The organism is Pseudoduganella sp. OTU4001 (assembly GCF_038440195.1).
Taxonomy (GTDB): Bacteria; Pseudomonadota; Gammaproteobacteria; order Burkholderiales; family Burkholderiaceae_D; genus Rugamonas.
Window position 1 is genome coordinate 55,794 of sequence record NZ_JASATG010000016.1, and the last position, 55,500, is coordinate 111,293.

Genomic DNA, 55,500 nt, shown 5'->3' on the forward strand with positions numbered 1-55,500 from the left:
CCCAGTTGCTGTCCAAGCCGGATGGCAAGATGGCGCTGGTGACGCCGCATGAATGCCAGGAAGTGGCGTCGGTTGCGGCTTTCCTGGAGAAGCTGGTGGCGTCCGGCGGTCCGGTGAATGAGCTGATCCACTTCGACCTGCGCCAGTCGATGCGCAACGGCGGCGGGCCGGCTTGCCTGCGCCTGCGCGTGGCGCTGACCGATGAGGAAGCGGCGGCCATGCACCAGGGTGTCGTCATGACCGAAACGCTGTACCATACCCTGGTTGCGTGGGTCGAGAAACACTACCGCGACCATCTGGAACCAAAAGACTTGGCAGATCCGCAATTGGCTGTCGAAGTGCACACCGCACTCAAAGAGCTGGAACAGATCCTGGGCTTACCCGGCCTCTACGATCTGGCATAACAACGAACCTGGAGAAGCAGATGAAACAAATGCCACAAGAGCTGCGTAAGCAGACGCTGGAACTGGTCAAGGCCAGCGGCCCGATCGCCCAACTGATCGAAGCCTGGCTCGGCTCACTGGACGATGAAGACCTGGCCGACCTGTCGCCCGGCAGCCTCGCCCCAGTCCTTGTGGAAGGTTTCACCCAGCTGTCCAAGCGCACCACGTCCGGCTGCCAGATCGCCAAGCTGCAGTACCAGGAAGCCCGCGGCGGCCACGCCACCGCGCTGCTGATCGTCAATGACGACATGCCTTACCTGGTCGACTCCATCGTGATCGCCATGCGCAAGCTGCGCGTCGGCTCCAACGGCGTGCTGAACGCCGTGCTGCCGGTGCGCCGCGCCGCCGACGGCAGCGTGGAAGCCGTCGGCCAGCAAGGCGACAAGCTCGAATCCATGGTCCTGTGCCTGCTGTCCGAACAGCTGGAAGACGCCGCACTGGCCGAACTGACAGAACGCATTGAAATGGTGGCGCGCGACGCCGCCATCGTAAAGCGGGACCAGGCCGCCATGAAGGACCGCTTCTCCACCGTCGCCGCCGAATCCTCGGCCCACGGCGAAGAAGGCCAGGAAGTCGCTGCCTTCCTGCAGTGGGCGCGCGACGAAGGCTTTGAAGTGCACGGCTACGCCTACTACCAGGTGAAGCCGGGCGCACGCGAACTGGAACGCGACATCCCGAGCCGCATCGGCGTGCTGCAGGACACCGCGCACCCGGTCTACGGCACCTGCCTGGCCAACATCCCGGGCGACTTCGACACCCTGTCCAAGCGGGCCCACACCCTGTCCATCGTCAAGGCCGACGTCGCAGGCACCCTGCACCGCGACCAGTCGCTGGACTTCATCGGCGTGCGCCACACCGACGGCAAAGGCGCCATCCTGGGCGAACACTGCTTCGTCGGCCTGTTCACCCGCGCCGCGACCCTGACCCCGCTGGCCCGCCTGCCATTCGCACGCGGCCGCATCGCACAAGTGCTGAAGATTGCCGGCGTGCGCGAAACCGGCTTCCGCGCCGAGAAATTCATCGAGATCCTGGAATCGCTGCCGCGCACCGAAGCGCTGGAAGCGGAACCTGAATGGCTGGCCGAAGTGTGCGGCGCCGTGGTGTCGCTGTACAAGCAGCCGCGCGCCAAGGTGTTCGCCCGCCGCGACGTGTATGCCCGCCACCTGAACGTGCTGGTCTACCTGCCGCGCGAACGCTACTCCGCCACCGTGGCGCACCAGCTGGCGCGCGCCCTGCAGGAAAGCTCCGGCGCCACCCACGTCAGCTCGCAGACCCTGGTGTCGGACGGCCCGCTGGCCCGCCTGTACCTGATCGCCCACGCCGCACGCTACCCGCTGGATCTGGAAAGCGATATCCAGCGTCCGCTGCTGACTATCCTGGACGGCTGGCACGACGCCTTCTCCGAACTGGCCGACAAGGTTGGCGAAGAGCCGCTGCGCAACAGCCTGCGCAAGCTGTGCTCCACGCTGCCGGTCGACTACGTGGCAGCTACGCCTCCAAGCGTGGCCTTCCATGACCTGGACAAGATCCTGCGCAATGGCGACGGCGAGCGCGTTGCAGTGCGCGTCGAACTGCCATCCGAAGGCAATGCCGCGACCACCATCCGCCTGTATTCGGTGGACCGCGTGCCTGCGCTGTCGTCCATCCTGCCGGCGCTGCATAACGCCGGCGTCGCGATCGAACGCGAATCGGCCCACACCATCCGCACCGCGGACGGCAAGAAGCACTACATCACCAGCCTGGCCGTTGACGCGCAAAGCGCTTCCGAGCTGGCGCGTCCTGGCGTAGTGGAAGTGGCGCAGGAACTGTTCAACGCCCTGTTCAACAACGAAGCCGAAGACGGCCGCCTGAACGGCCTGGTGGTCGAGGGTGGCCTGAGCCTGCGCGAAGTGCAGCTGGTGCGTGCTTACATGAGCTACTGGCGCCAGGGCGGCAGTCAGTTCACCGTGCGCTATATGGCGGAAACCCTGCGCCGCCACCCGGCGCTGGTGAAGGAGCTGGTCGATGCCTGGAAAGAGCGCTTTGACCCGCAGCAGCCGGAAGCCACCCGCAACGCGGCCAAGGACAAGCTGCTGGCCATCAAGGGCCGCCTGACGTCGATCAACCACGCCGACACCGAAGTGATCTTCGCTTCGATGATCGACCTGATGCTGGTTACGCTGCGCACCAACTACTTCCAGAACGCGCAGCAGGGCGACAAGATCATCTTCAAGTTCGACACCAGCAACCTGCACCTGATTCCTGAACCGCGTCCGTTCCGCGAGATCTACGTGTTCTCGCGCCGCTTCGAGGGCGTGCACCTGCGCGGCGGCCCGGTGGCGCGCGGCGGCCTGCGCTGGTCCGACCGTATGGAAGACTACCGCACCGAGGTGCTGGGCCTGGTGAAGGCGCAGATGGTGAAGAACGCCGTGATCGTGCCGGCCGGCGCGAAGGGCGGCTTTATCTGCAAGCAGATGCCGAAAGGCGCCGCACGTGAAGTGGTGGCGGCGGAAGGTGAAGCATGCTACCGCCTGTTCATTTCCAGCCTGCTGGAAGTGACCGACAACCGCGTGCTGGGCAAGATCGTGGCGCCGGAAGACACCGTCCGCTACGACAATGACGACCCGTACCTGGTGGTGGCGGCCGACAAGGGCACCGCAACCTTCTCCGACATCGCCAACAGCATCGCGGTGAAGCGCGGCTTCTGGCTGGGCGACGCCTTCGCATCGGGCGGCTCCAACGGCTACGACCACAAGAAGATGGGCATTACCGCCAAGGGCGCGTTCGAAGCGGTCAAGCGCCACTTCTACGAGATGGGCCACGACATGAACACCACCCCGTTCACCGTGGTGGGCGTGGGCGATATGTCGGGCGACGTGTTCGGCAACGGCGTGCTGCTGTCGAACCAGATCAAGCTGCTGGCGGCGTTCGACCACCGCCACATCTTCCTGGACCCGAATCCGGATACCGCGAAATCCTTCGCCGAACGCCAGCGCATGTTCGCACTGCCGCGCTCCTCGTGGGAAGACTACAACAAGGACCTGATCTCGAAGGGCGGCGGCGTGTTCCCGCGTACCGCGCGCACCATCGAGCTGTCGCCTGAGATCCGCGCGGCGCTGGACATCGAGGAAACCTCGCTGGCGCCGGAAGAGCTGATGCACCGCATCCTGCTGGCCCCTGTGGACCTGTTCTACAACGGCGGTATCGGTACCTACATCAAGTCCTCGGCCGAAACCCACGCGCAGGTGAAAGACCGCGCCAACGACAATATCCGCGTCAGCGGCAATGAGCTGCGCTGCAAGGTGGTGGCGGAAGGCGGCAACCTGGGTGCGACCCAGGCCGGCCGTATCGAATTCGCCCTGGCCGGCGGCCGCATCTTCACCGATGCGATCGACAACTCGGCCGGCGTGGATTGCTCCGACCATGAAGTGAACTGCAAGATGTGGCTGGACGTGGAAGTCAACGCCGGCCAGACCTCCGAGGCAGACCGCAACCAGCTGCTGAACGAGATGACCATGGAAGTGGAACGCCTGGTCCTGCGCGACAACATCCAGCAAACCCGTTTGCTGGTGCGCGAGCAGCAAGCCCAGTCCGAGGCGCATGTGCAGGACGGCTACGCCGACCTGATCGCCGACCTGGAAGAGGAAGGCGCCCTGTCGCGCGAACTGGAGCACCTGCCTAGCGTGGCCGAACTGGCACGCCGCAAGGCCGATGGCCGCGGCCTGACCACGCCGGAACTGGCAGTGGTGATCGCCAACGTGAAGAACCGCTACAAGCGCCTGCTGTCGGCCATGCCGCTGACGGACGAAAGCTGGGCGGAGAAGGTGCTGCGTCCTTACTTCCCTGAGCAGCTGGTGGCGACCCGTCCGCCGCTGAACCACCCGCTGGCCAACGCCATCCTGGCGACCGTGCTGGCGAACGAGGTGGTGAACCGTTGCGGTCCATTGATGATCCGCGAACTGGCGGCGGCGCACAACTGCAGCGAGCAGGATGTGATCCTGGCCTGGGGCCAGGCATGGTCCGCGCTGGACCTGGCGCCGATCTTCGACACCCTGGATGCGGACGCCCTGGTGGTGCCGCGCCATGTGGCGATGCGTGTGGATGCACGCACCCGCTCGATGCTGAAGGCGGTGATCGAGGGCGTGCTGGGCGTGCCGAAAGAGCAGCTGCGCGGCGCCGGCATTGCCGAACTGACCAAACTGTTCGCCGATCCGGCCACCGTGCGCAAGATGGCGGCCGATGTGCAGTCCGAAGCAGCGACCCACAGCGGCCTGCGTGCCGAGTTTGTGCAGGCGTGGAATGCGGTCGATGCGCTGGAAGGCGTGGCGGCATTCGTGTTCGCGGCGCTGTCGGTCAAGCGTCCAGCGGGCATGGACCTGCCGGGCTTCCTGGCTGTCGGCATGGCGCTGCGTGCGCAAGCCGGCATCGATACGCTGGAGCGCGGCCTGAAGCTGGCGGCGACCTCCAAGTCGCAGGAACAGTTGCGCAGCTACGCGCAATCGGCCTTGCGCCGTACGCAGCAGAAGCTGCTGTCGCAGGTGCTGGCACGCGCCACCGATGGCCACGACGCGGTCGAAGCGGTGGAGGTTGTGACCTGCACCCTGGGCCTGTCCGGCTACGCAACTTCGGCTGACCTGGAACAGGCCATGCTGGATGTGTGGGCACTGTCCGAGGCAGTCAACGCAGCAGGGATGACGCAAGCAGCATGAGTAATTCCGTAGCACCCCTGCCAGCCGCCGTGCGCGCGCTGGCAGAAGCCGACTTCAGCGCCGTTGCGCGCAGCTTCACCGAGGCCGGCTTTGCCGTCGGCCAGCCAGCCGACGGCATCATCACCATCCGCCGCCCGGACGCTGCGCGTCCAGCGGTGCTGGTCTCCGTCGGCGTCCACGGCGACGAAACCGGCCCGATCGAACTGGTTGCCTACTTGCTTGACGCCCTGGCTCAAGAGCCACAAGCGCTGGCGGTCGACCTGATGCTCTGCGTCGGCAACATCGGCGCCATCCGCCAGGCCAAACGCTTCATCGACGCAGACCTGAACCGCATGTTCCGCGCCGAGCGCGGCACCCTGGCCGGCACCGCCGAATCCGCCCGCGCGGACGTCATGATCGCCGCCACCAGCGAATTCTTCGCCAATGCAGGCAAGGAGCGTTGGCACCTCGACCTGCATACCGCCATCCGCCCCAGCGTCTACCCAACTTTCGCCATCGTCCCCGACCTGATCGCCGACGACGCGAAAGAGCAGTTGATCGCCTGGCTCGGCGAAGCAGCCATCGGCGCCATCATCATGAACCCGGCGTCGGCCGGCACCTACAGCTACTACAGCGCCGAGCACCACGCCGCCGCCGGCACCACGGTGGAACTGGGCCGCATCGGCACCCTGGGCCAGAACGACCTGTCCCAGTTCGAAGAAGCCCGCATCGCCCTGAACCGCCTGTTGCGCGGCCAGGCGCCTGCCAAAGCCGCAAAGCAGGCCCACGTCTACAAGGTCGCCCAGAACATCATCAAACTGAGCGACAACTTCACGATGGCCTTCGGCAAAGAGACGCAGAATTTCACCGCCCTGAAAAAAGGCGACGAAATCGCCCGCGACGGCGACACCGTCTACACCGTACAGCACGACGAAGAACTGGTAGTATTCCCCAACCCCGATGTACGAATCGGCCTGCGTGCCGGAATGATGGTCACGCGCGTGAAATAAGCACCCCGAAAGGAGTAGCGCATGTCCCTGTCAATGTACAAAGTCTCCGCGCCCGTCTTCGTGCGCGGCCTGAAGGTGATGGCTGAACTGCTGCGCAAGGCGGAAGCCAGCGGCAAGGCGCCGGAAGCGCTGCTGGCGGCGCGCCTGGCCGACGACATGCTGCCGCTGACCGCCCAGGTGCAGCGCGCCAGCGATACCAGCAAACTCTCGATCGAACGCCTGACCGGCGTCGCAGCGCCGAAATTCCCCGACAACGAGGCCAGTTTCGAGCAGCTGCAGCAGCGCATCGCGAACACGATCGCTTATATCGAAGGGGTAGGGGAGGAGCATTTCGCGGACAGCGAAACGCGGGAGGTGGCGCTAAGTTTCGGCAGCTTCAAGCCGACCTTCACAGGCGAAAGCTATCTGCTGACCTTCGCGCTGCCGAACTTCTACTTCCACGTCGTGACCCTGCACGACATCTTGCGGAACCAGGGAGTCAAGATCGGCAAGATCGACTACCTGGGTCCTTACGAAGGCTAATCAGCTGGCCAGGCCGCTGCGCAGCGCGTAGGTGGCCGCCACGACCAGCAGGGCCAGCCCCAGCGAGATCACTGCAGTCGCCGCCATGGGATGGAAACGGGACGAAACGGTAGGGATCTTTTTGTACATGGTTGGCTCCTTCTCAGTGGCGGTTTTGCATGAGTTGCAGATTATCAATGCGCGCGGCGCCAAGCTAGATCAATGCTGTATCAATGGTAAGGACTTGTAACAAGCCGCTAACGTGGGCTGAGCACCACGATTGCCTTTCCTGCATCAAATTCCTTTAGGTTCAATATCTGCGAGGTCTTATAATCGTGGGGTTTTTTTGTCCTGAAGGATATGCCTGTGAATCAATCGTTGGTCCAGAAGCTGACCCGTACCAAGCCGGCCCCTGTGGAAACTGATAGTGGCGCCAGCCTGCACGGGGAGGGCTTGAGCCGCTCCATCGGCCTGTTTTCGCTGACCATGATCGGCGTCGGCGCCACGATCGGCACCGGTATCTTCTTCACCATGGTCGAAGCGGTGCCGAAAGCCGGCCCCTCCGTGGTGCTGTCCTTCCTGCTGGCGGCGCTGACCGCCGGCCTGACTGCCCTGTGCTACGCCGAACTGTCGTTCCGCGTGCCGGCCGCCGGTTCCGCCTATTCCTTCGCTTACCGCACCCTGGGTGAGTTCATGGCCTTCATCGTGGCCTTCTGCCTGCTGCTTGAATACGGGCTTGCGGCCAGTGCCACGGCGATCGGCTGGTCGGACTACCTGAATAACTTCCTGGTCAATGCCTTCGGCTGGCAGATTCCAGAGCATCTGCGCTCGCCGATGATCGTCTCGACCGCCAACGGTACGGTATGGAATGTGGGCCACTTCAACTTGCCGCCGGTGATCCTGGTGGTGCTGTGCTGCTTCCTGCTGGTGCGCGGCGCCAAGGAATCGGCCACCGCCAACGCCATCATGGTGATGATCAAGCTGGCAATCCTGATCTTCTTCGCCGCCATTGCCTTCACCGGTTTTGACACCAACAACTTCACGCCATTCCTGAAGCCTACCGCCGGCGAGCTGCTGCCCGGTGCGGCCGGCATCGCCGCTGCGGCGGGCACGGTGTTCTTCTCCTTTATCGGCCTGGACACGATTGCCACCGCCGGCGAAGAGGTGCGCAATCCAAAGCGCAACGTCCCGATCGGTATCATCGCCGCGCTGATTATCGTGACCGTGTTCTACATGCTGGTGGCCATGGCGGCCATGGGCGCCCAGCCTGCGCACATGTTCGAACACCAGGCAGCCGGCCTGTCGGTGATCCTGCAGAACGTGACCGGCAAGGCGTGGCCTGCGCTGGTGCTGTCGGCCGGTGCGGTGATTTCCGTGTTCTCGGTGACCCTGGTGACCATCTACGGCCAGACCCGCATCCTGTACGCGATTGCCAAGGACGGCCTGGTGCCGAAAGCCTTCCAGAGCGTGAACCCGAAATCGCACGCCCCGGTGGCCAATACCCTGATCGTGAGCGTGGTGGTGGGCGTGGTGGCAGGCCTGGTGGACTCCACCTTCCTGTGGGATATGGTGTCGATGGGCACCCTGACCGCCTTCATCGTGGTGTCGATCGCGGTGCCGGTGCTGCGTTCCAAGGAGCGCGCAGCGGGTACCTACACCAAGGGCGGCTTCCGCGTGCCTTTCGGTCCTTACTTCGTGCCGGGCCTGAGCATCCTGGCCTGCGCCTACCTGATGATCAACCTGTCGCACGCCACCAAGATGATTTTCACTATCTGGATGGCCGTTGCAGTGATAACCTACTTCATCTACGGAATCCGCAACTCCCGGCTTAATAAGGTGTAAAGAATGCAGGTCAAAGCAATCGCCCAAACAGTTTTCCTGGCTTCGGCCATCATCTCTGGGGCGGTTGCCCAGGCCGGGCCGGCCAGCCAGGCCATCCGTGACTACCGCGCGGTAGCCATCTCCCCCGCCGGCGACCGCGTCGTGTCGCTGGAAGCCATCGACGCCGGCAACGGCAAGCGCCCGCATGCGACCGTCGTGGTGCGCGACGCTGCCAGCGGCGCCATCGTCTCCGAATTCGATCCCTGCAGTACCTGCGGCTACGACAAGCCTTCCTGGTCGCCGGACGGCAAGGCGCTGGCCTTTGTCGGCAGCGACAGCCGTGCGGGATCGGCCTGGCTGTACGTGACCCCGGCGGCGCCCGGCGGCAAGACCCGCTCCGTGGCCACCGTGAAAGGCGTCGCCAGCACCGCGCGCTGGTCGCCGGATGGGCGCACCCTGGCGCTGCTGGCCACCCCCGATGCCAAAAAGGAAACCGGCGCCACTGCCGCTGGCGCACGCCAGGTGGGTGAGATCGGTGTGGACGAAGACGCGCAGCGTATCGCCACCATCCCGGCCGAAGGCGGCGCGCTCAAGCTGGTTTCTCCGGACGACACCTTCATCTACGAGTACGACTGGACGCCGGACGGCAAAGGCTTCATCGCAACTAGCGCCAAGGGCAATGGCGATAACAACTGGTGGGTGGCCAAGCTGTCGTATATCGACGCCGGCAGCGGCGCGCTGCGCATCGTGGCGCATCCTGGCACGCAGCTGAATATGCCGCGCGTGTCGCCGGATGGCCGCACTGTGGCTTATATCGGCGGCTTAATGAGCGACTTCGGTTCCGTCGGGGGCGACATCTACACCGTGCCGCTGGCCGGCGGCGAACCGGTCAACCTGACGCCTGGCTTCAAAGGTACCTTTAACGCACTGGCCTGGCGCGGCAAGGGCCTGTTGGCTAATGCCCTGATGGGCGACAAATCGAATATCGTGGCGCTCGACCCGCAGGGCCGCAGCACTGTGCTGCGTTCCGTTGCGGCTTCCACCAGTGCGGGCGATGGCCGTATGACCTTCAGCGCCGACGGCGCCAAGGCTGCCGCGGTGCAGGAGGACTTCGAACACGCTGGGGCCATCATGGCCGGCCCGGTCGCGTCCATGCGCGCCATCACGGACGATAACGCCCACCTGCAGCCGCAGGTCGCGGTGCAAAACGTCAGCTGGAAGAATGAAGGCTTCAGCGTGCAGGGCTGGCTGATCGGTCCGCGCAATGTGGAGGCGGGCAGGAAGTATCCGATGATCGTGCAGGTGCACGGCGGCCCGGCCGCTGCTGCCTCGCCGCGCTATATCGCGCCGGGTGAGCAGGGCAGTCCGCTGCTGCGCGAGCTGGTGGAGAAGGGCTACTACGTGTTCCTGCCGAACCCGCGCGGCAGCTTCGGCCAGGGGCAGGCGTTTGCGCGCGCCAACCGCCGCGATTTCGGCGGCGGCGACTTGCGCGATATCCTGGCCGGCGTTGATGCCGTGGCGGCGGTGGCGCCGGTCGATACCAACCGCATGGGGTTGATGGGGCATTCCTATGGCGGCTTCATGACCATGTGGGGTGTGACGCATTCGCAGCGCTTCAAGGCTGCGGTGGCTGGCGCTGGTATTGCGAACTGGATTTCGTATTACGGCCAAAACGGCATTGACCAGTGGATGATTCCATTCTTTGGCGTGTCGGCTTACGATGATCCGGCCATCTATCGCCAGCTGTCGCCAATCGAGTCGATCAAGGTCGCGCGCACGCCGACGCTGGTTTATGTCGGTGAACGCGACGTCGAATGCCCGCCGGCGCAGTCGATGGAGTTCTGGCATGGATTGAAGGCGATGGGCGTGCCGACGTCTCTGGTCATTTACGATGGTGAGGGGCATAGCATCCGCAAGCCCGAGCACCAGCGCGACCTGCGCAAGCGCACCATTGAGTGGTTTGGACGTTACCTGGGCGAGTAAGCGGCATGCGTTTGAGGCTCAAGTTGATGACGGCCCTGCTGGCGACGGGGCTGGGGTCGGTGGTGCTGGTGGGTGGGGTTGCCTACGTCAGCGTCAACTACAAGGTCGACAACCTGCGCAAGCAGCAGGCGGCGGAGCATTTCCATACCTATATGACGGCCTATCTGACCGAGTATGGGGACTGGCATACCGCGATCAAGACGGAATCGTTCGACCGCTTCGTGCGGCGGCAGGAGGGTGAGCGGCCGCGTGATGGTGGCGAGCTGCCTAGCGAGATGCTGGAGCGTATGCCGCCGCGTATCAATGAGCAGGCTCGCATCAGGGATGCGCGGCCGGATGGGGGGCAGCCGCCGTTATTACGCGAGGCGCGAAATGGCAGCGGCGCGGCTGACGCCACCCGTCCACAGCCAGGCCAATCCAGCGTTCCAGCGGCCGCCCAGCGTGGCGCCTACGGCCCACCGCCGGAAGGGCAACGTGGCCCAGGCGAAGGCGCTCGCGGAGGCTATGGCCCGCCACCGGAAGGCCAGCGAGGTCCGGGCGAAGGCGCGCGGGGCGGCTACGGCCCGCCACCGGAAAGTCAGCGCGGCCCCCGCGAGGGCGCCCGCGAAGGCTACGGCCCACCGCCAGAAGGTCAACGCGGTTCAGGCGAGGGGGCGCGCGACGGTTACGGTCCGCCACCGGAGGGCCATCGCGGTCCACGCGAAGGCGCCCGCGACGGCTACGGACCGCCACCGGGAGGCCCGCGCGGCCCCCGCGAGGGCGCCCGCGAAGGCTACGGCCCACCGCCAGATGGTCAGCGTGGCCCAGGCGAAGGTGCGCGCGACGGCTACGGACCGCCACCGGGAGGTCAGCGCGGCCCCCGCGAGGGTGCCCGCGAAGGCTACGGCCCACCGCCAGAAGGTCAGCGTGGCCCAGGCGAAGGTGCGCGCGACGGCTATGGCCCACCACCGGAAGGTCAGCGCGGCCCCCGCGATGGCGCCCGCGACGGCTATGGCCCACCGCCAGAAGGTCAACGCGGTCCAGGGGAGGGGGCGCGCGACGGTTACGGCCTGCCGCCGGAAGGTCAGCGCGGCCCCCGCGATGGCGCCCGCGGCGGCTATGGCCCACCGCCGGAAGGCCAACGCGGCTCGCCAGCGCGCGCAGGCGCGCGTCCTGCGCCACAAGGGCAGCCTCCACTTGGAGACCGCCCTGACGCTGCGCAGCCGGCGGCAGCTGACAATGCACGCGCTGCCGGCCCAGCGCCGCCCGGCGAACTCGATGACCATCCCGGCGAGCCCCCGCCGCCACGGCGCCACGGCGACGGCCCACCCCCATTCCGCTTCGTGCTGGCCGACGCCGACTACAACGTCCTGCTGGGAGGCGGCCAGTTCGGCCGCGGCGACGTGCTGCCGGAAAAACTGCGCGCCACCGCCCGCCCCATCATCGTGAAAAACAAGACCGTCGCCTATGTGTCCAGCGAAGGCGCCCCCAAGCCCACGCCGCAGGAACAGAAATACATCGACGCCCTGTACAACTCCCTATGGTGGGGCATCGCCGCCGCAGCCGGCCTGGCCACGCTGCTCGGCGTGCTGTTAAGCCGCGGCCTGTCGCGCAGCCTGAGCGGCCTGACGAAAGCAGTGAAAGGCATGCACAAAGGCGAACTGCGCCAGCAAGTGCCAGTGAAAGGCAAGGACGAAGTAGCCGTCCTGGCCACCGCCTTCAACGAAATGAGCGAACAGCTGGCGCAAAGCCACGAAGAGCTGAACGCCTCGCACGCCACCATCCTGCAGCAAGCGGAGCAACTGCGCGAACTCAGTATCCGCGACGCCCTCACGCAGCTGTACAACCGCCGCCACTTCGACGAACAGGCCAACACCCTGTTCAACCAGGCCGTGCGCCACAAACGTCCGCTGGCGCTGGTGATCTGCGATATCGACCACTTCAAGAAAATCAACGACACCTACTCCCACGCCACCGGCGATGTGGTGCTGCGCCACGTCGGCAATATCCTGCGCAAGCACATGCGCCTGTCCGACCTGGTCGCCCGCTACGGCGGCGAGGAATTTGTGATGGCCTTGCCGGAAACCCCAGGCCCGCAAGCCGCCGCCCTGTGCGACAAACTGCGCACGCTGATCGAAAGCTTCCCATGGCACGAAGTCCATCCAGAGCTGAAGGTCACCATGAGTATGGGCGTGTACGCCGACATCGCCGTCGGCAGCGCGGAAACCATGCTGCAGAAAGCCGACGCGCTGCTGTACCGCGCCAAGGAATCCGGCCGCAACCGCGTTTGCTTCGCGTGACAATTGGCGTAATTTCAACGGGGCCGCGAGTGCTATTCTCACGGCCATGAAAATTGCATTACCTGTAGCGCTGCTCCTCACAGCAACCATCCCGGCGACGGCGGCGGACGTCGTCCCGCTCAACTTCATCCACGGCCTGCCTTTCGTCGACGTCAAGATCGGCGCCGCCAGCGAGCGTATGCTGTTCGATTCCGGCGGCAGGATTGGCCTGTCGGTTGCGCTGACCACCGCCGCCAAATCGGGGTCGGTAAAGCTGCTGAAGTCAAAGTACACCTTCCAGGACCTGAAGGGCCAAAGCTTCGAAGTGCCGGAACTCGTCGCACACCGTGTCCGCATCGGCTCCACGCAGCTGGGCAAGGTGAATGGACACGTCCACGTGAAATGGGGCGGAGGTGCGGACACCGGCCCGGAGGCCGTACTGACCCGCGCACGCGAAGCCGGCGCCATCGGGCTGGAGGCCTTCACCAGCCACCCCCTGCTGTTCGATTACCAGCGCAGCACCATGACCATCTTCGAGACCGGCCAGGCGCCCAAGATGGCGCAATCGCTGCCGCTCGCATACGGCAACGAAGGTCCGTACGTTGTCGTCAAGTCCGGCGGCAAGTCGCTGAAGCTGGTGCTCGACACCGGCACGCCGGTCAACCTGCTCGACCAGAGAGCATTGGACTGCGGCGACAAGTGCGCCAGCCCGCGCCTGGCCAACCCGCGCGACGTCAACGGCAAATCGCTGCTGGCGCAGGACGCCGAAATCGCGGACCTGGGCGGCGCCCCGTTCGACGGCATCCTGGGCGCGCCCTTCTTCCGCAGCTACCGCGTCCTGTTCGACATCAAATCAAAACAACTGCACCTCTCGCCTTACCAGTAATGAACCTCAAATACATCCTGCCAGCTCTGGTGGCTGCCGCGCTTTACCCATGTTCCGTCCAGGCAGAGGATGACACCCAGGTTTATATGATGGCCGGTGAACTGAACTACGTCGGGGGGCTGTCCGCCGAGGCCAATGAAAAACTGTTCGCCCTGTACGACGCGCAGGCGAAGAAGCCCACTGTCCTGGCGATCCGCAGCCCTGGCGGCGATACTGAACTGGGCATGGCGCTGGGCCGATGGGTCTACCAGCACAAGCTGGACGTGAAGGTGCTGGAAAGCTGCAATTCCTCCTGCGCAAATTATGTGTTTACCGCCGCACGCAACAAGATCGTCAGCAACTTCGCCATCGTTGGCTACCACGGTGGCTTAAGCAGCGCGAGTTTCGACATCGACAATGAGTCGCTGGACAACCTGGCGAAGGAGTTTGGCGGCGACCGGGAAAAGGCGCGCGCGGCGGCCAACGAACTGACCAGGAAAGCCATCGCGCCCCAATTGGAACGCGAAGTACAGTTCTTCGAAACCATCGGGGTGCAGCAGCGGATCACCACGCTGGGCCAAGCCGATAGATACATGAAGGCCGCGCCTGACAATGCAGTGGCTTGGTACTACGGTGTCGAGGACTTCGCCAGGTTAGGCGTCACCAATATCACGGTGATCAACCCGCCGTGGCAGCCGAAGATGCTCGCCCCCGGCAAGACTGTATTCAAGGTCACGGTTGAATAGGCGGAAGCCCGTGCATGGCGCGGGCTTTATTGCATTCAGGGGTGTATTCGGTGAACTCGCGGCAGGTGGATGAGCGCTGCGGGTAGATGGTGCAGCCAACCTGCTTGCCTACCTCGCCCGACAGCGCGATACAGCGCACCGGCTTCGCCTCCGTGCCGCGCATGGCGGCACGGTGCGGCGTGACCGGCACGGTTAGCTGCGCCGGCACGTCCTCGCCCCAGTAAAACGAAACCCGGAAGCTTGCGCAGCACGCGCCGCAGTGCTGGCAGTGGGACATCGTTAATCCTCGAGGGAGACGTTGCGGACAATGGCGTCGCTATGCACGATGATCTTGTCCGCATCGGCCTGCAGCAGGCGGATGCGGCGTTGCACCAGCGGCCAACCGGACCAGCTGACTTCCGGCTCGACAGCAGCCTCGCGGCGCAGCGGTGCCGCCGGTGGCGTGGCCCCGGTGTGGCGTGACAAAGCCACCGACAGCGTGCGGCAAACGGACGCATGGCTGGCCGCCAGCATCGCATTCACCGCATCGGTCGGGATATCCCGTACATGGCGGCGCAGGATCGCCCGCAAAGCCGCCACGTGCGCCACCAGCAGGTAGTTCTGCACGATGAACAGGTTGATATCCTCGGCCGCGCGCTGCTTGCTTTCCGGCTCGTCCAGCATGCGTACCAGCGCTGCGCTCAGCGCCGCCAGCGCATCCATCAGCCGTTTACGCTGGATGCGGTAGATAAAGTCATTGCGGTACTTGCCCTGCAGGAGGTCGAAACTGGCCTCCATATAACTCAGGTTCACCTCCAGCACCTGCTTGATCAGGCGCGGCAAGGACTGGTACTCCCAGTTCGCCAGCACAAAGCTGAACGCCGTCGCAATCGCCGCGCCGACGAAGGTATCCACCAGCCGCTCGGAAATCAGGTTGCTGCTCGGCGCCACCAGGTACATCCACAGCAGGATCATCACCGACACCGCAATCGCCGCATAGCGGTAGCGCAGGTAGATGAAGGTCGGCGTGGCGATGGACGCCAGCACCAGCACCGCCAGGATCGCCGCCGGGTGCGGCATGAACTTCAGCACCAGCGCCGTGATGATGCAGCCGATGATGGTGCCGATGATGCGGTCCGAACGCCGCTGCTTGGTCATGCTGAACGAAGGCTTCAGGATGATCACGATGGTCAGCACAATCCAGTAGCTATGCGCCTTGTACGGCAGCATGGCCCCAATCGCCAGCCCGGCCGCAATCGCCATCGACACCCGCAGCGCAAAGCGGAAGATCGGCGAATCCATGCGGAAGTGCGACAGCATCAGCTGCAGCTCGTACTTCTGCTGCGACAGGAACGGCTGCATATCCATATCGCGCCAGAACGGCGTGTCCTCGTAGACCTTCTGGCTGGCCACGTGCAACTCGCCGATCATGCGGATGATGGCCATGATCTTGTTGCGCTGGGCGCGCAGCACGGTGACCGCTTCGCGGCGCGGCTTGCCCGCATCGAGGTCGTCCTGCAGGCCGGCGATCTGCTGCTCCAGCGCCATCAGCTCCGGCGTGTAGTCCACCTCGGGATGCGAGGCGCGGTTGCGGGTAACGGCGTAGGCCACCGACTCGATATCGCGTGCCGCCTTGTACGCCAGGTCGTGCAGGGTGCGCAGGGCCGGCGAATCCAGCAAGTGCGTGCGCAGCGCCGCGTAATCGGTATGCGTGGCCAGGATCTGTTCGTACAAGTCCAGCATGCAGACGTGGACCTGCACCACCACTGCATCCTTGCGGTTGTTATGCGCGCGCAGGATCAGGTCGCGCGAAGCCTGCTGGCGGTCGGCCAGCAAAGCCTGGTGGCGTACCAGCTTGTTGAACTGCTCGGTGAGGTTGTAGCGCGTGTCGTAGAAGTCGGCCTTGATGTCGATATAGGCCGCCAGCTCGAACAGCGCCTCCGCCAGCACCTGCTGCTTGATGCGGTGGCGCAGCAGCCAGGCCACGCTCATCGCGTACGCCAGGTAGGACAGTGCGCCCAGCATGAACAGGCCGGCGTGGCGGAACGATTCGGCCGGCGTCAGCACGTGTTCGGTCGACATGGTCATGATGAACAGCGTCGCCAGCTGCAGCGGCATCGATTTCTTGCCGTAGACGACCATCATGCTGGCGAAGAAGCTTACCGCCACCAGCATCGCCATCAGCAGCCAGTAATACGGGCCGCAAAGGCTGATCAGCAGCGTGACGGCGCTGCACAGCAGCACCGATGCCATCATCTCGTTGAATTTGTGGCGCAGCGGGCTTGGCATGTCCATCAGCGCCGTGCACAGCGCGCCGATGCCGATCGACATGGCCACATGCGTATCGGCCAGCCACATGAACAGCGCAATAATGCCCACCAGGCCGGCGCCGAAGCGCAGGCCCAGGTGGAAGTAATGGCTGTAGAAGAAAGTGCGGGGGTCTAGTGCGTAGTGCATGGGCCCCGTCTTACACAATCGACAGGACAGGGTAGCGGCGCCATTCCGGCTCGCGCTGTCGCTGGCAGTTGTGGAAGATGAAGTACAGCACCGCGTCCTTGTCCTTCACCAGCGCCGGGTTGGCGGCTTTCCAGCTTTCAAACTTGGCCTTGGTCTCAGGCTCGGTGGCCAGGATGTCGGCCGCCAGGTCTTCGAACACGTAGTCGGAGATGTCTTCCTTGCGCTCCAGGACGGAGTTGAAGAAGCCCCAGCGGAAGAAGGAGTCGTGCGCCTGCGGTTCCAGGGTCTCGACGGCGTAGCGCGCGTTGTCCTGGTCCAGCGAAACGTACCAGTCGCCGGCGGCCAGTTCGAACGAGCCTTCGCGCTTTTCGACGCTCACTTCGTTATGGAACATATGGCCTTCGTAGGCGTTGGGACGCGAGACCACGTTGGCGATGTGGTAGTACTGCGCCTGCACGGTGGTCGGCGCTTCGATGCGGGTCATCTGCACGCCGTTCCATTGCAGGCGCTCGATCACTTCGCGCCATGCCTGCGGGATCACATAGGCTTTTGGCGCCTTGATCACGGTGTCGGCAGGGAAGCGGTTGAACCACTTGATATCGCGCGCCCATGGCTTGCTGCGGTCGTAGGACAGGCGGATATAGTCGCCCAGCTTCGAAGGCGTGCGTTGCGCTTCGTAGCCCTTGAAGTGGAAGGTGCCTGGATTCTCTTCATCCATGCGCCAGGTGACGGCCCATTCCTTTTGCTTGCGCTGGGTGGCCTTGGCGGCGGCACGCAGTGCCTTGATTTGCTCGCCGTGCTTGACGGTGAAGTTGCGCACGGTGTCGACCAGGGCGCGCATGGAGTCGTAGCGGTCGGCGTACGGCTTCAGCATGTGCGTCTCCGGCATGAAGCCGATGATGTTGTGCAGCGCCGTGAAGCCGGTCGAGAAGCGTGCGGTTTCCAGGAAGTCGGCGATGCCGTCGTCCGGCGTTTCCGCCACCGGGTTCACGTAAGGGCAGGTTGGCCAGCCGGCGCCTGCCATGTCTTCGTAAATCTGCGGCAGCATGGTGTCGCGCAGGAAGGCGCCCAGCTCACCACCCAGCTTGTCGCACTGGGTGTGGATCAGGGTCATGGTGTAGCTGTAGTCGGCGCCGTTGGAGGTGTGGGTATCCACCATCACGTCCGGGTCCCAGGCGGTGATCAGCTGGTTGAAGAACTTCGCGTTCAGCGTGTCGCATTTGATGAAGTCGCGGTTCAGGTCCAGGTGGCGGCTGTTACCGCGGAAGCCGAACATCTCCGGGCCGTCCTGGTTGGCGCGCGAGGTGTTCTGGCGGTTCAGGCAGCCGTCCACGTTGTAGACCGGGACGAACAGAAGCACGGTCTTGCCCAGGGTCGCCAGCAGCTCCGGCTTGAAGCAGAAGTCGCGCACCATGGCCATGCAGGAGTCGATGCCTTCCGGCTCGCCAGGGTGGATGCCGTTGTTGTTGAAGAAGACCGTACGGCCTTCGCGCTTGATCTGTTCGCGGTCGAATACGCCGTCGGCGCTGACCACGCCCACATGCAGGGGGATGCCGCCGTCCGATACGGCTGCCTGTTCAAATTTCAGGATATTCGGGAAGCGGCGTGCCAGTTCTTCGTAGAAGGCGATGCACTCGGTCCAGAGGGTGGTCTGGTTTTTATTGCCTTTTTCGTAAGGCGTGAGCATTTCTTGCATGGTCTGGATCTCAGGTTTCTGCATGTGGGGGAGGTCAGGATTTTACCACTTAGGCCGAATTAGCCCTTGTGGCCATTGGCCTCCACCCATTTGGCGAAAGCAACCGCCCAGCCGGCCAGCACTTCCTTGGTCTTGTCGTTATTGACCTTGCCGTCCTCGCCAATCAGCGCGGTGCCGTTGCCGATGTAGACCTCCGGGCCTGGCATGACCGGAGCGTTCAGCGTCACCATCGATTGGCGCACGTTCATGTTCGCTGCGAAGCCGCCCACGGCGCCGACGGAGGCCGAGATCACGCCGACCGGCTTGGCGTTCCAGATGCTCTTGCCCCAAGGGCGCGAGCCGACGTCGATCGCGTTTTTCAGGCTGCCCGGCATGGCGCGGTTGTATTCCGGTGTGGCGAATACCACGCCGTCCACGTCGCGCAGCTTGTCGCGGAAGGCGGTCCAGGCGGCGGGCGGGGTGTGGGCGTCGTCCAGGTCCTGGTTGTACAGCGGCAGGTCGCCGATGTCGACGAATTCGAATTGCAGTTCGGCCGGCGCCACTTCCACCAGCGTGTTGGCGAATTTACGGTTCAGCGAGTCCTTGCGCAGGCTGCCGACGATGAGGGCGATTTTCTTGGTCATGGGGGGCTCCGTCGTGTAAAAAGGACAATGTACATCAAGCGGGCAAGATATGCTCGTCCTCCCGGAGCGCGTCGTACAGGAACTGGCTCAGGGCCTTGATGCGGGCCACGTTGCGCAGGTCGCGGTGGCTCAGCACCCAGAGCTGGGTGTGGAAGCGCGGGTCGGGCGGCGCCAGTTGCTCCAGCGTGCGCTCGCGCCCTGCCAGCATGCAAAGCAGGGGCGCCACGCCCATGCCGTGGCGCGCCGCATCCACCATGGTCAGCAGGCTGTCGGCGCGCACCGCGAATTGCGTTGGCGGCACATGCTCGGCCAGCCACTGGGCGGCCGCCAGGTGCGACAGGCTGTCGTCCGGCGCCACCCAGCGGTGGGCCGCCCAATCGTCGCGCGCAATGCCGGCCCGCTCTGCGCGACGCAGGTAGGCGTGCGAGGCGTACAGCGCGGTCGCCACCGCCCCCACCTTGCGGCCGACCAGGTTGGCCGGCGGCGCGTTCGATGGGCGCAGCGCCATGTCAGCCTCGCGCTGGGTGAGGTTGAGGAAGCTGTTGTTGACCACCAGCTGCAGCTGCACGGCCGGATGCGCCTCCTGGAAGCGGTGCAGGTAGGGCATCAGCAGGCCGTGCGCGAGCGTGTCGGTGGTGGTCAGGCGGATGGTGCCGCGCAGCTCCTCATCCAGCCCACCCACCTCGCGCTGGGCGCTGCCGATTTCCTCCTCGATGGGACCGAGGCGGCCGCGCAGGGTTTCGCCGGCACCGGTCATCACATAGCCCGACTGCAGGCGTTCGAACAGGCGTACGCCGAGCGACTGCTCCAGGCTATCGAGCCGGCGCAGCACCGTCGAGTGGTTCACGCCCAGCTCGCGCGCCGCCGCCGAGATGGAGCCGCCGCGCGCCACGGCGGCGAAGTAGCGCAAGTCTTCCCAATCGAGCTTCTGCATATTTGCGTAACCATTCCGCTGTTTTTGGGAATTTTAATGCGTTTTTGCGGGGCATACACTGGCTGGCATCAACTCACCTTTAAGGAGCCACGCCATGCTGACCCTGTACACCGCCAACACGCCGAACGGGCAAAAGATCAACATCGCCCTGGAAGAACTGGGCCTGCCGCACAAGGTGCACCACGTGAACCTGTCGTCCGGCGAGCAGCACCAGTCGCCGTTCAGCGAGATGAGCCCCAACCACAAGATCCCGCTGCTGCTGGACGGCGCCACGCCGATTTTCGAATCCGGCGCGATCCTGATCCACCTGGCCGACAAGGCGGGCAAGCTGCTGCCGGCATCCGGCGAAGCGCGCAGCGTCGTGCTGCAATGGCTGTTCCTGCAGGTGGGTAGCATTGGCCCGATGCTGGGGCAGCTGTGGTTCTTCCGTCATGGCGTGGCGAACGGCAGCCCACGCAACGAGCAGGCGCTGGAGCGTTATGGCCGCGAAACCATGCGCTTGTTCGGCGTGTTCGAAGAGCGCCTGCGCGACAAGCCTTATCTTGCCGGTGACGAGTACACAATTGCCGATATTGCCAGCTTCCCCTGGATTCGCTCGCACCACGAGCTGGGCATCACGCTGGGCGATTACCCGGCGGTGGCGGATTGGGTGGCGCGCATTGAAGCCCGCCCGGCCGTACAGCGCGGTCTGGCGGCAGCCAAACCATGAACGCCGCCTGGTTGCTGCTGCTGGCGGCCGCGCTGGTCGATATCGCGATGGCCGTCGCCCTCAAGCACGCCGACGGCTGGACGCGGCTATGGCCAAGCCTCGCCGGCCTCGCGTTCGCGAACGGCGCGATCGTGCTGCTGACGATGGCTTTGCGCCAGCTGCCAGTCGGCACAGCATTTGCGGTCTTCACTGGAATCGGAGCGGCGGGCGCCGCCCTGGTAGGAATCGTAGCCTATGGCGAAAGCGCCACGCCACTACGTTTGCTGCTGATCAGCCTCATCATCGCCAGCATCGCCGGCCTGAAGCTCACAAACACTTGAGCCCGTGTCCCACCATGGGGTCACACCCCAAACGGGACACGGGCTCAACCGTGTAATGCATGTGCTCGTGTCCCACTCAGGGTGTGACCCCATGGTGGGACACGGGCTGGGCAGTAGAGATTACTCGGCGCCCATTTCCTTCAGCAGGTTGTCGGCTTTGTCGATGTACTTCATGTTCCACAGCATGTAGCGCAGGTCGACCTGGATGTCGCGGGTCTTGGCTTTGTTGAAGTCCCAGTCGGAAATGATGGAGTCCAGGGTGCCGTCGAAGGCCAGGCCCACCAGTTCAGCCTTGGAGTTCAGCGCGGCGGAACCGGAGTTGCCGCCGGTGATGTCCAGGGTCGCCAGGAAGTTCACCGGTACCGACTTCAGCTTCGGATCAGCATATTTGCCGTACTGCTTCTTGTTGATCGCGTCCAGCTGCGCTTGCGGCGCCTTGAACTCGCCTTCGCCGGTGGCTTTGGCTTTCACGCCTGCCAGGGTGGTGAATGCGCTCCAGCCGGTGGTGCCGTCGGCGCCTTCCGCGCGGCCGGCGATCTTGCCGAAGGTGACGCGCAGGGTGCTGTTGGCGTCTGGGTACACAGCCTGGCCTTTGGAGTTCATGAAGGCGATCTTGGCTTTCATGTAGCTCGAGTAGGCTTGCTGGATCTTGCCACCCAGTTCTTCGGCTTCGGCTTCGCGCTTCATGTTGTCGTCGTACAGGGCGACTGCGGCCTTGATGAACGAGTCGTCGCTGGCCTTGAAGTCAGCCACCGACTTGCCCAGCCACTCGGCGCGGAACTTGGCGTCTTCCAGCTGGGAACCGGCATACAGCTTGTCCAGTGCTGCGGACAGTTCGGCTTCGCTCATGCCGGCCTTGATACCCATGACCGAATCAAACACGGCATTGTGCTCGGCAGCTGGCTGCGCGGCGTAGTGCTTCAGGTTGTTCAGCACGATGGCCTTGTTCACCTTGGCGACGTAGGTCTTGTTCACGCCGTCGATCGATTGCTTGATGCGCTTGGCGTCGCGTTCCTGGTAGCCAGCTTTGCGGTCGGCGTTCGGCTTCAGGTTCTCGTTGGCCAGGCGGTACATCATGCGCGCGGCGTTCAACAGGGTTGGCGAGGAGCGGTCCAGGAAGAAGTCGCGCTTGTTTTCCGCATCGCGCTGGGCGATCAGCTTTTCCACGGCTTCCAGGTCGGCGCCGAAGGCCGCCTTGCGCTTGGCATCGCTGTTGACCCATGCTTTCAGCGCGTCGTGTTCTTTGGACTTGCGTTCCAGCACATCGCTACCTTCGTAGCTGTTCAGCATGCCCTTGCGGTTCTTGTAGTAGTTGTTGATGTTGGCTACCTGGCCGGCTACCTTCAGGGCCGCATCGCGGTCGCCTTTGGTTTCGCGGTCGATGATGGCCAGGGTCTCGTTCGAGTTCTGGATGAAGGCTGGGTATTCGAAACCGAAGGTGTTCGATACTTCCGATGGCAGGCGGTGGCGGTTGGTGCGGCCTGGGTAGCCCAGAACCATCACGAAGTCGCCTTCTTTCACGCCTTCTTTGGCCAGCTTCAGGAAGGACTTGGATTCGTAAGGCACGTTGTCCTTGGAGTAGTCGGCAGCCTTGCCGTCCTTGCTCACGTAGGCGCGGTAGAAGCCGTAGTCGCCGGTGTGGCGTGGCCACATCCAGTTGTCGGTGTCGCCGCCGAATTTGCCGACGCCGTCAGCCGGTGCGTGCACCAGGCGCACGTCGCGGATTTCCAGCTGCTTGATCTTGTAGAACTCCAGGCCGCCGTAGAACGACGACACGGTGCAGCGGTGGCCTTCGTCTTTTTCGCACTCGGCTACCAGGGCTTTCTGGTTCTTCTCAATCGCGTCCACGCGCGCCTTGCCCTGCAGCTTGGCCACTTCCGGGGTGATGATCTGGTCGGTGACGTTGACCACTTCCTTGGTCACGTACACGCGGCTGCCTGGGGCAGCTGGCAGCTCTTCGCCGTAGTTGTGGGCCACGAAGCCGTTGGCCAGCAGGTCGCGCTCCTTGGTGGAGTTGACGGCGATGCTGTTGTACACGCAGTGGTGGTTGGTCACTACCAGGCCGTTCGGCGATACGAAGGACGCGGAGCAGCCACCCAGGCTGACGATGGCGTTCATCGGGAACTCGGTCAGCTTGGTCAGGGAGGCAGGATCCAGCTTCAGGCCGGCGGCTTTCAGTTGCTTGGCTACTTGTGGCAGCTGTTGCGGCATCCACATGCCTTCGTCTGCGAAGGCGGCGGAGGTGGTGCTCAGGACGGCGAGCGCGAGGAGTGATTTTTTCATGTGTCTTGAAAGGGGTTAATTTGGCGGCCCGCCGGGCTGGGCCGGCAGGCGCCCTAGAGTATCGGCATGCCAGCCGCTGGCGTCAACTCTAAAAATATGGCTTAAAACTGAAGAATATTTGCCAACGAGAGGGAGAAGTGGGATTGCTGCGGTGCAGCATGTGTTGTAGTCAGCGCAAATGGAGGTAGAGCTCGGTGGCCCAGGTTCCCCGGCAGGCGAAAAAAAGCCAACGCCGCAGCGTTGGCCTGTGAGGAACCTTTTTGGGCGCTAATTTTTGCGCACTACCTGACGCGGCCGCGGAAGACCAGGTTGACAATTGCCAGCAGGACCACCGCGCCGAGGAACGAGACCCCTAGCGACAGCGCGCTGAAATCGTCGGTATTGATGGTGCCTGCGCCAAATAGTGGCGACAGCAGCCAGCCTCCCAGCAGTGCGCCAACAATGCCCACCACCACGTTAAGGAACACGCCTTGCTGCGCGTCCGTTTTCATCACCAGGCTGGCCAGCCAGCCCAGAACGCCGCCAATCACAATCCAGATAATAAAGTTCATATCCACTCCCCCCTTTTGTTAGTGATTTCAGTGTAGGCCACGCGCGCGCCGATACTCCGTGCGCCAACGTACAGATATGGCGGGCCGGGCGGCCTATTGTGTCCGGGACTCAAGCTAGAAAGGGGAATTCGCATGAACACTGCAGACAAGCAATCCCGCATGGTGACTGGCCTGTTCCGCAACCGCGGCAGCGCTGAACGCGCCTGGCAGCACGCCACCTCGCGTGGCTATGACAAGGACGATATTAACGTCGTCATGAGCGACGACACCCGCAAGCGCTACTTCAGCGGCGGTGCGGAAACCGAACTGGGCTCGAAAGCCGGGGAGGGCGCCGGCATTGGCGCCGGTGTCGGCGGTGCGATTGGCGCAGCGCTGGCGGCGGTGGCCGCAATGGGCACCACCCTGGTGCTGCCGGGCCTGGGCATCGTGGTTGCAGGCCCGCTGGCGGCCGCGCTGGCCGGTGCCGGCGCGGGCGGCGTGACTGGCGGCCTGGTGGGCGCCCTGATCGGCGCCGGCATGCCCGAGGAGCGCATCAAGCCCTATGAAGAAGGCATCCGCGGCGGCGGCATCCTGATGGGCGTGCATGCGCGCGACGATGCCGATGCCGCCGAGATCGAACGCGGCTGGAAGGAGAACGAAGGCGAGCACGTGATCGGCGTGGGCGTCGGCACGGCCGGCGGTGCGCTGGCCGGTGCGGCTGCCGGCACCGTGGGTGGTCCGGTCGGCATGGCGGCTGGTGCTGTGATCGGCGGCGTGGCCGGGGCCTATGTCGGCAAGGGCACGGCGGAAATCATCAACCCGAAAGCGGAGGATGATGAGGACGACCATAACCTCGCTACCGGTGTCGGGGCGGGCGGCGGCGCGGCGGCTGGCATGGCGGCGGGCGCGGTGGGCGGTCCGGTTGGCATGGCTGCTGGTGGCGCGATTGGCGCGCTGGCCGGCGGCATGGCGGGCCAGGGCATCGGCACCCTGCTCAACCCGAGCGAAGAACGCGTCTACTGGCAAGACCACTACCGCAACGAGGCCTACTTCAACCCCAATTTCGATTACGACGATTACGAGCCGGCCTATATGCTCGGCTACACCGCGCGCCAGCGCTACCGCGGCACGTGGGATGAGCTGAAGGACCAGCTGGAACGGGATTGGGAATCAGTGAAGGGTAAGTCGCGCATGGCATGGGAGCATGCCAAGGATGCGGTGCGCGCGGCCTACGAGAAGGAACTCCCGTAACAGCCGCGCTCGTGTCCCACCGTGGGGTGCCCCTAGGGGCGAAGGGGGACACGGACTGGACTGTTACTGGGCGGCGATGGCTTCGACCTGGATCGCCAGCTTCACTTCGGGAGCGAAGGCGGGGATGGCGTAGTTCAGGCCGAAGTCGGTGCGCTTGAACTCGGCCGAGGCGTCGGCGCCGCACACTTCGCGGTTCATGCGCTTGTCGATCACGCACTTGAACTTGTTGACCTTCAGGGTGACCGGCTTGGTCACGCCCAGCATGGTCAGCTCGCCTTCCACCGCCACCAGCTGTTCGCCTTCGAACTTGAAGCTGGTGCCCTTGTAGGTCACGGTCGGGAACTTCTCGACATTGAACATGTCCGGCGACTTGGCGTGGTTGTTCATCTTTTCCAGGCCGAAGTTGATCGAGCCGGCGTCGATGGTGATGTCCATGCTGCCGGTCTTGGCTGCACGGTCCATCTGGATCACGCCGCTGGTCTTGTCGAACTTGCCGCGCCACAGCGACAGGCCTTTGTGGTCGGCTTCGAAGCTTGGGTAGGTGTGGGTCGGGTCGATGTTGTAGGTGCCGGCGTTGGCGCCGATTGCGGTAACGGCCAGCAGTGCGGCGGTGATGAACTTCAGTTTCATTGGGTCTCCATCCAGGGGTTATTGAGCTACTACGTGGAACTTGATGGTCACTTCATCGGCGACCATGCTGGTGTCTTTCCATTCGCCTTCGCCTACGTTGTAGGCCAGGCGTTTGATCGGCAGGGCGCCTTCAAATATTTGTTTGCCGCCTTCGGTCTTCACGGTGAGCGGGAAGGTGACGTCGGTGGCCTTGCCCTTGATGGTCAGCTTGCCGGTCACATTCAGCTTGCCCGCACCGGCGCTCTTGATCGCGCTGGAGGTGAAGGTGGCTTTCGGGAACTGGGCGGAGTTGAACCACTCTTTCTTGGCCACTTCCTTGTTCATGTCGGCGTCACCCAGGTCCAGGCTGGCGGTCTCGATTTCGACCGTGGCCTTGGAGGTGTCGGGCGCGGCGGCGTTGTAGTCGATGACAATATTGTGCTTCTTGAATTTGGATTCGATCGGCACGTTCATTTGCTTGAACACGGCCGAGACGCTGCTCTTGGCAGGATCGGCTTTCAGTACGGCGGCGCTGGCGGCGGCTGCCACGGCCAGCAGGGCGGCCAGTAATACGCTTTTCTTCATGGGTGTGGCTCCAGGTTAGGGCAGCATGCGCTTGAGCAGGCCGTCTTTGTCGATGAATTGGTGTTTCAGGGCTGCCAGCACGTGGCCGGCAACCACGGCTGCCAGCAGCATGTTCAGCCAGTAATGTACAGGTTTCAGCACTTCCTTGAGCGCTGGGCTGGCTTCGAACAGGGCTGGGATCTGGAACAGGCCCAGGTAGACCACGGGCACGCCGGCGGCGGTGGTGTACAGGTAGCCGGAAATCGGCACGGCGAACATCAGGAAGTACAGGAACCAGTGACCGGCTTCGGCGGCCTTCTTCTGGCTGGCGGTCATGCTGATGGGGAGGGCGGGCGGCTGCTCTTTAAGGCGCCATAGCAGGCGGGCTGCGGCCAGGGCGAGCACGGTGACGCCTAGCCATTTGTGCCAGGAATAGTATTTGAGCTTGGTGGGGGTGAGGCCGGGGATGTCGGTCATCACCAGCCCGAGCACGAAGGCGGCAATGATCAGCAGGGCGATCAGCCAGTGCAGCAGGATGGCGGGTTTGGTATAGCGGTCCATTGCGGCCTTTGGTAATTAGTACGTGTTAGGACTAAATATACCAGAGGTCAAAATTTGTTGCTTACGGCTTGCTTAAAACCGGTAGGGCAGGGTCAGACCCAAGGCCTGCGACAGCCGCGTATCAGGGTCTGACCCTTGGGTCAGACCCTGGTTTACCGGTTTAAATGGCTTTGGCCAGCGCCGCAGCAATACCAGTGTAATTCGCCGGCGTCATCGCCAGCAGCAGATCCTTGGCTTCCTGCGGAATCGCCAGGCCGGTGATGAACACCTGCAGCGCTTCCTTGGTAATACCCTTACCGCGCGTCAGCTCTTTCAGCTGCTCATACGGATTTTCGATGCCATAACGGCGCATCACAGTCTGCACCGGCTCCGCCAGCACTTCCCACGACGCGTCCAGGTCAGCCGCCAGGCGCTGTGGATTGACTTCCAGCTTGTTCAGGCCGCGCAGGCACGAATCGTACGCCAGCAGGGTGTAGCCGAAGCCCACGCCGATGTTGCGCAGCACGGTGGAGTCGGTCAGGTCGCGCTGCATACGCGATACCGGCAGCTTCTCGGACAGGTGCTTCAGCACGGCATTGGCCAGGCCCAGGTTGCCTTCCGAGTTTTCGAAGTCGATCGGGTTGACCTTGTGCGGCATGGTGGAGGAACCGATCTCGCCAGCCTTCAGCTTCTGCTTGAAGTAGCCCAGCGAGACGTAAGTCCAGATATCGCGGTTCAGGTCCAGCAGGATGGTGTTGGCGCGCGCGAACGCGTCGAACAGCTCAGCCATGTAGTCGTGCGGTTCGATCTGGATGGTGTACGGGTTGAACACCAGGCCCAGGCGCTGCTCGATCACGTTCTTGGAGAAAGCAGGCCAGTCGAACGATGGGTAGGCCGACAGGTGGGCGTTGTAGTTGCCCACGGCGCCATTCATCTTGCCCAGGATTTCCACCTTGGCGATACGGTCGATGGCGCGCTGCAGGCGGGCGATCACGTTGGCGAATTCCTTGCCCAGGGTGGTCGGGCTGGCGGTCTGGCCGTGGGTGCGGCTCAGCATTGGCAGCTCGGCGTTGGCGTGGGCGATTTCGGTCAGCTTGGCGACCAGGCCGTTCAGGGCCGGCAGCATCACGCCGTCGCGCGCGGCTTTCAGCATCATGCCGTGCGAGGTGTTGTTGATGTCTTCCGAGGTGCAGGCGAAGTGGATGAACTCGGAGGCGGCCACCAGCTCCGGCACATCCTTCACTTTTTCCTTCAGCCAGTACTCCACCGCCTTCACGTCGTGGTTGGTGACGGCTTCGATTTCCTTGATGCGGGCAGCGTCGGCTTCGGTGAACTCGGCAGCCAGCTTGTCCAGCAGGGCGGTGGCGGAAGCCGGGAACGGCTTGATCTCGGCGAAACCAGCCAGCGACAGGGCCTGCAGCCACGCGATCTCGACCTTCACGCGGTGGTGCATGAAGCCGGATTCGGACAGGATCGGGCGCAGTTTGTCGGTTTTCGAAGCATAACGGCCGTCCAGCGGGGACAGGGCCGACAGGGTGGAGTAAGGAGTTGTCATGATAATGCGGGGAGGAGAGGCGGGAAAAAACAAGATTTTACCATTGGTGCGCAGTCGACTCTCACGCTCTGCGCTGCGCCATGCATGCGGGGGGCGATGCTATACTGTTGTCTAATACTCTACTTTCGGCATTTATGAAACTTATCGGTTCACTCGCCAGCCCGTATGTCCGCAAGGTCCGCGTTGTGCTGGCGGAAAAAAAGCTCGACTATCACCTGGAACTCGAAAATGTCTGGGCGCCGGAAACCACCATCCAGAAGCTGAACCCGCTGGGCAAGGTGCCGTGCCTGATCATGGAAGATGGCTACGCGATGCAGGATTCGCGCGTCATCGTCGAGTACCTGGATGCGGTGTCGCCGGTGTGCAAGCTGCTGCCGCCGAATGGCCGTGAGCGCGCCGACATCAAGTGCTGGGAAGCACTGGCCGATGGCGTGCTGGATGCGGGCGTGCTGGTGCGCCTGGAGCGCCTGCAGCGTCCCAAGGAACAGCAGAGCGAGGAATGGATCGCACGCCAGATGAAAAAGGTGGAGTTGGGCCTGGCGTCGATGTCGGAGCGCCTGGGCGACAACGCCTTCTGCGCCAGCAACCATTATTCGCTGGCCGATGTGGCGGTGGGTTGCTGCCTGGGCTGGCTGAGCTTCCGCTTCCCGGAAATCGACTGGCGCGGCAAGCATCCGAACCTGGCGCGCCTGTTCGACAAGCTGTCCGAGCGCCCCTCTTTCAAAGACACCGTTCCCCAAGCCTGATCCGGAGGCCGCCATGGCAGACAGAGTCCTCGTGTTTGGCGAAGCACTGCTGGATGACTTTGGCGACCAACAGATAGCCGGCGGCGCGCCCTTTAATGTGGCGCGCAACCTGTCGGCGCTGGGCAATCCCACCCTGATGGTGACGCGCGTCGGCAACGATGCGCCGGGCCAGCTGCTGCGCGAGGAATTCGTGCGCTTCGGCTTGAGCACCGAGGGCTTGCAGCATGGCGCCGAGCCGACCGGCCGTGTGGTGGTCGAGCGCGACGGCGAGGGTTGCCACCGCTTCCATATCCTGGCCGAGCAGGCCTATGACCATATCGAAGCCGCGGCGGCGGTCGATGTCATGCGTGCCTTCTCCCCCAGCACAGTCTATTTCGGCACGCTGGCCCAGCGCGAGCACGCCTCGCGCGCTGCGCTGGCCGCCGTGCTGGATGGGGCGACTGGCGCCAGCCATTTCCTCGACCTGAACCTGCGCGATGGCGTGGACGAATCGGTGGTGTTCAGCTCCCTGCAGCAGGCCGACATCCTCAAGGTCAACGAGCAGGAATTGCAGGCGCTGTTCGCGTGGTACTGCCACACCTGCCCGGACACGGTCGACATGGATTGCGCCGCCGTCGAAACGGAAGCGCGCGCCATGATGCATAACTTTTCCATCCAGGGCTTGCTGGTCACGCTGGGCGAGCGCGGCGCCATGTATTTTGGCGCCGACGGTACGCGCGTGGTCGAGCAGCAGGAGTTCAAGCCGGCGCAGTTCGTCGATTCGGTGGGGGCGGGCGATGCGTTCGCCGCGGTGTTCCTGCTGGGGCGTGCGCGCGGTTGGGAATTGCCTTTGACTTTGCAGCGTGCGAATGCTTTCGCCGGTGCGGTGTGCAGCTTTGCCGGGGCCGTCGCGCCGGATGCGCAGTTCTATACGCAGTGGCGCGACGCCTGGGGTCTTTAACCTCGAGACTGGATCATCTTCCAGCCATTGCCTGACGGGTCGCGGAAGCCGGCGTCCACCGTGCCGTAGCGTTCCACCGGTTCCTGGGTGAATTCCACGCCCTTGTTGTGCAGCTTGTCGTAAGCGGCGAAACAATCCTTCACTTCCAGTACCAGCGGCGGCATCGCGCCTTTCGCCACCAGCGCATTCAGCGCCTGGGCGGTGACGGCATCGTGCACCGGTGGGCCCGGTACGTACAGGCCAAGCTGGAACGATGGCTGCTCGGGATGCTGGATGGTGAGCCAGCGGTAATCGCCGTTGCGCACATCGGTGTGGACCTTGAAGCCGAGCTTGTCGACGTAGAAGGCCAGCGCCTCATCCTGGTCACGAACGTAAATGCCTGCGGTCTGGATGCCTTGAGTCATGGGGAAGTCTCCTTTAAGTGAGACTCCAGTGTATTGAGTTCTTCTTCGCGCCGCTTCTCCGAAACTGATTTTGTGAGATGGGGGCGCTGGGCGGCACTCAAAACGCAAGCCGGTACCGGGCCGGGCTTGCGTTCGGCGGCGCGCTCGTGCTCGCGGATATCGCCGGGGTTCTTGCCGGTGATGTCGCGGAAGGTGCGGCCGAAGGTGCCCAGGCTGCGCCAGCCGGTGCTGTAGGCGATGTCGGTGATGGGGAGGTCGGTTTCGCGTAGCAGCGTCACGGCCTTCTCGATGCGGCGTGTGAGCAGATAGCGGTGCGGAGGCAGGCCGAAAGCCTCCTTGAACGAGCGGGCGAAGTGCGCTTCGGAAACGCAGCTTACTTCCGCCAGGCGGCTTACCGGCCACTCCTCGTGGGATGCGGCGTCCATCCGGTCCTTGGCGCGCAACAGGCGCCGAAGGAGTTCCGGACTTTGGTTCGGCAGGTCGATTATTCGCCTTCCGACATCTGGGATTGCAGGTAGTTCTGGATACCGATCTTGCCGATCAGGTCGATCTGGGTTTCCAGCCACTCGATATGCTCCTCGGTATCCTTCAGGATCTCCAGCAGCAGGTCGCGCGATACGTAATCGCCGACTTTCTCGGATTGGGCAATGCCTTCCTTGATGGTCACGTGGGCGCCTTTTTCCAGCTGCAGGTCGGCGGCCAGCATTTCCTCGGTGTTTTCGCCGATCAGCAGCTTGTGCAGGGCTTGCAGGTTAGGCAGGCCGTCCAGCATCAGGATGCGGTCAATCAGCTTGTCGGCGTGCTTCATTTCGCCGATGGACTCGTCGTACTCTTTCTTGCCCAGCTTGTCGAAGCCCCAGTGACGGTACATGCGCGCATGCAGGAAGTACTGGTTGATCGCGGTCAGCTCATTGGTCAGCTGAGCGTTCAGCAGACGGATAACATCTTTGTCGCCCTTCATGGGGGATCCTTCTTATCAGGTTGGGAATAATGCCATTCTGCCACGAAGGTGGGCGCTTACCTAGTCATGGGGGGCACATAGGATTGCTAACGACATTGCTAATCTAAATGAAAACAATTATCATTTGCGTTTTCTGTCTTTAACTAATACTCACCATGTCGTTCATTAAGAGCCGCAAGCACACGCCAGCTACTCTTGCCGCCATCGCCGCCTCCCTGGCCATGCCGGTAGCCCAAGCCGATACCAACACCGCTGCCCCAGAACAGAAAATGCAGGAAGTGGTCGTTACTGGCCAAAATGGCAACGACTTCCAGGTCAAGAAATCCGCCTCCGACAAATTCACCGCGCCACTGCTGGATACCCCGAAAGCGGTGACCGTGGTGCCGGCGGAAGTGATCTCGCAGATGGGCGCCACCTCCCTGACCGACGCCCTGCGCACCGTGCCTGGCATCACCGTCGGCGCGGCGGAAGGCGGCCAGCCGGTGGGCGACAACCTGCTGATCCGCGGCTACAACGCACAGACCGACACTTATATCGACGGCATCCGCGACACCGGCTCCCAGAGCCGCGAGATCTTCGCGCTGGAGCAGATCGAAGTGGTCAAGGGCCCGAACTCCGCTTACGGCGGCCGTTCCTCCGCCGGCGGCGGCGTGAACATGGTTTCCAAGAGCGCCAAGGCTGAGAACTTCAGCAACGCCTCGGTCGGCATCGGCAGCGCGCAATACCGCCGCGCCACCGCCGACGTGAACCGCACCATCGGCGACAACGCCGCCGTGCGCCTGAACGTGATGGCGCATGAAAACCACGTGGCCGGCCGCAATGAAATCCACGGCGACCGCTGGGGTATCGCACCGACCGTGACCTTCGGCCTGCTGAGCCCGACCAAGGTCAGCCTGTCGTACTACCACATGGAATCGAGCGAACTGCCGGACAGCGGCATCCCGTTCAATAACCCGTTCACCAGCGGCGCCAACGTCGCCAAGAACGGCAATGGCACCCCGATGAGCGTGCCGCGCAGCACCTACTACGGCCTGGTGGACCGCGACTTCCGCGACACCGCGTCCGATATCGGCACCATCGACCTCAAGCACGACTTCCGCAATGGCCTGGCTTTCCGTAACGTGACCCGTTACAGCAAGACCGAGAACGACTACATCTACACCCAGCCGGACGACTCCAAAGGCAATGTGGTGCTGTACGGCACCCTGTGGCGCCGTGCCAATACCCGCGTGGCGCAGACCGACGGCCTGGCCAACGCATCGAGCCTGCAAGGTGAATTCATCGCCGCCGGCATCAAGCATAGCTTCACCACCGGCGTGGAAATCAGCCGTGAAGTGACCGACCGCAGCACCTATGTGTTCACCCCGGGCACCAATAATCCGCTGACCAAGACCAGCACCTGCCCAACCGCAGGCGCGGCCACCCTGTACAACTGCACCACCCTGCTCAACCCGAACCCCCACGATCCATGGAGCGCCGGCCAGGTACGCAGCGTATCGCCTGCCGCGACCAATGTGCACACCAACACCCGTTCGGTGTACGGCTTCGACACCATCGAGTTCAATCCGCAGTGGCTGCTGAACGTGGGCCTGCGCTGGGACGACTACCGCTCTGCGCTGTTCACCCAGGCTAACAACACCGTGACCCCGGCCACCGCAGCCGTCAGCGCGGAAACCAAGTCCAGCTTCACCAACTACCAGGCGGGCCTGGTGTACAAGCCGGCTGCCAACAGCAGCATCTACGTTTCCTACGGCACCTCGTCGACCCCGCCGGGCAATGACGGCGGCGAAGGCAACGACGGCCTGACCGTGGCAGTGAAAGACCTGAAACCGCAGGACAGCAAGAACTGGGAGCTGGGCACCAAGTGGGAAGTGTCGGCCCGCCGCCTGTCTTTGAGCGGCGCCATCTTCGAAAGCAAGATGAACAACGCCCGTGTCAGCGGTCCGAACGGCACTTCCTTCAACGCCGGCAAGAAGACCGTGCGCGGCGCCGAATTCGGCGTGAGCGGCGCGATCACCAGCAGCTGGCAAGTGTTCGGCGGCGCGACCTGGCTGGACGCGGAAGTGGGCGACAACGGCTACACCAACGTCGGCACGACCGCCGCTCCGGTGTGGGTCAAGTCGCCATACGATGGCAATGAATTCCCGGGCGTGCCGAAGACCAGCGCTTCGCTGTGGACCTCGTACACCGTACTGCCAGGCCTTACCATCGGCGGCGGCGTGAACTACTCCGCCAAGATCTGGGCTAATATCAACAACACCAAGTACGTACCGGCTTACACCCGCTTCGACGCAATGGCGAGCTACGACGTGAACAAGAACATCAGCCTGCAACTGAACGTGCAGAACCTGACGGACAAGTTCTACTTCGACAAATCGGTCTCCAACCATTACGCGCAAGTTGCTGCGGGCCGCACCGCAATCCTGACCGCGAACTTCCGCTACTAAACATGATGCTGCATATCCCCGGCGTACTGACGCCGGAACAGGTTACCTACTTCCGCCAACGCCTGGCGGCCGCCGACTGGATCGACGGCCGCGCCAGCGTGGGATCGCAGGGCGCGCAAGTCAAGCGCAACCGGCAGATCGCGGAAGGGACGCCGCTGGCGCTGGAACTCGGGGATATCATCATCAAGGCCCTGGCAAAGAATCCGCTGTTCTACTCGGCGGCCTTGCCGCTGAAGATTCTGCCGCCTTACTTCAATAGCTATGCGGGTGGCGAGACTTACGGCCTGCATATCGACGGCGCGATCCGACATATGGTGGGATCGTCGGACGTGATGCGTTCCGACGTTTCCACCACCGTGTTCCTGTCCGATCCGGAGGAGTACGAGGGCGGCGAGCTGACCGTGATGGACAGCTACGGCGCGCATGAAGTGAAGCTGCCGGCCGGCGATGCGATTGTTTATCCCGCCAGCAGCGTGCACCGCGTGAATCCGGTGACCGCCGGCGAGCGCGTGGCGTCGTTCCTGTGGACGCAGTCGATGGTGCGTGATGACTGGAAGCGCACCATGCTGTTTGAGCTGGACCAGAACATCCAGAAACTGCGCGCCGCACACGGCGACGACGAGGCCACCGTCGGCCTGGCAGGGCATTATCACAACCTGCTGCGGATGTGGGCGGACATGTAAATAAAAAAACAGGGACGGAACACATTTATCAGGTAGTTCTCGATAAATGTGTTCCGTCCCTGTTTTTTTATTTATGACATCTGGAAGTTGATCGGTACGACGACGTAGACCGACTGCGCCTTCCCATCCTCAACATAAGGCTTGAACAGCGCGCGCATCACGGCGGCGCGGCCGGCTTCGTCCAGGTTATTCGAGCCGGACGACTTCTGCACCGAAGCCTGTTCGGCATAGCCCTTCTCATTGACCAGCACGCGCAGCGTCACCACGCCCTGTTCGCCCATGCGGCGCGATACCGACGGGTACACCGGCTGCGGTGCACGAATATATTCAACCGAGGAGATAACACGCGGACCAGCCGGCGCCGGCGCAGCGGCTGGAGCGGCATTCACCGGCGCGACAACGGCCGGCGTCGAAGGCGCCGCTTCCGTCACGCGCGCCTGCGACGGCGGCGCGGTAATCGTATTCTCGACAACAACAGGCAGCATCGGCAGCGGCGGCGGAGCAATCGAAGGCGCTTTCTGCGCGACTTCTACCGTCTTGGGCTGCGAGGCAGGAGGAGGTGGCGGCGGCGCCACGAAGGTGACATTGACGACTTCAGGGATGCGGTCCACCAGGCGATGCATGGTGCCATTGACCGCGGCATAGCCCAGGACTGCATGCAAGGCGACGACTACCGCGATCTTGGTCAGCTTATCGCTGCCGGCGGCGCGGCCAAAACTCCCGCCGGTGGGGAATGTCATCGTCTGCATAAAGCTCCTTACACGGTCAGTGATGGGCGCTTGAGCACAGTCTCCTGAATGCCGCTGCCCAGATGTTCGTCCAGCACTTCCACTGCATAGCTGAGGCAGTTGCCGCAGCAGGTGGCCACGCCGAGCGCTTCGCGCAACTCGTCCATGGAGCTGATACCCATATCTATGGCTTGACGGATTTCTCGATCAGAGATGTTGTTGCAGACACAAACGATCATTTCGAAATTACCTTCTGGCTAAGATTGCGATTCCGTTATTGAGAATCATTATCATTACGGTTCCCATTCTACCCGAACAGGAATACAATGCAAGCCGTATCTGCAAACAATTCTCATTTATAATGGCACGGTTGTATTTCGCCCTGGAAAGATCGTCATGACCCTCGCTCCTACCCTGACTAAGTTGGATTCCCTGCCGGTGGGGCAGAGCGGAACCGTGGTCCATATCGCACCGGGCAATCCTGAAGATACCGAGGACGGCGCCGACCTGGCGCGCCGCTTGATGGAACTGGGCTTCGTGCCCGGCGAGCGCATCCGCATGCTCAAGCGTGGCATGCCTGGCGGTGAGCCGCTCGCTATTAAAGTAGGCAATGCTACCTTTGCCTTGCGCCGCTTCGAAGCCGCGCTGATCTCGATCCAACCGGAATAAATAATGGGTGCAGTAGAAAAGGCCGCGCCAGTCGTCGCGCAGCAGCCAATGGTCGCCCTGCTGGGCAACCCGAATTGCGGCAAGACCGCGCTGTTCAACCGCCTGACCGGCGCGCGCCAGAAGGTCGCCAACTATGCCGGCGTGACCATCGAGCGCAAGGAAGGCCAGTTCACCTCGACGGCGGGCAACAGCTTCCGCCTGCTGGACCTGCCGGGTGCCTATAGCCTGTCGGCCCACACCCCTGACGAAGAAATCACGCGCGACGTCGTGGCCGGCCTGCGCGAAGGCGAGCGCTCGCCCGACGTGGTGGCCTGCGTGGTGGACGCCACCAACCTGCGCCTGAACCTGCGCCTGGTGTTGGAGATCAAGCGCCTTGGCCTGCCGATGCTGCTTTGCCTGAACATGGTCGACGTGGCCAAAAAGCGCGGCATCGTGGTCGACGCGGCCAGGCTGTCGCAGGAACTGGGCATGCCGGTGGTGGAAACCGTGGCGGTCAAGGCCGGCGGCGAGAAGGCCCTGGTCGATGCGCTGGACGCCATGTGGCCGCTGCACCATAGCGTTTCCAACCCGCTGTCCGCGATCGACGCGGTGTCGGTGGAAGAGACCCAGCGTGAAGTGCGCCGCATCCTGTCGGTGGCCGTGAAGGACGCCGACGACCGCGGCAACCGCACCGAGAAGATCGACCATTTCGTGCTGCACCCGGTATTGGGCCCGATCATCCTGGCGGTGCTGATGTTCTGCGTATTCCAGGCCGTGTTCAGCTGGGCCGAAACGCCGATGGACATGATCAGCGGCGGCGTCGAGCAGCTGGGCGCCATGCTGAAAGAGCATATGGCGGACGGCGTGCTGCGCTCCCTGCTGGTGGATGGTGTGCTGGGCGGCGTGGGCGCCGTGCTGGTGTTCCTGCCGCAGATCCTGATCTTGTTCTTCTTCATCCTGGTGCTGGAAGACTGCGGCTACCTGCCGCGCGCCGCCTTCCTGCTGGACCGCCTGATGGGCGGTGTCGGCCTGTCCGGCCGCGCCTTCATCCCGCTGCTGTCGTCGTTCGCCTGCGCCATTCCCGGCATCATGGCGGCGCGCACCATCCAGAATCCGCGCGACCGTATCGTCACCATCATGATCGCGCCGCTGATGACCTGCTCCGCGCGCCTGCCGGTGTATGCGCTGGTCATCGCAGCCTTCATCCCCGAGCGCGAAGTGTGGGGCCTGTTCAACCTGCAAGGCCTGGTGCTGTTCTGCCTCTACTTCGCCGGCATCATTTCCGCCATGCTGGTCGCCTGGGTCATGAAGCGCTCGATGCAGGCCAAGCGCAACCAGCCGCTGATGCTGGAACTGCCGGCCTACCACTGGCCGCATCTGCGCAACCTGGCCATCGGCCTGTACGAGCGCGCCAAGATTTTCCTGCTGCGCGTCGGTACCACTATCCTGACCTTGATGGTGCTGCTGTGGGCCCTGTCCAGCTTCCCGGGCGCACCGGAAGGCGCCACCTATCCGCCAATCTATTACAGCGTGGCGGGCATGCTGGGCCGCGCGCTGGAATTCATCTTCGCGCCGATCGGCTTCAACTGGCAGATCTGCATCGCGCTGGTGCCAGGCATGGCTGCGCGTGAAGTGGCGGTCGGCGCCCTGGGCACCGTGTACGCGCTGTCGCAGACCGGCGACGAGCTGGCCAACACGCTGCTGCCGGTGATCCAGGCCAGCTGGGGCATGCCGACCGCGCTGGCGCTGCTGGCCTGGTACGTGTTTGCGCCGCAGTGCCTGTCCACCCTGACCGTGGTGCGCCGCGAAACCAATTCGATGAAGTATCCGCTGATGATGGCCGGCTATATGTTCGCGCTGGCCTACACCGCCACCTTCATCACTTACCGCGTCGCACTGGCGCTGGGGGCCTGAGCATGTGGCAGGAAATCGTCGTCGGGTTTGTCGTGGTCGCCGCCGCGCTGCACGCGGCGAGGAAATACCTGCCGGCCTCCCTGCGCGAGCGCATCGTGTTCATCCTGACGCGCCGCGGCCTGCCGCAAGACCGGCTGGCGCGCTTCTTCAACACGGAATCCAGCTGCGGCAGCGGCTGCGGTTCTTGCGGCAGCTGCGGCGACGCGCCGGCAGCGCCGACGCCACCGGCCCCGCCGGGCGACGGCGGCCCGGCGCGCCGCGTCATCAAACTCCACATCTCCAAAACTTGATCTAGGGCATGTCGCCCCGCAAAAGAGGTATCTACAATGTGACTTATCGTAAGTGACATCGTGGGGGCCGTCGTGGGCTGGAGTAGCAGACAATTCGCCAATATGGTCAGGATCGCATTGTTTGCGATGCTGATGGCGGTGTCCGCGCCAACCCTGTCATCGCTGTTGGCGGCCGCCTGCGGTGACGCAGCCGCCACCCACTGCCATGCCCAGCCGAAGGCCACCCATCATCTCGCCCAGAAATGCGGCTACTGCATGGTGCAGGCCGACCTGCCTGCCGCACCGCCACCGGGGGGCACGGCACTGGTTCTGGTGCAGCTACCGCGCGCCGTACCAGAATTCCACGCGCCGGCACCAGCTGCGCAGCATGTTCGACTGGCGCCGCCCTCGCGCGCCCCGCCTTCCGCCTGATTCTCCGCGCTTATCCAAACAGCTTTGCATTGCACGCGTCCTTTGACGGCGCGGTCGCAAGGCCCTCGCTCGCAGAACAAGAAAGGAAGCATCATGAACACCCGTCCCATTCCCCTGGCCGCCGCGCTGCTGGCCGTCTTCTCCACCCCGGCCCTGGCCGACCATGAAGGGGAATCGCCGCTCAAGCTGGTCGGCACTGTCGTCATCGCCGGCAGCAACCCGACTTCGCTGCCGACCCAGATCCCGACCACCATCGAAGGCATCACGCGCAAGCAGATGGAAGACCAGGTCAACGCCAGCGATGCGGAAGATGCGCTGAAATACCTGCCAAGCCTGCTGGTGCGCAAGCGCTATATCGGCGACTACAACCATGCCGTGCTGTCGACCCGCGCTTCCGGCACCGGCAACAGCGCACGCTCGGCGGTGTTTGCGGATGGCGTGCTGCTGTCGAACTACCTCGGTAACGGCGCCACCTTTGCGCCGCGCTGGGGCATGGTGGCGCCGGAGGAGATCGAGCGGGTGGATGTGCTGTATGGCCCGTTCTCCGCAGCGTACGGCGGCAACTCCGTCGGCGCTGTGGTCGACTACCAGACCCGCATGCCGAAGCAGTTCGAGGCCCATGCCCGCGTTGCCTACGTGCGGCAGCCATTCGAGTTGTACAACACGGATATGACCTCCACCGCACGCCAGTCCAGCATGTCGCTGGGCAGCCGCCATGGCGCCTGGTCGTGGTTCGTGAGCGTGAACCGGACCGATAGCGACGGTCATCCGCAAACCTACACCAATCGCGTGATCGCGGCCGGTGTGGCTGGCGCTGCGGGCGTGCCGGTGACCGGCGCGGTGGTGGACAAGGACCGCACCAACCGCGACATCTACATCCTCGGCACCGCCACGCAGTACAGCACGGTGCAGGACCACGCGAAGATCAAAGTGGCCTACGACTTGTCGCCGACCGTGCGCGCCAGCTATTCGCTTGGCTGGTGGCAGAACGATTCCAGCGGCTCGCCCGACAGCTACCTGCGCGACGCTGCCGGCAAGCCGGTCTACAGCGGCCCGGTGTCGATCAACGGCCGCACGTTCACGCTGGCGGCATCCGATTTCAACGCCAGCCGCGAAGAGCTGCGGCACCTGATGCATGGCCTCACCGTGAAGAGCAACACCAAGGGCAAGTTCGACTGGGAGGTGGCGGCCAGCCTGTATGACTACAACCGCGACATCCTGCGCGCGCCCACGACCGCGCGTCCTGCCGCAGCCACCGGCGGCGCCGGCCGCATCGTCGACCAGGGCGGCACCGGGTGGAATACCTTGTCGCTGAGGGGCGTCTACCGACCGGGCGGCATGCGCGGCACGCACATCTTCGACTTCGGCTACCAGCGCGCGGCGTACAAGCTGTCCACCATCGAGCGCGCCACCGCCGACTGGCTGTCCGGCGAGCCGGGGCCGCGCAACCAGTCCTTCGCAGGCCGCACCAGCATCGACAGCCTGTTCGTGCAGGACACCTGGAGGCTGGCGCAGGACTGGAAGAGCGTGCTCGGCGCGCGCTTCGAGCATTGGGAGGGCCGCGACGGCGAAACCGCCAACGCCGCTTCCTTGGTGCGCCACGCCATGCGCAGCGAGAACTATGTTTCGCCCAAGGCTGCCTTGGCCTACCAGGCCAGCGACGAATGGACGCTCAAGGCTTCCACCGGCCGCGCCGTGCGCATGCCGACCGTGTCCGAGCTGTACCAGGGCGGCATCAACAATGCCGGCACCTTGATCAACAATGACCCGAACCTGAAGGCTGAACGCTCCTGGACCACGGAGCTAAGCGCCGAACGCCTGGTGGGCAATTCCGCGCTGCGCCTGACCGCCTTCTTCGAGCGCAACCGCGATGCGCTGTATTCGCAGACCAACGTGCTGGTCACGCCGAACGTGACCAATGTGCAGAACGTGGACCTGATCCGCACGCACGGGCTGGAGGGCGCCTGGTCGAACGAGAACGTATTCGTGGAAGGCCTTGATATGTCGGCCAGCCTGACCTGGACCGATTCGAAGGTCAAGCGCAATGCCAGGTTCCCAGCCAGCGAAGGTAAATGGCAGCCGCGCATTCCCGAGTGGCGCGCCAGCGCGGTTGCCAGCTACCGCGTGGACGACAAGCTGACCGCCACGCTGGCGGCGCGCTACAGCGGCAAGCAGTTCTCCACGCTCGATAACACCGACATCAACGGCTTCGCCTACCAGGGGGCCAGCAAGTACTTCACCGTCGACGCGCGCCTGCGCTACCGCATCGACAAGCACTGGAGCGCCGCGTTCGGCATCGACAATGCCAACAACTACAAGTACTGGAACTTCCACCCATATCCACAGCGCTCTTACAGCATGGAGGTGAAATTTGATTGGTAATGCACTCGAACTCGGCGAGTTCGAATTGTGGTGCCACCCGCATGTGGCGGCGCGCGACGGCAGCATCGCCTGCGTGCAGGCCGAAGTGCGGTGGCGCCGCCAGGACGGCACCTTTGCCGCGCCGGCCGCCCTTGCTGGCACGCTTGCCAGCAGTGCCACGCAGGAGCTGTTCGTACTGCATATGGTGTGCGACGCGCTGGCCGCCTTGCGTATGTGGAGCGCGGACGGCTTCGAGCTTGACCTGGTGCTGGCGCTACCAGTGCCGCCGGCACGCCTCACTGCCCCGTCCATGCAGCGCACGGTCGAAGGCTTGCTCGCACAGGCCGCCATCGCGCCATCGCGCCTGACGCTGCGCGCCGCCGGCGTCGGCCTGGGCGACGCCGGCGGCGGGCGTGACCGCGAGTGCGCTGCAGCGCCGTGCTGCGAGGTGTCCGACCTGCTCGACTGGCTGCGCGTGCGCGACAACGATTGTGCGCAGGCTGCCGGCGAGTTCATCGCCACCCCGCAGCCCGCGTACGTGCTGCCGGCAACGCTACGCCGTTGGCAAGCCAGCTACTCGGCAATGAGCGCCGCCGACGCTTTCAGCTGAAATGCACCTGCGGCTGCACACCCGGCAGCGCCATGTGCTTGCCGTAGACATTGCCCTGGAAGCTCTTGGTGCCCAGCATGGTGGTGCTCCAGAACTCCACCATGCGCGCCAGGTGCGGCGGCCAGTCATCGATGGCGGCATCGAACACCGGCCCCAGTTCCGGGGCGGCCCGCACGCCCTGGTAGAACTGATGGACCAGGGTTGTGATGGATTCTGTAGTCAGTGGTAAAGTCATGGCTTCATTCTATCGCTTCGGAGCGCACATGATCATCGTCCACCACCTCAATAACTCCCGTTCGCAGCGCGTACTGTGGCTGCTGGAAGAGCTGGGGCTGGCTTACGAGATCAAGCACTACCAGCGCGATCCCAAGACCATGCTGGCGCCGCCCGAGCTGGTCAAAATCCACCCGCTGGGCAAGTCGCCGGTGATCGAGCATGAAGGCAATATCGTCGCCGAGTCGGGCGCGATTATCGAGTACCTGGTGGAGAAGCACGGTAACGACCGCCTGGTGCCGCCGGCCGGCACGCCGGACAAGCTGCGCTGGCGCTACTTCATGCATTACGCCGAAGGCTCGCTGATGTCGCCGCTGCTGATGAAGCTCGTGTTTGACAAGGTCGAATCCTCGCCGGCGCCGTTCTTCGTGCGGCCCATCAAGCGCGCCATTGTGCAGAAGGTGATGTCGTCCTTTGTGCAGCCGAATATCGACCGCCACCTGGCCTTCCTCGAAGCCGAGCTGGCCCAGCGCGAATGGTTCGCCGGCAACGAGTTCAGCGCCGCCGATATCCAGATGAGCTTCCCGCTCGAAGCCGCTGCCGCGCGTGGCGGCCTCGGCGCCACCCACCCGCGCCTGCAAGCCTTCCTGCAACGCATCCATGCCCGCCCCGCCTACCAGCGCGCCCTCGAACGCGGCGGCCCTTACGAACTGCTGCGCTAAGTCAAAACTCCCCTTGCCACCACCGGATAAGCTTGCTTGACGAGCTTACCCGGAGTGGTAAAGTGAAATCGAGTTTGACCCACACAAAAATGCCGCCAATCAGCGCAAGCACGGTGTTCCACTTGCGCTTGCCCTGATGCTTGAGTGGGGCCGCGAGCTCGCATGGGTTGACGACAGGTACAAATACGACGAGCTAAGAATGATTGGCTTAGTACCATATGACGGTCGAATTTATGCGGTGTCACAGAAAAGCAGGGCGCGTTTGGGAGATGAGTTATGCGCGAAACTATGAAAACTGCTGATGGACGTACCATCATTCTGTCGACACCAGAAGAGGATCGGGAAATTATGGAGGCCGCCCTGAGAGATCCTGATCTCCCTCCTATGACGGAAGAAGAATGGGAGGAAGTTCGGCTGCGGCTGATACGTGGCGGCAAGGCCAATACTCCAGCGAAATAGGCTGGCGATGCTGGGCTGCACTTAGCTGTACGGTAAAATACCGTCCATGACAGGTAGACTACTGGCCATTGACGGTTTGAATATTGTGCGGCGTGTGTATGAGGCGAGTCCGGAGCCGGATTCCGACCTCAAAGCCGAGATCGCCATGCGCCATGCGTTCAACGCTTTCCAGCGCCTGGTCAACGGCCACGAGCCGACCCACATCCTGCCCGCTTTCGACTACGGCGGCAGCACTTGGCGCCACACCCTGTACAAGGGCTACCGCGAAGGCCGCCAGCCGATGCCGGACGTGCTGCGCGAAGCGCTGCCCCAGTTCTACATCCAGCTGACCAATATCGGCATGTGCCCGATCTCGATCCCCGACGTGGAGGCCGACGACGTGATCGGCACCGTGGTCACGCGCTGGCTGGCGGAAAATCGCGGCGAGGCGGTGGTCGCCACTACCGATAAGGACCTGCACTGCCTGATCGCCGAGGGCGCCCGCATCTGGGACCATTTCAAGTCCGAATGGCACGACCGCGCCTGGGTCGAGAAGAAGTGGGGCGTCACGCCCGGCATGCTGCCGGACCTGCTGGCGCTGATGGGCGACGAGACCGACTCGATCCCCGGCGTGTCCAACGTGGGCGTGAAAACCGCCGCCAAACTGTTGCGCACATACGGCACTCTGGACGCAATCATGGCCGGAGCGGGCATCCTGAAGGACAAAGTTGGCGAAAGCCTACGAAAAGAGCGCGAGATGTTGTATCTTTCTCGTCAATTGGTACAACTAAAGACGGATGTAAAGATCGGCGTGAGCTGGAACATGCTGGCCTGGGACCACCGTTAAGACTTCCTGATGTTAAAAGCAGTACTCATCGACAGTAGCGCCATCGCGCGCGGCCTGCTCAACACCGTCTTGCTGGACGGCGGCTACGACGTGGTCGGCCAGGCGCATACCTGCGTGGCCGGCAACGTCCTGCTGATCAAGCACAATCCCCAGATTATCTGCGTGGCGCGCGACTGCATCGAAGCGGACGAAGCCGCCATGGCCGCGATGCGCAAGGACTGGCCGAAGGCCATGATCTTCATGGTGTCGTCGGAATTCGACCAGGCCACGATCCAGAAGGGCCATGCGATGGGCCTGAACGGTTATATCGTGAAGCCGTTCAACGCCGGCACGGTGTTGAAGACGATCCGCAATACGGTGATCGCCACGGTGAAGCGCCAGCAGGCGGCGCAAGCTGACGCCGCCCCGGCTGAAGGATCAGACGAAGTCTGAGCTGTTGATGATGCCGCCGCCCAGGCAAACATCGCCGTCGTACAGCACGGCCGACTGGCCTGGGGTCACTGCCCACTGGGCATCCATGAATTTCAAAGCAAACTCGCTGTCGCCATTGGCGGCCACGTCGCATGGCACGTCGGCCTGGCGGTAGCGGGTCTTGGCGCTGATGCGGCCTGCTTCCGGCGCCACGCCGGCGACCCAGCTGGCCTGGCCGGCCTGCAGCGCTTCCGACAGCAGCCATGGGTGGTCGTGGCCCTGCACCACCCACAGCGTATTGTTCTCCACGTCCTTGCGCGCCACATACCAGGCGTCGCTGGAGCCGTCCGACTTCTGGTAAGTCTTCACGCCGCCGATGCCGATGCCTTTGCGCTGGCCCAGGGTGTAGAAGGACAGGCCAACGTGTTCGCCCACCACTTTGCCGTCCGGGGTCTTGATCGGGCCGGACTTGTACGACAGGTAGCGGTTCAGGAATTCGCGGAACGGGCGCTCGCCGATGAAGCAGATGCCGGTCGAATCCTTCTTGGCTGCATTCGGCAGCTGCAGCTTTTCGGCGATCTTGCGCACTTCGGTCTTCGGGATTTCGCCCAGCGGGAATAGGGTCTTCGACAACTGCGCCTGGTTCAGGCGGTGCAGGAAGTAGCTCTGGTCCTTGGTGTGGTCGACCGCCTTCAGCAGCTCGTGGCGGCCGGTGGCGGTGTTGTGGCGCACGCGCGCGTAGTGGCCGGTGGCGATCAGGTCTGCGCCCAGGTGCATGGCGTGGTCGAGGAAGGCCTTGAATTTGATCTCGGCGTTGCACAGCACGTCCGGGTTCGGCGTGCGGCCGGCCTGGTATTCGCGCAGGAATTCGGCGAACACGCGGTCCTTGTATTCGGCGGCGAAATTGACGGCTTCGATGTCGACGCCCACCACGTCGGCCACGCTGGCCGCGTCGATCCAGTCCTGGCGCGTGGAGCAGTATTCGGAATCGTCGTCGTCCTCCCAGTTCTTCATGAACAGGCCGATGACTTCATAGCCTTGTTCTTTCAGTAACCAGGCGGAAACGGAGGAATCAACGCCACCGGACATGCCGATGACTACTTTTTTCTTACTCATAGTCGAGGGGGTGTTGCAAATTGTCCAAAATAGAAGAAGTCTTCAGACTTCTTCGAATACCGACACGTGGGTATGCAGGATTTCCAGCGGCGCGCGCTTGCCCGCCAGGTATTCGTCGATGCAGGTCAGCAGCAGGGGGCTGCGGTGGCGTTCACTGCAGGCCGCGATTTCATCGCGCGTCATCCAATGCGTACGCAGGATGCCTTCGTCCAGCGGCCGGTCGGGATAGTAGGCGCCCACTTCGCCGCAAAAAGCGAAGCGCAGGAAGGTCACCAGCTGGCCGGTACGCGCCGAGCGGTAGCGGCTCATATACATGCCCACCAGGGCGGTCGGGGTGAAATCGTAGGCGGTTTCTTCCAGGGTTTCCCGAATGACAGCCTGCTCCAGCGACTCCAGCGGATCCAGGTGGCCCGCCGGCTGGTTCAGGCGAATGCCATCACTGGTCTCTTCCTCAATCAGAAGAAACTTTCCATCGCGCTCGATAACGGCGGCGACTGTGACATTCGGTTTCCAGGTGCGCGGCATGTTGGTCCATCCTTAGAAGACGCGACATTGTAGCCTGATCTGGCCCTTTAGTTGTGCCGAGCTAGTGACTTTTGTTGTGCAATGCAACATATAGCTTCAGGGAACATTGGCTTAACAACATTTCATGTTAGATTTTAGTCAGTTTTTCCCACTATTGGAGGCTTTATGAAGATTGGCGTACCGGCCGAATCCAGGCCGGGGGAGACCCGAGTGGCGGCAACGCCAGAGACGGTCAAGAAACTAGCAGTCAAACACCAGGTGATAGTGCAGGCGGGAGCCGGCATTCCAGCCTCGGTGACGGACGAAGCATATGCCGCTGCCGGCGCCACCATTGGCACCGCAGCGGAGGCGCTGGGCGCGGACATGGTGTTGAAAGTCCGGGCCCCGAATGCCGAGGAGCGCGGCCTGATGAAATCGGGCGCAGTCCTCATCGGCATGCTGAATCCATTTGATGGGGAAAACATTGCGGCCATGGCGGCTTCCGGCCTGTCCGCGTTTGCGTTGGAAGCTGTGCCGCGTATCACGCGCGCGCAGTCGATGGACGTGCTGTCCTCCCAGGCCAATATCGCGGGCTACAAGGCCGTGATGGTTGGCGCGAATACCTATCAGCGTTTTATGCCAATGCTGATGACGGCTGCCGGCACAGTGAAGGCAGCCCGTGTGCTGATCATGGGCGTAGGCGTGGCGGGTCTGCAAGCGATTGCGACCGCCAAGCGCCTGGGCGCCGTGATCGAGGCGTCCGACGTGCGTCCGCCAGTGAAAGAACAGGTGGAGTCGCTCGGCGCAAAATTCATCGACGTGCCGTACGAGACCGATGAAGAGCGTGAAATCGCCAAGGGCGTGGGCGGCTATGCGCGCCCGATGCCGGCGGCATGGATGCAGCGCCAGGCTGCGCTGGTGCATGAACGCGCCAAGCAGGCTGACATCATCATCACCACGGCACTGATCCCGGGCCGCCCGGCGCCGGTGCTGATCTCCGAAGAAACCGTCAAGGCCATGAAGCCCGGCTCCGTCATCGTCGACCTGGCGGTGGAGCAGGGCGGCAATTGTCCATTGTCCGAACTGGGCAAGACGGTCATCAAGCACGGTGTGCATATCGTCGGCGAGCCTAACCTGGCGTGCCACGTGGCGGCGGATGCCTCCGCCCTGTATGCGCGCAATGTGCTCGACTTCCTCAAGCTGGTCATCGACAAGGAAGACAAGCTGGTCATCGACCGGGAGGATGAAATCATCAAAGCAACGCTGGTCTGCCATGGCGGCGAGACGTTGCGGAAATAGGAGACGGGAATGGAAGTCAGTCACACCATCATCAACCTGATCATCTTTGTGCTGGCCGTGTACGTGGGCTATCACGTGGTCTGGAACGTTACGCCGGCGCTGCATACGCCGCTGATGGCGGTAACGAATGCGGTATCGGCCATCATCATCGTAGGCGCCATGCTGGCGGCAGCGCTGACCGAGGGCCTGGTCGGGCAAATCATGGGCACGGTCGCCGTGGCGCTGGCCGCGGTCAATGTGTTCGGTGGATTCCTGGTCACCCAGCGCATGCTGGAGATGTTTAAGAAGAAGGAGAAGAAGGCGCCGGCGGCCGGCGCATCCGCTGAGAAGGAGGCCAAGGCATGAGCTTCATCACCATGAACCTTGTCACGATGATGTACCTGATCGCGTCGGTCTGCTTCATCCAGGCGCTGAAGGGGTTGTCGTCGCCGGCATCGGCCCGCAAGGGTAATGCGTTCGGCATGGCGGGGATGGCGATTGCCGCCGTCACCACCATCGCGCTGATCGTGCGCTTGAAGCATGACGCCGAAATGGCCGCCGGCTCGGTCGCCGGCGCGCTGGCGAAAGCCGCTGCCGCCGTCGGCATCGAAGGCGTGGTGGCGCCGTCGGCCGGCTCCGGCAACCTGGGCCTCGGCCTGGTGCTGCTGGGCGTGGTGGTCGGCGGCGGTATTGGCGCTTTCCTGGCCAAGCGCGTCGAGATGACCAAGATGCCGGAGCTGGTGGCAGCAATGCACTCGCTGATCGGTATGGCGGCCGTCTGTATCGCGGTGGCCGCCGTGGCCGAACCACACGCCTTCGGCATTGCGGCGCGCGGCGAAGCGCTGCCGATCGGTAACCGCATCGAACTGTTCATCGGCACCTTTGTCGGTGCGATCACCTTCAGCGGCTCGGTGATCGCTTTCGGCAAGCTGGCGGGCAAATACAAGTTCCGCCTGTTCCAGGGCGCACCGGTGGTGTTCGCCGGCCAGCACATGCTGAACCTGGCGCTGGCGCTGGTGATGGTCGGCCTCGGCCTGGTGTTCGTGTTCAGCGGCGGCACTGCGCCGGCCTGGACGCCGTTCCTGCTGATGACCGCGATTGCCTTCGTGCTCGGTGTGTTGATCATCATCCCGATCGGCGGCGCCGATATGCCGGTGGTGGTGTCGATGCTGAACTCCTACTCGGGCTGGGCGGCGGCGGGTATCGGCTTCTCGCTGAACAACTCGATGCTGATCATCGCCGGCTCGCTGGTGGGTTCCTCCGGCGCGATCCTGTCCTACATCATGTGCAAGGCGATGAACCGCTCGTTCTTCAACGTGATCCTGGGCGGCTTCGGCGGCGACGCCGCGGCGGCAACGGCGGGCGGCGCGCAAGCGCAGCGCAATGTGAAGTCGGGTTCCTCTGACGACGCCGTGTTCCTGATGCAGAATGCCGAAACCGTGATCATCGTCCCGGGCTATGGCCTGGCGGTGGCACGCGCCCAGCACGCGCTGAAGGAACTGGTCGAGAAGCTGACGCACCAGGGCGTGACGGTGAAGTACGCGATCCACCCGGTCGCCGGCCGCATGCCGGGCCACATGAACGTGCTGCTGGCGGAAGCCGAAGTACCGTATGACCAGGTATTCGAGATGGAGGACATCAACAGCGAGTTCGCGCAAGCCGACGTGGTACTGGTGCTTGGCGCGAACGACGTGGTGAACCCGGCGGCCAAGGATCCGAAATCCCCGATCGCCGGCATGCCGATCCTCGAGGCCTACAAGGCCAAAACCATCATCGTCAACAAACGCTCGATGGCGTCCGGCTATGCCGGCCTGGACAACGAGCTGTTCTACATGGACAAGACCATGATGGTCTTTGGCGACGCCAAGAAAGTCCTGGAAGACATGGTGAAAGCCGTCGAGTAAGCCTACGGCCGCGCCCGTGTCCACCTTGGGGTCAGGCTCTTTGGTAGACACGAGCTCAAGCGCGTAGCGCTTGAACTCGTGTCTACCAAAGAGCCTGACCCCAAGGTGGACACGGGCTCTTGTGTTAGCCCTCGAATGGGCTGTAGGTGAAGCCGTTTTCGATCTTGGCGATGGTGCCGGCGAAATTCTCCAGGCTGTTGCTGATGTCGGCCAGTACCCCCGCCGCACTTACCTTTTTCCCATCCAGCATACTGACGTAGAAGTCCAGACCGCCTTGGTCGGGGACGCGGTGCAATACATTCTCGTAAATCTTGGTGACCAGGGCGCGGTTGCTCAGGTTGCTGCCGTAGGCGGCCTTGAACTCGGCGCTATCGATGAAGCTTTGGGCGATCGCTTCCATGCTGACGCCGTCGTCAATCATCTTGATCCAGAAACCGATGCCGCCGGCGTCGGGCTCGCGGTTGAGGCCGGCCTGGTACAGGCGGTAGATGTCGCCGGCGTGGCTGCCACGGGCGACGTCGAAGGCGGTGGCGCCGTCCAGGAACACCAGGCGTTCGACCGAGTTCAAGGTGTCGCTGCCGTCGCTGCCGGTCTTGGCCACCACGCTGGCGCTGCTGCCGTTGCCGGTCACGCTGTAGTTGGCGTGCAGGCCGAGGTAGGTGGCGCTGTCGATGCCGGCGCCGCCGTTCAGGGTGTCGTTGCCGGCGTCGCCGAACAGCAGGTCGTCGCCGCCGTTGCCGTTCAGGAGGTCGTCGCCGCTGAAGCCGGGCAGGAAGTCGATGCCGGCGCTGCCGTTGATGGTGTCGTTGCCGCCCCAGATGGCGCTGAGCAGCGTGTCGAGGTCGCCGTCGTGTTCCAGCACGTCCTGCACCTTGCTGGCATCCAGGCTCAGTCCTTCGACACTGAACGCCAGGGTCTGGTTGATCGAGAGCCGCAGGCCGGTCAGGGTGCCGCTCACTTGCAGGCCGCTGAAGCTGAACTGGCCGATGAATTCCTGGTGGAAGGGGCCGCCGTCAATCACGATCAGGCTGCTGCCGAGCGAAGTCAGCGAGGCGTCGCCGTCCCAGTCGGGAATGGTCTTTTCGTTGAAGGGGATGTGGTACGTAACTGTCGACATGCTAGCTCCTTTAGCGATAAATTATTGCTAACTTAGCACGATTTAACGCATGGGCTTGGAGCGTTGCTGCTGGAATTCGCTGATCTGGGCGGCGTAGCGCTGTTGCGAGGCCAGGGTGTGCCAGCTGTTCTGGGCGCGGATCATGGCGGCGGCGCCTTCGCGCGTGCCGACAATGCGGTCGATGCGGCGCGCGGTGGCCAGGCCCCAGGCGTTGCGCGGGCAGGCGATGCCGGCCAGCATGGGCTTGTTGTTCTGGGCGATCGGGACCGTGTGCAGCTGGCCGATTTCGGGTTCGCTGCGGCTGGCGTATTGCAGCGAGTAGTCGTAGTCGAGGGTGTAGTCGGCGCGGCCGTGCGTGACCAGCTTGAGGACGTTGCGGCCGAAGTCGCCGACCGAGGTGGTTTCCATGCGCGAGCCGGCGGGGCGGGCGGCGATCAGGCGGTCCACCATCTGGCCGTAGCTGCGGCGTTCGACGATGATGCCGCGCAGCTGCGGGCTGGCCAGCACTTTCTGCAGGTCGGCTTCGCCGTGCGCGTTCAGGGGCAGCTGCTTGAGCGTGGGCTGGCGGACTACCAGCTGCAGCGGTGGCACCAGGTTGGTGTCGACGAAGTGCGCCAGCGGGTCGCGCTCGGCGGTGTGCAGGGCGGCCACCACGCAGGCGGGTTCGCCTTTTTCAATCATCAGCCAGGTGCGCTTGGGGTTGGCGTAGATGAAGCGGTGCTCAGCTTGCGGCCATTGCTTGATGATGTACAGCACGATCTGGTCGGCGATGCCGTCGGTGGGCTGGCCATTCTGCGGCATCGAGGCGGGCGGCACGTCGGGCAGCAGCCAGGACATGACTTCGCGCGCCTGTGCCGTGCCGGCCGTCAGCAGCGCGGCCAGGACGGAGGCGCGCAGCATGTCCCTAGCGGCGGCCATACATCATCAGCTCGGCCAGCACGGCGCGCGCGGGGGTGGCGACGTCGATGGCGGCCAGGCCCAGGCCGAGCAGGGGCTGCAGGGCCGATTCGTTGGCGAAGATGCGCGCCATGGTGTCGGTCAGGCGCACGGTCAGTCCGCGGTCGCGCTGGCGCTGCTCGGCATACTGCGCCAGCACGTCGGGCGTGGCGCCGCGCGCCAGCAGGCGCGCCAGTTCGGCGGCGTCGCGCAGGCCGAGGTTCAGGCCCTGGCCGGCCACCGGGTGCAGGGTTTGCGCGGCATTGCCGATGGCGACCGTGCGCGCGCTGCCGGTCACGCCGGCGTTCAGGCCGAGCGGGAAGGCCAGGCGGCGCGTGGCGTGGGTGAAGGCGCCCAGGCGCTCGCCGAAGGTGGCGCCGAGGCGCGCCAGGAAGGCTGCGTCGTCCAGTGCCAGCAGCTCCTGCGCGGTGCTTGGGCGGGCGCACCACACCAGGGAGTAGCCGTCGTCCTGCGGCAGCAGGGCCAGCGGGCCTTCGCTGGTGAAGCGTTCGTAGGCGCGGTGCGCGACCGGGGCGCTGGTGCTGACCTGGGCGATGATGGCGGTCTGCTGGTAGTCGTGCCGCTGGGCCTTGTCGGCCTGTTCGCCGAACAGGCCGCCTTCGGCCTGCACCACCACGGCGGCGCGCAGCACGCGGGTTTCCTGGCCTTCGCTTGCCAGGTACAGGGTGACGCTGTCGGCCGCCTCGTCGCTGCCGGTGACGCGCACCGGGCGCAGGGACGCGATGCCGAGCGCGCTGCAGGCACGGCCCAGCGCTTCGACGATGGCGCCGTAGCGGGTGACGTAGCCCAGCGCGGGCAGCTGGTGTTCGTCGCGCGTGATCATGCTGCGGCCGAACTGGCCGCGCCGCGAGACGTGGATTTCGTGGATGGCGGTGGCGTGGATCGGCCAGGCGCCGATTTGCTCCAGGATCTGGCGGCTGCCGTAGGACAGGGCCAGGGTGCGCGGGTCCTGCATCGCCTGTTCGAGCGGCTTGGCGTCGACCAGCACGATGCGCGCGGCCGGCACGCCGCGCTTGACCAGCAGCGCGGCCAGCGCCATGCCCGCCGGGCCGGCGCCGCAGATGGCGATATCGTAATCAATCATTTCATCAAAGCTTCAATCTCGGCCACGGTCTTGGGCGCGCCGCCCGTCAGCAGCTGGAATCCGCCATCGCTGACGATCACGTCGTCTTCGATGCGGATGCCGATGTTCCAGTATTGCTCGGGCACGCCGGCGGCCGGGCGCACGTAGATGCCCGGTTCCACCGTCAGCGCCATGCCGGGCTGCAGCAGGCGCGATGGCTTGTCGTCGCGCGCAGTATCGCGGTAGACGCCGACGTCGTGCACGTCCATGCCGATCCAGTGACCGGTGCCGTGCATGTAGAACTGGGTGTATTTTTTTTCGGCCAGCACATCGTCCAGCGTGCCTTGCAGCAGGCCGAAGTCGAGCATGCCCTGGGCCAGCATGCGCACCGCGGCGTCGTGCGCGTCGTGGTACTTGCGGCCGGGGGCGATGGCGGCGAAGGCGGCTTGCTGGGCGGCCAGAACCAGCTCGTACAGCTCGCGCTGGGCGCTGCTGAAACGGCCGTTGACCGGGAAGGTGCGGGTGATGTCGGAGGCGTAGCCATCCAGCTCGCAGCCGGCGTCGATCAGTACCAGTTCGCCGTCCTGCACCTGGCGGTTGTTGGCGTTGTAGTGCAGCACGCAGGCGTTGGGGCCGGAGGCGACGATCGGGGTGTAGGCCGGGAACTGGGCGCCGTTGCGGCGGAACTCGTGCAGCAGTTCGGCTTCCAGTTCATATTCGTGGACGCCGGGCCTGGCGCAGCGCATGGCGCGCGCATGGGCGCCTGCGGAAATCTGGCCGGCGCGCAGCATGATGGCGCGTTCTTGCTCGTCCTTGAACAGGCGCATTTCGTCGACCAGCGGCGGCAAGTCGCGCAGCACGGGCGGCGCGGTGATGCCGCTGCGCGAGAGCTTGCGTACGCCTTCCAGCCAGCGCTGCTGCTGCGCGCTGGCGTCGGCGCTGCGGGCGGCGGCGGCATACAGGGCGCTGGCGTTGGACAGCTGGCGCACCATGTGTTCGTCCAGCGCGCCGATGGGGAAGGCGAAGTCGAAGCCGAAGGCTTCGCGCGCGGCGTCGGGTCCGTAGCGGTAGCCGTCCCAGATTTCGGACTCCAGGTGTTTTTCGCGGCAGAACAGGATCGATTGGGCTGCGGCGGAGCCGCGCGGCGCGACCAGCACCAGCACCGCCTGCGGCTCGGTAAAGCCGGTCAGGTAGTAGAAGGAGCTGTCGTGGCGGTAGGGGTATTCGCTGTCGGCGTTGCGCGCCACTTCGGGCGCGGTGCCGATGACCGCTACGCTGCCTGGCTCCATCTGGGCCAGCAGGCGCGCGCGGCGGTCGCTGTAGGGCTTCATTTGTTCAACTCTTCCAGCTGCTGCACGGTGCCGACGTTGACCCATTCGTCTTCATAGATCTCGCCGCCGATGCGGCCCTGGTCGGCGAACTGGAACAGCAGCTTGCCCAGGCCGGCCTTCTGGCCCGGGGTGATGCCGTCGAACATTTCGCGGCGGTACACGCCGATATTGGCGAAGTTCCACTTGGGCGAACCCTGGCCGGAAATCGTGTACAGGTTGAGGGCGAAGTCGCCGTCCGGGTTGTGCCATGGATTCGGCGTCAGCCACACCCAGGCGATGTCGCGCACCTCGGCCGGGTACGGCTCGCCGCGGTGGTCCTTGTCCTTCAGTACGTCCAGCGCTTCGGAAAAATCGAAATGCGGGCAGTAGATATCGCCCGACAGCACCAGGAACGGTTCGTCGCCCAGCAGGTGCAAGGCGTTGGCGATGCCGCCCGCCGTTTCCAGCGCCTCGGCTTCCGGCGAATACTGGATCCTGGCGCCGAACTGCGCACCGTCGCCCAGCGCTGCTTCGATCATGTGGCCGAGGTGGGCGTGGTTGATGACGATCTCGGTGATCCCGGCGCGCACCAGGTTCAGGATGTGCCACACGATCAGCGGCCGGCCGCGCACTTTCAGTAGCGGCTTGGGGCAGGTGTCGGTCAGGGGGCGCATACGTTCGCCGCGGCCGGCGGCGAGGATCATGGCTTTCATGCGCGGCCCCTTAGAAGGTGTAGCCGACTTGCGGCGCGGTGCCTTCCAGCGTGTCGAGCAGCTTGATCAGCGGCTTGAGGTCGCGGTAGCGGTTGGCGGTCTTGCGCACGTAATCCATCACGGTCGGCAGGTCGCCCAGGTACATCGACTTGCCGTCGCGGTAGTTCAGGCGGCAGAAAATGCCGAGGATCTTCAGGTGGCGCTGCAGCGCCATGTATTCGAAGTCCTTGTAGAACTCGTCGAAGTCCTTCTTCACCGGCAGGCCGGCGCTGCGCGCGTGCTGCCAGTAGCGGATCACCCAGTCCAGCACCAGTTCCTCGTCCCACGACACGTAGGCGTCGCGCAGCAGCGAGGCGGCGTCGTAGGTGATCGGGCCGAACACGGCGTCCTGGAAGTCGAGGATGCCGGGATTGTCGGCGTCCATCCACATCAGGTTGCGCGAGTGGTAGTCGCGGTGCATATAGACCTGGGGCTGGGCCAGGCAGTTGGACAGGATGGCCTCGAACACCTTGTCGAGCTCCTTCTGCTGCGCCTCGCTGAGGGTGGTGTTCAGGTGCTTGCCGATGTACCACTCGGGGAAGATATTCAGCTCGCGCAGCATGAAGGCACGGTCGAATTCGGGCAGCACGCCGGGCTGGCTGGCCTGCTGGATCTTGACCAGCGCCGACAGCGCCTCGGCATACAGGGTGGCCGCCGAATCGTGGTTCAGCGCCTGCAGGTAGGTCACGGTGCCCAGGTCGGACAGCAGCAGGAAGCCGCGCGCGATGTTTTCGGCGGCGATCTTCGGCACCGACACGCCGGCAGCGGCCAGCAAGCCTTGCACCTTGACGAAGGCCGGCACGTTTTCGCGCTCCGGCGGGGCGTCCATGGCGACCAGGGTGGCGCCGTGGGCGGCGCGGTGTTGGGGCAGCACGTCGACGCGGAAATAGCGGCGGAAGCTGGCGTCCTCGGAGGCCGGGCGCGCCGACGCGGCGTCGACCAGGCCAGTACCTTGCAGCCATTCTTTGAGCTCGGCAAGGCGTGGATCGGCGGCTGGGGATGGTAAATTAGACAATAAAGACATTGAAACAGCCTGCGGAATCCGGTTGATGGTAAAGATTCCCATATAATAAGGGATTCACATTAAAAAATCGCCTTTATGGTGTTTCACGCGTACCACCCATGACCCGGTTCCAGGCTCCACCCAACTCGAAACGCTGGGCGTTCGCCTTGACCGCCATTGCCGCCGCCACCGCGGCGGTGTCGGCCCATGCGCAGGCGCCTGCCGCCAAGCGCGCGCCGCGCGTGGAAGACAAGAATGCCGTGACCACGGTGCGCGCCGAAGATATCGCCGGCCGCCCGGAGCGTGAATTGCGCCTGCAGCGCGATGTGGAAGTCGTGCGCGACAAGCTGCGCGTGACCTCCGACGCGGCCAGCTTCC

Annotated in this window: 56 protein-coding genes (2 of these 56 running past the window's edge); 30 read left to right on the forward strand and 26 right to left on the reverse strand. The window is 63.8% G+C overall.

Features of this window, described 5'->3' with window-relative positions:
* The 4 genes in view from astB to AAHE99_RS15810 are tightly spaced (at most 21 nt apart) and all read left to right on the forward strand, a layout consistent with a single transcriptional unit that may run on beyond the window.
* Positions 1–404, forward strand: partial view of an N-succinylarginine dihydrolase gene (gene astB, locus AAHE99_RS15795; protein WP_342118311.1) — the 3' end only. It extends 940 nt beyond the left edge of the window; 404 of the gene's 1,344 nt are visible here — the last part of the coding sequence; its start codon lies off the left edge, out of view; it ends in the stop codon at positions 402–404.
* A gap of 20 nt (positions 405–424) precedes the next feature.
* Positions 425–5,131, forward strand: coding sequence for an NAD-glutamate dehydrogenase domain-containing protein (locus AAHE99_RS15800; RefSeq protein WP_342118312.1), 4,707 nt, complete (start codon positions 425–427; stop codon positions 5,129–5,131).
* Positions 5,128–6,120 (forward strand): succinylglutamate desuccinylase, encoded by a 993-nt coding sequence (locus tag AAHE99_RS15805; protein ID WP_342118313.1) that lies wholly within the window; start codon positions 5,128–5,130, stop codon positions 6,118–6,120. Before AAHE99_RS15800 ends, AAHE99_RS15805 begins: the two co-directional genes overlap by 4 nt.
* A 21-nt stretch (positions 6,121–6,141) precedes the next feature.
* Positions 6,142–6,642, forward strand: coding sequence for a DUF1993 domain-containing protein (locus AAHE99_RS15810; RefSeq protein ID WP_342118314.1), 501 nt, complete (start codon positions 6,142–6,144; stop codon positions 6,640–6,642).
* Here AAHE99_RS15810 and AAHE99_RS15815 read toward each other — a convergent pair whose 3' ends face one another.
* The gene (locus AAHE99_RS15815) at positions 6,643–6,771 is read right to left on the reverse strand and encodes a hypothetical protein (protein ID WP_342118315.1); all 129 of its coding nucleotides are present in this window, start codon (positions 6,769–6,771) and stop codon (positions 6,643–6,645) included. It lies immediately after the preceding gene.
* Positions 6,772–6,987: 216 nt separating this feature from the next.
* Here AAHE99_RS15815 and AAHE99_RS15820 point away from each other — a divergent pair, with 216 nt between their 5' ends.
* Genes AAHE99_RS15820 through AAHE99_RS15840 form a run of 5 tightly spaced genes read left to right on the forward strand, consistent with a single transcriptional unit; the run spans position 6,988 to position 14,294 of the window.
* Positions 6,988–8,463: an APC family permease gene (locus AAHE99_RS15820; protein WP_342118316.1), complete on the forward strand. Its 1,476-nt coding sequence runs from the start codon at positions 6,988–6,990 to the stop codon at positions 8,461–8,463.
* Positions 8,464–8,466: 3 nt separating this feature from the next.
* Positions 8,467–10,425, forward strand: a complete 1,959-nt coding sequence (locus AAHE99_RS15825; RefSeq protein ID WP_342118317.1) for a S9 family peptidase — start codon at positions 8,467–8,469, stop codon at positions 10,423–10,425.
* A 5-nt stretch (positions 10,426–10,430) separates the two neighbouring features.
* Positions 10,431–12,704, forward strand: a complete 2,274-nt coding sequence (locus tag AAHE99_RS15830; RefSeq protein ID WP_342118318.1) for a diguanylate cyclase — start codon at positions 10,431–10,433, stop codon at positions 12,702–12,704.
* Positions 12,705–12,750: 46 nt separating this feature from the next.
* Positions 12,751–13,569 (forward strand): hypothetical protein, encoded by an 819-nt coding sequence (locus tag AAHE99_RS15835; RefSeq protein WP_342118319.1) that lies wholly within the window; start codon positions 12,751–12,753, stop codon positions 13,567–13,569.
* Entirely contained in the window at positions 13,569–14,294 is a 726-nt protein-coding gene (locus tag AAHE99_RS15840) for a hypothetical protein (RefSeq protein WP_342118320.1), read from the forward strand. The genes AAHE99_RS15835 and AAHE99_RS15840 overlap by 1 nt, the downstream gene beginning before the upstream one ends.
* On the opposite strand, the gene AAHE99_RS15845 is transcribed toward AAHE99_RS15840, so the two are convergent.
* From AAHE99_RS15845 to AAHE99_RS15865, 5 genes are all read right to left on the reverse strand, one after another.
* Positions 14,281–14,571 carry a YkgJ family cysteine cluster protein gene (locus AAHE99_RS15845; RefSeq protein WP_342118321.1) on the reverse strand — a complete coding sequence of 97 codons (291 nt, stop codon included), beginning with the start codon at positions 14,569–14,571 and terminating at the stop codon, positions 14,281–14,283. The two genes, AAHE99_RS15840 and AAHE99_RS15845, sit on opposite strands and share 14 nt — an antisense overlap.
* A gap of 2 nt (positions 14,572–14,573) precedes the next feature.
* On the reverse strand, positions 14,574–16,730 hold the full coding sequence (locus tag AAHE99_RS15850) for an FUSC family membrane protein (protein WP_342118322.1): 2,157 nt from the start codon (positions 16,728–16,730) through the stop codon (positions 14,574–14,576).
* 10 nt (positions 16,731–16,740) lie between these two features.
* Positions 16,741–18,417: a M14 family zinc carboxypeptidase gene (locus AAHE99_RS15855; protein WP_342118380.1), complete on the reverse strand. Its 1,677-nt coding sequence runs from the start codon at positions 18,415–18,417 to the stop codon at positions 16,741–16,743.
* A 68-nt stretch (positions 18,418–18,485) separates the two neighbouring features.
* A complete protein-coding gene (locus AAHE99_RS15860; protein WP_342118323.1) occupies positions 18,486–19,049 on the reverse strand; it encodes an NADPH-dependent FMN reductase in 564 nt (187 codons plus the stop codon).
* Positions 19,050–19,083: 34 nt separating this feature from the next.
* Positions 19,084–19,983: a LysR family transcriptional regulator gene (locus AAHE99_RS15865; protein ID WP_342118324.1), complete on the reverse strand. Its 900-nt coding sequence runs from the start codon at positions 19,981–19,983 to the stop codon at positions 19,084–19,086.
* Positions 19,984–20,077: 94 nt separating this feature from the next.
* On the opposite strand from AAHE99_RS15865, the gene AAHE99_RS15870 reads away from it, so the two are divergent.
* Together AAHE99_RS15870 and AAHE99_RS15875 are read left to right on the forward strand one after the other, a co-directional pair.
* The gene (locus AAHE99_RS15870) at positions 20,078–20,692 is read left to right on the forward strand and encodes a glutathione S-transferase family protein (RefSeq protein WP_342118325.1); all 615 of its coding nucleotides are present in this window, start codon (positions 20,078–20,080) and stop codon (positions 20,690–20,692) included.
* The gene (locus tag AAHE99_RS15875) at positions 20,689–21,012 is read left to right on the forward strand and encodes a DMT family transporter (RefSeq protein WP_342118326.1); all 324 of its coding nucleotides are present in this window, start codon (positions 20,689–20,691) and stop codon (positions 21,010–21,012) included. Before AAHE99_RS15870 ends, AAHE99_RS15875 begins: the two co-directional genes overlap by 4 nt.
* Before the next feature lie 120 nt (positions 21,013–21,132).
* On the opposite strand, the gene AAHE99_RS15880 is transcribed toward AAHE99_RS15875, so the two are convergent.
* Positions 21,133–23,295 carry a S46 family peptidase gene (locus AAHE99_RS15880; RefSeq protein ID WP_342118327.1) on the reverse strand — a complete coding sequence of 721 codons (2,163 nt, stop codon included), beginning with the start codon at positions 23,293–23,295 and terminating at the stop codon, positions 21,133–21,135.
* A 281-nt stretch (positions 23,296–23,576) separates the two neighbouring features.
* Positions 23,577–23,846 (reverse strand): GlsB/YeaQ/YmgE family stress response membrane protein, encoded by a 270-nt coding sequence (locus AAHE99_RS15885; RefSeq protein ID WP_342118328.1) that lies wholly within the window; start codon positions 23,844–23,846, stop codon positions 23,577–23,579.
* A 132-nt stretch (positions 23,847–23,978) separates the two neighbouring features.
* Here AAHE99_RS15885 and AAHE99_RS15890 point away from each other — a divergent pair, with 132 nt between their 5' ends.
* On the forward strand, positions 23,979–25,076 hold the full coding sequence (locus AAHE99_RS15890) for a hypothetical protein (protein WP_342118329.1): 1,098 nt from the start codon (positions 23,979–23,981) through the stop codon (positions 25,074–25,076).
* A 63-nt stretch (positions 25,077–25,139) separates the two neighbouring features.
* Here AAHE99_RS15890 and AAHE99_RS15895 read toward each other — a convergent pair whose 3' ends face one another.
* From AAHE99_RS15895 to purB, 4 genes are all read right to left on the reverse strand, one after another.
* Positions 25,140–25,706, reverse strand: a complete 567-nt coding sequence (locus tag AAHE99_RS15895) for a YceI family protein (protein WP_342118330.1) — start codon at positions 25,704–25,706, stop codon at positions 25,140–25,142.
* Positions 25,707–25,724: 18 nt separating this feature from the next.
* Entirely contained in the window at positions 25,725–26,270 is a 546-nt protein-coding gene (locus AAHE99_RS15900) for a YceI family protein (protein ID WP_342118331.1), read from the reverse strand.
* Between the two features lie 15 nt (positions 26,271–26,285).
* Positions 26,286–26,810, reverse strand: coding sequence for a cytochrome b (locus AAHE99_RS15905; protein ID WP_342118332.1), 525 nt, complete (start codon positions 26,808–26,810; stop codon positions 26,286–26,288).
* Positions 26,811–26,970: 160 nt separating this feature from the next.
* The gene (gene purB, locus AAHE99_RS15910) at positions 26,971–28,344 is read right to left on the reverse strand and encodes an adenylosuccinate lyase (RefSeq protein WP_342118333.1); all 1,374 of its coding nucleotides are present in this window, start codon (positions 28,342–28,344) and stop codon (positions 26,971–26,973) included.
* Between the two features lie 134 nt (positions 28,345–28,478).
* Between purB and AAHE99_RS15915 the strand changes: the two genes are divergently transcribed.
* Positions 28,479–29,090, forward strand: a complete 612-nt coding sequence (locus tag AAHE99_RS15915; RefSeq protein ID WP_342118334.1) for a glutathione S-transferase family protein — start codon at positions 28,479–28,481, stop codon at positions 29,088–29,090.
* A 13-nt stretch (positions 29,091–29,103) separates the two neighbouring features.
* Positions 29,104–30,030, forward strand: a complete 927-nt coding sequence (locus AAHE99_RS15920) for a PfkB family carbohydrate kinase (protein ID WP_342118335.1) — start codon at positions 29,104–29,106, stop codon at positions 30,028–30,030.
* Here AAHE99_RS15920 and AAHE99_RS15925 read toward each other — a convergent pair.
* From AAHE99_RS15925 to bfr, 3 genes are read right to left on the reverse strand one after another with little or no spacing between them, the layout of a single operon-like run.
* On the reverse strand, positions 30,027–30,434 hold the full coding sequence (locus AAHE99_RS15925; RefSeq protein WP_342118336.1) for a VOC family protein: 408 nt from the start codon (positions 30,432–30,434) through the stop codon (positions 30,027–30,029). The genes AAHE99_RS15920 and AAHE99_RS15925 overlap by 4 nt on opposite strands.
* Positions 30,431–30,922, reverse strand: a complete 492-nt coding sequence (locus tag AAHE99_RS15930; protein ID WP_342118381.1) for a helix-turn-helix transcriptional regulator — start codon at positions 30,920–30,922, stop codon at positions 30,431–30,433. The genes AAHE99_RS15925 and AAHE99_RS15930 overlap by 4 nt, the downstream gene beginning before the upstream one ends.
* A complete protein-coding gene (gene bfr / locus AAHE99_RS15935; RefSeq protein ID WP_342118337.1) occupies positions 30,919–31,395 on the reverse strand; it encodes a bacterioferritin in 477 nt (158 codons plus the stop codon). The genes AAHE99_RS15930 and bfr overlap by 4 nt, the downstream gene beginning before the upstream one ends.
* A gap of 155 nt (positions 31,396–31,550) precedes the next feature.
* Between bfr and AAHE99_RS15940 the strand changes: the two genes are divergently transcribed.
* A complete protein-coding gene (locus AAHE99_RS15940; RefSeq protein WP_342118338.1) occupies positions 31,551–33,842 on the forward strand; it encodes a TonB-dependent receptor in 2,292 nt (763 codons plus the stop codon).
* Positions 33,843–33,844: 2 nt separating this feature from the next.
* A complete protein-coding gene (locus AAHE99_RS15945; RefSeq protein ID WP_342118339.1) occupies positions 33,845–34,525 on the forward strand; it encodes a Fe2+-dependent dioxygenase in 681 nt (226 codons plus the stop codon).
* 71 nt (positions 34,526–34,596) lie between these two features.
* Here AAHE99_RS15945 and AAHE99_RS15950 read toward each other — a convergent pair whose 3' ends face one another.
* Together AAHE99_RS15950 and AAHE99_RS15955 are read right to left on the reverse strand one after the other, a co-directional pair.
* A complete protein-coding gene (locus tag AAHE99_RS15950; RefSeq protein ID WP_342118340.1) occupies positions 34,597–35,274 on the reverse strand; it encodes an energy transducer TonB in 678 nt (225 codons plus the stop codon).
* 8 nt (positions 35,275–35,282) lie between these two features.
* On the reverse strand, positions 35,283–35,492 hold the full coding sequence (locus AAHE99_RS15955; protein WP_057261372.1) for a (2Fe-2S)-binding protein: 210 nt from the start codon (positions 35,490–35,492) through the stop codon (positions 35,283–35,285).
* 157 nt (positions 35,493–35,649) lie between these two features.
* Here AAHE99_RS15955 and AAHE99_RS15960 point away from each other — a divergent pair, with 157 nt between their 5' ends.
* From AAHE99_RS15960 to AAHE99_RS15985, 6 genes are all read left to right on the forward strand, one after another.
* A complete protein-coding gene (locus AAHE99_RS15960; protein WP_342118341.1) occupies positions 35,650–35,922 on the forward strand; it encodes a FeoA family protein in 273 nt (90 codons plus the stop codon).
* Positions 35,923–35,925: 3 nt separating this feature from the next.
* Positions 35,926–37,815 carry a ferrous iron transporter B gene (gene feoB, locus AAHE99_RS15965; protein WP_342118342.1) on the forward strand — a complete coding sequence of 630 codons (1,890 nt, stop codon included), beginning with the start codon at positions 35,926–35,928 and terminating at the stop codon, positions 37,813–37,815.
* Between the two features lie 2 nt (positions 37,816–37,817).
* The gene (locus AAHE99_RS15970; RefSeq protein WP_342118343.1) at positions 37,818–38,105 is read left to right on the forward strand and encodes a DUF6587 family protein; all 288 of its coding nucleotides are present in this window, start codon (positions 37,818–37,820) and stop codon (positions 38,103–38,105) included.
* Between the two features lie 102 nt (positions 38,106–38,207).
* Complete coding sequence (locus tag AAHE99_RS15975; RefSeq protein WP_342118344.1) at positions 38,208–38,516, forward strand: DUF2946 family protein; 309 nt, start codon at positions 38,208–38,210, stop codon at positions 38,514–38,516.
* A gap of 93 nt (positions 38,517–38,609) precedes the next feature.
* Positions 38,610–40,898: a TonB-dependent receptor gene (locus tag AAHE99_RS15980; RefSeq protein WP_342118345.1), complete on the forward strand. Its 2,289-nt coding sequence runs from the start codon at positions 38,610–38,612 to the stop codon at positions 40,896–40,898.
* A complete protein-coding gene (locus AAHE99_RS15985; protein ID WP_342118346.1) occupies positions 40,888–41,487 on the forward strand; it encodes an EAL domain-containing protein in 600 nt (199 codons plus the stop codon). The genes AAHE99_RS15980 and AAHE99_RS15985 overlap by 11 nt, the downstream gene beginning before the upstream one ends.
* Here AAHE99_RS15985 and AAHE99_RS15990 read toward each other — a convergent pair.
* Positions 41,480–41,722: a group III truncated hemoglobin gene (locus AAHE99_RS15990; protein ID WP_342118347.1), complete on the reverse strand. Its 243-nt coding sequence runs from the start codon at positions 41,720–41,722 to the stop codon at positions 41,480–41,482. The two genes, AAHE99_RS15985 and AAHE99_RS15990, sit on opposite strands and share 8 nt — an antisense overlap.
* A 28-nt stretch (positions 41,723–41,750) precedes the next feature.
* On the opposite strand from AAHE99_RS15990, the gene AAHE99_RS15995 reads away from it, so the two are divergent.
* The 4 genes from AAHE99_RS15995 to AAHE99_RS16010 all read left to right on the forward strand — a co-directional run bounded on the left by AAHE99_RS15995 (position 41,751) and on the right by AAHE99_RS16010 (position 44,139).
* Positions 41,751–42,422, forward strand: a complete 672-nt coding sequence (locus tag AAHE99_RS15995) for a glutathione S-transferase family protein (protein ID WP_342118348.1) — start codon at positions 41,751–41,753, stop codon at positions 42,420–42,422.
* Positions 42,423–42,698: 276 nt separating this feature from the next.
* Positions 42,699–42,881, forward strand: a complete 183-nt coding sequence (locus AAHE99_RS16000; protein ID WP_342118349.1) for a hypothetical protein — start codon at positions 42,699–42,701, stop codon at positions 42,879–42,881.
* Positions 42,882–42,927: 46 nt separating this feature from the next.
* Positions 42,928–43,707, forward strand: coding sequence for a 5'-3' exonuclease (locus AAHE99_RS16005; protein WP_342118350.1), 780 nt, complete (start codon positions 42,928–42,930; stop codon positions 43,705–43,707).
* 9 nt (positions 43,708–43,716) lie between these two features.
* Complete coding sequence (locus AAHE99_RS16010) at positions 43,717–44,139, forward strand: hypothetical protein (protein WP_342118351.1); 423 nt, start codon at positions 43,717–43,719, stop codon at positions 44,137–44,139.
* Here the strand turns inward: AAHE99_RS16010 and mnmA are convergent.
* Positions 44,125–45,234, reverse strand: coding sequence for a tRNA 2-thiouridine(34) synthase MnmA (mnmA, locus tag AAHE99_RS16015; RefSeq protein WP_342118352.1), 1,110 nt, complete (start codon positions 45,232–45,234; stop codon positions 44,125–44,127). The two genes, AAHE99_RS16010 and mnmA, sit on opposite strands and share 15 nt — an antisense overlap.
* Before the next feature lie 42 nt (positions 45,235–45,276).
* A complete protein-coding gene (locus tag AAHE99_RS16020; RefSeq protein ID WP_342118353.1) occupies positions 45,277–45,759 on the reverse strand; it encodes an NUDIX hydrolase in 483 nt (160 codons plus the stop codon).
* Between the two features lie 165 nt (positions 45,760–45,924).
* Here AAHE99_RS16020 and AAHE99_RS16025 point away from each other — a divergent pair, with 165 nt between their 5' ends.
* From AAHE99_RS16025 to AAHE99_RS16035, 3 genes are read left to right on the forward strand one after another with little or no spacing between them, the layout of a single operon-like run.
* A complete protein-coding gene (locus tag AAHE99_RS16025; protein ID WP_342118354.1) occupies positions 45,925–47,037 on the forward strand; it encodes a Re/Si-specific NAD(P)(+) transhydrogenase subunit alpha in 1,113 nt (370 codons plus the stop codon).
* 9 nt (positions 47,038–47,046) lie between these two features.
* Positions 47,047–47,382, forward strand: coding sequence for an NAD(P) transhydrogenase subunit alpha (locus AAHE99_RS16030; protein ID WP_342118355.1), 336 nt, complete (start codon positions 47,047–47,049; stop codon positions 47,380–47,382).
* A complete protein-coding gene (locus AAHE99_RS16035; RefSeq protein WP_342118356.1) occupies positions 47,379–48,920 on the forward strand; it encodes an NAD(P)(+) transhydrogenase (Re/Si-specific) subunit beta in 1,542 nt (513 codons plus the stop codon). The genes AAHE99_RS16030 and AAHE99_RS16035 overlap by 4 nt, the downstream gene beginning before the upstream one ends.
* Positions 48,921–49,044: 124 nt before the next feature.
* Here AAHE99_RS16035 and AAHE99_RS16040 read toward each other — a convergent pair whose 3' ends face one another.
* The 6 genes from AAHE99_RS16040 to AAHE99_RS16065 are packed head-to-tail and all read right to left on the reverse strand — an operon-like array spanning position 49,045 to position 55,143.
* The gene (locus AAHE99_RS16040; RefSeq protein ID WP_342118357.1) at positions 49,045–50,037 is read right to left on the reverse strand and encodes a DUF4214 domain-containing protein; all 993 of its coding nucleotides are present in this window, start codon (positions 50,035–50,037) and stop codon (positions 49,045–49,047) included.
* Between the two features lie 42 nt (positions 50,038–50,079).
* Entirely contained in the window at positions 50,080–50,955 is an 876-nt protein-coding gene (locus AAHE99_RS16045) for a TIGR02285 family protein (protein WP_342118358.1), read from the reverse strand.
* Positions 50,942–52,078 carry an FAD-dependent monooxygenase gene (locus tag AAHE99_RS16050; protein WP_342118359.1) on the reverse strand — a complete coding sequence of 379 codons (1,137 nt, stop codon included), beginning with the start codon at positions 52,076–52,078 and terminating at the stop codon, positions 50,942–50,944. Before AAHE99_RS16050 ends, AAHE99_RS16045 begins: the two co-directional genes overlap by 14 nt.
* Positions 52,075–53,388 (reverse strand): Xaa-Pro aminopeptidase, encoded by a 1,314-nt coding sequence (gene pepP, locus AAHE99_RS16055; protein ID WP_342118360.1) that lies wholly within the window; start codon positions 53,386–53,388, stop codon positions 52,075–52,077. The genes AAHE99_RS16050 and pepP overlap by 4 nt, the downstream gene beginning before the upstream one ends.
* On the reverse strand, positions 53,385–54,080 hold the full coding sequence (gene murU / locus AAHE99_RS16060) for an N-acetylmuramate alpha-1-phosphate uridylyltransferase MurU (protein WP_342118361.1): 696 nt from the start codon (positions 54,078–54,080) through the stop codon (positions 53,385–53,387). The genes pepP and murU overlap by 4 nt, the downstream gene beginning before the upstream one ends.
* A 10-nt stretch (positions 54,081–54,090) precedes the next feature.
* A complete protein-coding gene (locus AAHE99_RS16065; RefSeq protein WP_342118362.1) occupies positions 54,091–55,143 on the reverse strand; it encodes an aminoglycoside phosphotransferase family protein in 1,053 nt (350 codons plus the stop codon).
* A gap of 98 nt (positions 55,144–55,241) precedes the next feature.
* Here AAHE99_RS16065 and AAHE99_RS16070 point away from each other — a divergent pair, with 98 nt between their 5' ends.
* Positions 55,242–55,500, forward strand: partial view of an LPS-assembly protein LptD gene (locus AAHE99_RS16070; protein WP_342118363.1) — the beginning only. Its footprint extends 1,976 nt past the window's final position; only the first 259 of its 2,235 coding nucleotides appear in the window; the start codon lies at positions 55,242–55,244; its stop codon lies beyond the right edge, outside the window.

Coding starts and splice junctions, on each gene's coding strand:
- mnmA (WP_342118352.1), bottom strand. CDS start 45,234: ATGAGTAAGAAAAAAGTAGTCATCGGCATGTCCGGTGGCGTTGATTCC.
- AAHE99_RS15900 (WP_342118331.1), bottom strand. CDS start 26,270: ATGAAGAAAAGCGTATTACTGGCCGCCCTGCTGGCCGTGGCAGCCGCC.
- AAHE99_RS16050 (WP_342118359.1), bottom strand. CDS start 52,078: ATGATTGATTACGATATCGCCATCTGCGGCGCCGGCCCGGCGGGCATG.
- AAHE99_RS15850 (WP_342118322.1), bottom strand. CDS start 16,730: ATGCACTACGCACTAGACCCCCGCACTTTCTTCTACAGCCATTACTTC.
- AAHE99_RS15990 (WP_342118347.1), bottom strand. CDS start 41,722: ATGACTTTACCACTGACTACAGAATCCATCACAACCCTGGTCCATCAG.
- murU (WP_342118361.1), bottom strand. CDS start 54,080: ATGAAAGCCATGATCCTCGCCGCCGGCCGCGGCGAACGTATGCGCCCC.
- AAHE99_RS15810 (WP_342118314.1), top strand. CDS start 6,142: ATGTCCCTGTCAATGTACAAAGTCTCCGCGCCCGTCTTCGTGCGCGGC.
- AAHE99_RS15925 (WP_342118336.1), bottom strand. CDS start 30,434: ATGACTCAAGGCATCCAGACCGCAGGCATTTACGTTCGTGACCAGGAT.
- purB (WP_342118333.1), bottom strand. CDS start 28,344: ATGACAACTCCTTACTCCACCCTGTCGGCCCTGTCCCCGCTGGACGGC.
- AAHE99_RS15905 (WP_342118332.1), bottom strand. CDS start 26,810: ATGGACCGCTATACCAAACCCGCCATCCTGCTGCACTGGCTGATCGCC.
- AAHE99_RS15895 (WP_342118330.1), bottom strand. CDS start 25,706: ATGAAACTGAAGTTCATCACCGCCGCACTGCTGGCCGTTACCGCAATC.
- AAHE99_RS15980 (WP_342118345.1), top strand. CDS start 38,610: ATGAACACCCGTCCCATTCCCCTGGCCGCCGCGCTGCTGGCCGTCTTC.
- AAHE99_RS16065 (WP_342118362.1), bottom strand. CDS start 55,143: ATGTCTTTATTGTCTAATTTACCATCCCCAGCCGCCGATCCACGCCTT.
- AAHE99_RS15825 (WP_342118317.1), top strand. CDS start 8,467: ATGCAGGTCAAAGCAATCGCCCAAACAGTTTTCCTGGCTTCGGCCATC.
- AAHE99_RS15890 (WP_342118329.1), top strand. CDS start 23,979: ATGAACACTGCAGACAAGCAATCCCGCATGGTGACTGGCCTGTTCCGC.
- AAHE99_RS15970 (WP_342118343.1), top strand. CDS start 37,818: ATGTGGCAGGAAATCGTCGTCGGGTTTGTCGTGGTCGCCGCCGCGCTG.
- AAHE99_RS15880 (WP_342118327.1), bottom strand. CDS start 23,295: ATGAAAAAATCACTCCTCGCGCTCGCCGTCCTGAGCACCACCTCCGCC.
- AAHE99_RS15835 (WP_342118319.1), top strand. CDS start 12,751: ATGAAAATTGCATTACCTGTAGCGCTGCTCCTCACAGCAACCATCCCG.
- AAHE99_RS16040 (WP_342118357.1), bottom strand. CDS start 50,037: ATGTCGACAGTTACGTACCACATCCCCTTCAACGAAAAGACCATTCCC.
- AAHE99_RS15955 (WP_057261372.1), bottom strand. CDS start 35,492: ATGATCGTTTGTGTCTGCAACAACATCTCTGATCGAGAAATCCGTCAA.
- AAHE99_RS15975 (WP_342118344.1), top strand. CDS start 38,208: ATGGTCAGGATCGCATTGTTTGCGATGCTGATGGCGGTGTCCGCGCCA.
- AAHE99_RS16010 (WP_342118351.1), top strand. CDS start 43,717: ATGTTAAAAGCAGTACTCATCGACAGTAGCGCCATCGCGCGCGGCCTG.
- AAHE99_RS16020 (WP_342118353.1), bottom strand. CDS start 45,759: ATGCCGCGCACCTGGAAACCGAATGTCACAGTCGCCGCCGTTATCGAG.
- AAHE99_RS15860 (WP_342118323.1), bottom strand. CDS start 19,049: ATGACCAAGAAAATCGCCCTCATCGTCGGCAGCCTGCGCAAGGACTCG.
- pepP (WP_342118360.1), bottom strand. CDS start 53,388: ATGAAGCCCTACAGCGACCGCCGCGCGCGCCTGCTGGCCCAGATGGAG.
- AAHE99_RS15830 (WP_342118318.1), top strand. CDS start 10,431: ATGCGTTTGAGGCTCAAGTTGATGACGGCCCTGCTGGCGACGGGGCTG.
- AAHE99_RS15960 (WP_342118341.1), top strand. CDS start 35,650: ATGACCCTCGCTCCTACCCTGACTAAGTTGGATTCCCTGCCGGTGGGG.
- bfr (WP_342118337.1), bottom strand. CDS start 31,395: ATGAAGGGCGACAAAGATGTTATCCGTCTGCTGAACGCTCAGCTGACC.
- AAHE99_RS15920 (WP_342118335.1), top strand. CDS start 29,104: ATGGCAGACAGAGTCCTCGTGTTTGGCGAAGCACTGCTGGATGACTTT.
- AAHE99_RS15805 (WP_342118313.1), top strand. CDS start 5,128: ATGAGTAATTCCGTAGCACCCCTGCCAGCCGCCGTGCGCGCGCTGGCA.
- AAHE99_RS15865 (WP_342118324.1), bottom strand. CDS start 19,983: ATGCAGAAGCTCGATTGGGAAGACTTGCGCTACTTCGCCGCCGTGGCG.
- feoB (WP_342118342.1), top strand. CDS start 35,926: ATGGGTGCAGTAGAAAAGGCCGCGCCAGTCGTCGCGCAGCAGCCAATG.
- AAHE99_RS15950 (WP_342118340.1), bottom strand. CDS start 35,274: ATGCAGACGATGACATTCCCCACCGGCGGGAGTTTTGGCCGCGCCGCC.
- AAHE99_RS15855 (WP_342118380.1), bottom strand. CDS start 18,417: ATGCTCACGCCTTACGAAAAAGGCAATAAAAACCAGACCACCCTCTGG.
- AAHE99_RS15945 (WP_342118339.1), top strand. CDS start 33,845: ATGATGCTGCATATCCCCGGCGTACTGACGCCGGAACAGGTTACCTAC.
- AAHE99_RS15840 (WP_342118320.1), top strand. CDS start 13,569: ATGAACCTCAAATACATCCTGCCAGCTCTGGTGGCTGCCGCGCTTTAC.
- AAHE99_RS15845 (WP_342118321.1), bottom strand. CDS start 14,571: ATGTCCCACTGCCAGCACTGCGGCGCGTGCTGCGCAAGCTTCCGGGTT.
- AAHE99_RS16000 (WP_342118349.1), top strand. CDS start 42,699: ATGCGCGAAACTATGAAAACTGCTGATGGACGTACCATCATTCTGTCG.
- AAHE99_RS15885 (WP_342118328.1), bottom strand. CDS start 23,846: ATGAACTTTATTATCTGGATTGTGATTGGCGGCGTTCTGGGCTGGCTG.
- AAHE99_RS16030 (WP_342118355.1), top strand. CDS start 47,047: ATGGAAGTCAGTCACACCATCATCAACCTGATCATCTTTGTGCTGGCC.
- AAHE99_RS15875 (WP_342118326.1), top strand. CDS start 20,689: ATGAACGCCGCCTGGTTGCTGCTGCTGGCGGCCGCGCTGGTCGATATC.
- AAHE99_RS15995 (WP_342118348.1), top strand. CDS start 41,751: ATGATCATCGTCCACCACCTCAATAACTCCCGTTCGCAGCGCGTACTG.
- AAHE99_RS15815 (WP_342118315.1), bottom strand. CDS start 6,771: ATGTACAAAAAGATCCCTACCGTTTCGTCCCGTTTCCATCCCATGGCG.
- AAHE99_RS16035 (WP_342118356.1), top strand. CDS start 47,379: ATGAGCTTCATCACCATGAACCTTGTCACGATGATGTACCTGATCGCG.
- AAHE99_RS15940 (WP_342118338.1), top strand. CDS start 31,551: ATGTCGTTCATTAAGAGCCGCAAGCACACGCCAGCTACTCTTGCCGCC.
- AAHE99_RS15800 (WP_342118312.1), top strand. CDS start 425: ATGAAACAAATGCCACAAGAGCTGCGTAAGCAGACGCTGGAACTGGTC.
- AAHE99_RS15915 (WP_342118334.1), top strand. CDS start 28,479: ATGAAACTTATCGGTTCACTCGCCAGCCCGTATGTCCGCAAGGTCCGC.
- AAHE99_RS15870 (WP_342118325.1), top strand. CDS start 20,078: ATGCTGACCCTGTACACCGCCAACACGCCGAACGGGCAAAAGATCAAC.
- AAHE99_RS16025 (WP_342118354.1), top strand. CDS start 45,925: ATGAAGATTGGCGTACCGGCCGAATCCAGGCCGGGGGAGACCCGAGTG.
- AAHE99_RS16005 (WP_342118350.1), top strand. CDS start 42,928: ATGACAGGTAGACTACTGGCCATTGACGGTTTGAATATTGTGCGGCGT.
- AAHE99_RS16045 (WP_342118358.1), bottom strand. CDS start 50,955: ATGGCCGCCGCTAGGGACATGCTGCGCGCCTCCGTCCTGGCCGCGCTG.